Origin of the sequence: Pseudoalteromonas sp. DL-6, assembly GCF_004328665.1 — a bacterium.
Classification (GTDB): domain Bacteria; phylum Pseudomonadota; class Gammaproteobacteria; order Enterobacterales; family Alteromonadaceae; genus Pseudoalteromonas.
Window position 1 is genome coordinate 2,422,202 of the sequence record NZ_CP019770.1, and the last position, 57,671, is coordinate 2,479,872.

Annotated in this window: 54 protein-coding genes (2 of these 54 running past the window's edge); 21 read left to right on the forward strand and 33 right to left on the reverse strand. The window is 40.7% G+C overall.

The window, feature by feature from the left end:
• The 7 genes from B1F84_RS11330 to B1F84_RS11360 form a co-directional block, all read left to right on the forward strand.
• Positions 1 to 220: the final stretch of a crotonase/enoyl-CoA hydratase family protein gene (locus B1F84_RS11330; protein WP_076918316.1), read on the forward strand. It extends 572 nt beyond the left edge of the window; 220 of the gene's 792 nt are visible here — the last part of the coding sequence; its start codon lies beyond the left edge, outside the window; the stop codon is at positions 218 to 220.
• Between the two features lie 71 nt (positions 221 to 291).
• Positions 292 to 645, forward strand: coding sequence for a CidA/LrgA family protein (locus B1F84_RS11335; RefSeq protein ID WP_076918317.1), 354 nt, complete (start codon positions 292 to 294; stop codon positions 643 to 645).
• Positions 638 to 1,369, forward strand: a complete 732-nt coding sequence (locus B1F84_RS11340) for an LrgB family protein (protein WP_008111565.1) — start codon at positions 638 to 640, stop codon at positions 1,367 to 1,369. Before B1F84_RS11335 ends, B1F84_RS11340 begins: the two co-directional genes overlap by 8 nt.
• Positions 1,370 to 1,406: 37 nt before the next feature.
• Positions 1,407 to 2,234, forward strand: coding sequence for a mechanosensitive ion channel family protein (locus B1F84_RS11345; protein ID WP_131691467.1), 828 nt, complete (start codon positions 1,407 to 1,409; stop codon positions 2,232 to 2,234).
• Positions 2,235 to 2,296: 62 nt separating this feature from the next.
• Positions 2,297 to 5,551, forward strand: a complete 3,255-nt coding sequence (locus B1F84_RS11350; RefSeq protein WP_131691468.1) for a winged helix-turn-helix domain-containing protein — start codon at positions 2,297 to 2,299, stop codon at positions 5,549 to 5,551.
• Positions 5,552 to 5,574: 23 nt separating this feature from the next.
• Entirely contained in the window at positions 5,575 to 5,958 is a 384-nt protein-coding gene (locus B1F84_RS11355) for a DP-EP family protein (RefSeq protein ID WP_131691469.1), read from the forward strand.
• Positions 5,959 to 6,286: 328 nt separating this feature from the next.
• Positions 6,287 to 7,282, forward strand: coding sequence for a GGDEF domain-containing protein (locus B1F84_RS11360; protein ID WP_131691470.1), 996 nt, complete (start codon positions 6,287 to 6,289; stop codon positions 7,280 to 7,282).
• Positions 7,283 to 7,349: 67 nt separating this feature from the next.
• Here the strand turns inward: B1F84_RS11360 and B1F84_RS11365 are convergent, their stop codons facing one another.
• Positions 7,350 to 8,702, reverse strand: coding sequence for a magnesium transporter (locus B1F84_RS11365; protein ID WP_008111553.1), 1,353 nt, complete (start codon positions 8,700 to 8,702; stop codon positions 7,350 to 7,352).
• 237 nt (positions 8,703 to 8,939) lie between these two features.
• On the reverse strand, positions 8,940 to 10,607 hold the full coding sequence (locus B1F84_RS11370; protein WP_008111551.1) for a methyl-accepting chemotaxis protein: 1,668 nt from the start codon (positions 10,605 to 10,607) through the stop codon (positions 8,940 to 8,942).
• A gap of 406 nt (positions 10,608 to 11,013) precedes the next feature.
• Here B1F84_RS11370 and purU point away from each other — a divergent pair, with 406 nt between their 5' ends.
• A complete protein-coding gene (gene purU, locus B1F84_RS11375) occupies positions 11,014 to 11,844 on the forward strand; it encodes a formyltetrahydrofolate deformylase (protein ID WP_131691471.1) in 831 nt (276 codons plus the stop codon).
• Positions 11,845 to 11,920: 76 nt separating this feature from the next.
• Here the strand turns inward: purU and B1F84_RS11380 are convergent, their stop codons facing one another.
• The 3 genes from B1F84_RS11380 to acs form a co-directional block, all read right to left on the reverse strand.
• Entirely contained in the window at positions 11,921 to 13,528 is a 1,608-nt protein-coding gene (locus B1F84_RS11380; RefSeq protein ID WP_131691472.1) for an AbgT family transporter, read from the reverse strand.
• A gap of 158 nt (positions 13,529 to 13,686) precedes the next feature.
• Positions 13,687 to 14,337 (reverse strand): response regulator transcription factor, encoded by a 651-nt coding sequence (locus tag B1F84_RS11385; protein ID WP_008111545.1) that lies wholly within the window; start codon positions 14,335 to 14,337, stop codon positions 13,687 to 13,689.
• 92 nt (positions 14,338 to 14,429) lie between these two features.
• Positions 14,430 to 16,370 (reverse strand): acetate--CoA ligase, encoded by a 1,941-nt coding sequence (acs, locus tag B1F84_RS11390; protein ID WP_008464207.1) that lies wholly within the window; start codon positions 16,368 to 16,370, stop codon positions 14,430 to 14,432.
• 417 nt (positions 16,371 to 16,787) lie between these two features.
• On the opposite strand from acs, the gene B1F84_RS11395 reads away from it, so the two are divergent.
• The gene (locus B1F84_RS11395) at positions 16,788 to 17,948 is read left to right on the forward strand and encodes a DcaP family trimeric outer membrane transporter (RefSeq protein ID WP_131691473.1); all 1,161 of its coding nucleotides are present in this window, start codon (positions 16,788 to 16,790) and stop codon (positions 17,946 to 17,948) included.
• A gap of 202 nt (positions 17,949 to 18,150) precedes the next feature.
• Entirely contained in the window at positions 18,151 to 20,271 is a 2,121-nt protein-coding gene (locus B1F84_RS11400) for a TonB-dependent siderophore receptor (RefSeq protein ID WP_205988857.1), read from the forward strand.
• Between the two features lie 127 nt (positions 20,272 to 20,398).
• Here the strand turns inward: B1F84_RS11400 and recA are convergent, their stop codons facing one another.
• Both recA and B1F84_RS11410 read right to left on the reverse strand, forming a co-directional pair.
• Positions 20,399 to 21,442 (reverse strand): recombinase RecA, encoded by a 1,044-nt coding sequence (recA, locus tag B1F84_RS11405; RefSeq protein WP_008110343.1) that lies wholly within the window; start codon positions 21,440 to 21,442, stop codon positions 20,399 to 20,401.
• 68 nt (positions 21,443 to 21,510) lie between these two features.
• A complete protein-coding gene (locus tag B1F84_RS11410) occupies positions 21,511 to 21,999 on the reverse strand; it encodes a CinA family protein (protein ID WP_076918326.1) in 489 nt (162 codons plus the stop codon).
• A gap of 21 nt (positions 22,000 to 22,020) precedes the next feature.
• Here B1F84_RS11410 and mutS point away from each other — a divergent pair, with 21 nt between their 5' ends.
• Positions 22,021 to 24,606 (forward strand): DNA mismatch repair protein MutS, encoded by a 2,586-nt coding sequence (mutS, locus tag B1F84_RS11415; RefSeq protein WP_131691475.1) that lies wholly within the window; start codon positions 22,021 to 22,023, stop codon positions 24,604 to 24,606.
• A gap of 57 nt (positions 24,607 to 24,663) precedes the next feature.
• Here the strand turns inward: mutS and rpoS are convergent, their stop codons facing one another.
• The 11 genes from rpoS to B1F84_RS11470 all read right to left on the reverse strand — a co-directional run bounded on the left by rpoS (position 24,664) and on the right by B1F84_RS11470 (position 32,305).
• Positions 24,664 to 25,635 (reverse strand): RNA polymerase sigma factor RpoS, encoded by a 972-nt coding sequence (gene rpoS, locus B1F84_RS11420; protein ID WP_131691925.1) that lies wholly within the window; start codon positions 25,633 to 25,635, stop codon positions 24,664 to 24,666.
• A gap of 117 nt (positions 25,636 to 25,752) precedes the next feature.
• Complete coding sequence (locus B1F84_RS11425; protein WP_131691476.1) at positions 25,753 to 26,577, reverse strand: peptidoglycan DD-metalloendopeptidase family protein; 825 nt, start codon at positions 26,575 to 26,577, stop codon at positions 25,753 to 25,755.
• A 41-nt stretch (positions 26,578 to 26,618) separates the two neighbouring features.
• Positions 26,619 to 27,197, reverse strand: a complete 579-nt coding sequence (locus B1F84_RS11430) for a YqaA family protein (protein ID WP_131691477.1) — start codon at positions 27,195 to 27,197, stop codon at positions 26,619 to 26,621.
• Positions 27,198 to 27,206: 9 nt separating this feature from the next.
• The gene (locus tag B1F84_RS11435; protein WP_131691478.1) at positions 27,207 to 27,845 is read right to left on the reverse strand and encodes a protein-L-isoaspartate(D-aspartate) O-methyltransferase; all 639 of its coding nucleotides are present in this window, start codon (positions 27,843 to 27,845) and stop codon (positions 27,207 to 27,209) included.
• Positions 27,835 to 28,599, reverse strand: coding sequence for a 5'/3'-nucleotidase SurE (gene surE / locus B1F84_RS11440; RefSeq protein ID WP_010387748.1), 765 nt, complete (start codon positions 28,597 to 28,599; stop codon positions 27,835 to 27,837). The genes B1F84_RS11435 and surE overlap by 11 nt, the downstream gene beginning before the upstream one ends.
• Complete coding sequence (locus tag B1F84_RS11445; protein WP_131691479.1) at positions 28,580 to 29,629, reverse strand: tRNA pseudouridine(13) synthase TruD; 1,050 nt, start codon at positions 29,627 to 29,629, stop codon at positions 28,580 to 28,582. The genes surE and B1F84_RS11445 overlap by 20 nt, the downstream gene beginning before the upstream one ends.
• Complete coding sequence (gene ispF / locus B1F84_RS11450) at positions 29,626 to 30,108, reverse strand: 2-C-methyl-D-erythritol 2,4-cyclodiphosphate synthase (protein ID WP_131691480.1); 483 nt, start codon at positions 30,106 to 30,108, stop codon at positions 29,626 to 29,628. The genes B1F84_RS11445 and ispF overlap by 4 nt, the downstream gene beginning before the upstream one ends.
• Complete coding sequence (gene ispD, locus B1F84_RS11455; RefSeq protein ID WP_076918330.1) at positions 30,105 to 30,806, reverse strand: 2-C-methyl-D-erythritol 4-phosphate cytidylyltransferase; 702 nt, start codon at positions 30,804 to 30,806, stop codon at positions 30,105 to 30,107. Before ispD ends, ispF begins: the two co-directional genes overlap by 4 nt.
• A complete protein-coding gene (ftsB, locus tag B1F84_RS11460; RefSeq protein WP_008110330.1) occupies positions 30,796 to 31,083 on the reverse strand; it encodes a cell division protein FtsB in 288 nt (95 codons plus the stop codon). The genes ispD and ftsB overlap by 11 nt, the downstream gene beginning before the upstream one ends.
• Before the next feature lie 34 nt (positions 31,084 to 31,117).
• Positions 31,118 to 31,750 (reverse strand): hypothetical protein, encoded by a 633-nt coding sequence (locus tag B1F84_RS11465; RefSeq protein ID WP_008464230.1) that lies wholly within the window; start codon positions 31,748 to 31,750, stop codon positions 31,118 to 31,120.
• 75 nt (positions 31,751 to 31,825) lie between these two features.
• Positions 31,826 to 32,305: a DUF2947 domain-containing protein gene (locus tag B1F84_RS11470; protein ID WP_008464232.1), complete on the reverse strand. Its 480-nt coding sequence runs from the start codon at positions 32,303 to 32,305 to the stop codon at positions 31,826 to 31,828.
• A 61-nt stretch (positions 32,306 to 32,366) separates the two neighbouring features.
• Here B1F84_RS11470 and B1F84_RS11475 point away from each other — a divergent pair, with 61 nt between their 5' ends.
• From B1F84_RS11475 to B1F84_RS11485, 3 genes are read left to right on the forward strand one after another with little or no spacing between them, the layout of a single operon-like run.
• Entirely contained in the window at positions 32,367 to 32,591 is a 225-nt protein-coding gene (locus B1F84_RS11475) for a DUF1653 domain-containing protein (RefSeq protein ID WP_008110327.1), read from the forward strand.
• A 54-nt stretch (positions 32,592 to 32,645) separates the two neighbouring features.
• Positions 32,646 to 33,494, forward strand: a complete 849-nt coding sequence (locus B1F84_RS11480) for a MoxR family ATPase (RefSeq protein WP_008464234.1) — start codon at positions 32,646 to 32,648, stop codon at positions 33,492 to 33,494.
• 1 nt (position 33,495) lies between these two features.
• A complete protein-coding gene (locus B1F84_RS11485; RefSeq protein WP_131691481.1) occupies positions 33,496 to 34,683 on the forward strand; it encodes a VWA domain-containing protein in 1,188 nt (395 codons plus the stop codon).
• 259 nt (positions 34,684 to 34,942) lie between these two features.
• Here B1F84_RS11485 and B1F84_RS11490 read toward each other — a convergent pair whose 3' ends face one another.
• The 10 genes from B1F84_RS11490 to tkt all read right to left on the reverse strand — a co-directional run bounded on the left by B1F84_RS11490 (position 34,943) and on the right by tkt (position 45,102).
• Complete coding sequence (locus tag B1F84_RS11490) at positions 34,943 to 35,521, reverse strand: hypothetical protein (protein ID WP_131691482.1); 579 nt, start codon at positions 35,519 to 35,521, stop codon at positions 34,943 to 34,945.
• 243 nt (positions 35,522 to 35,764) lie between these two features.
• Complete coding sequence (locus B1F84_RS11495) at positions 35,765 to 36,997, reverse strand: divalent metal cation transporter (protein ID WP_131691483.1); 1,233 nt, start codon at positions 36,995 to 36,997, stop codon at positions 35,765 to 35,767.
• A gap of 142 nt (positions 36,998 to 37,139) precedes the next feature.
• Positions 37,140 to 37,496 carry a ribosome-associated translation inhibitor RaiA gene (gene raiA, locus B1F84_RS11500; RefSeq protein ID WP_008110321.1) on the reverse strand — a complete coding sequence of 119 codons (357 nt, stop codon included), beginning with the start codon at positions 37,494 to 37,496 and terminating at the stop codon, positions 37,140 to 37,142.
• Positions 37,497 to 37,686: 190 nt separating this feature from the next.
• A complete protein-coding gene (locus B1F84_RS11505; protein WP_010387728.1) occupies positions 37,687 to 38,001 on the reverse strand; it encodes a pyrimidine/purine nucleoside phosphorylase in 315 nt (104 codons plus the stop codon).
• Between the two features lie 315 nt (positions 38,002 to 38,316).
• Positions 38,317 to 39,123, reverse strand: a complete 807-nt coding sequence (locus B1F84_RS11510) for a hypothetical protein (protein WP_131691484.1) — start codon at positions 39,121 to 39,123, stop codon at positions 38,317 to 38,319.
• On the reverse strand, positions 39,116 to 39,697 hold the full coding sequence (locus B1F84_RS11515; RefSeq protein WP_240701999.1) for a hypothetical protein: 582 nt from the start codon (positions 39,695 to 39,697) through the stop codon (positions 39,116 to 39,118). The genes B1F84_RS11510 and B1F84_RS11515 overlap by 8 nt, the downstream gene beginning before the upstream one ends.
• Before the next feature lie 216 nt (positions 39,698 to 39,913).
• Entirely contained in the window at positions 39,914 to 40,720 is an 807-nt protein-coding gene (locus tag B1F84_RS11520; RefSeq protein WP_131691485.1) for a hypothetical protein, read from the reverse strand.
• A complete protein-coding gene (locus tag B1F84_RS11525) occupies positions 40,713 to 41,519 on the reverse strand; it encodes a hypothetical protein (RefSeq protein WP_131691486.1) in 807 nt (268 codons plus the stop codon). The genes B1F84_RS11520 and B1F84_RS11525 overlap by 8 nt, the downstream gene beginning before the upstream one ends.
• Entirely contained in the window at positions 41,516 to 42,706 is a 1,191-nt protein-coding gene (locus tag B1F84_RS11530; RefSeq protein ID WP_131691487.1) for a hypothetical protein, read from the reverse strand. Before B1F84_RS11530 ends, B1F84_RS11525 begins: the two co-directional genes overlap by 4 nt.
• A 404-nt stretch (positions 42,707 to 43,110) precedes the next feature.
• On the reverse strand, positions 43,111 to 45,102 hold the full coding sequence (gene tkt, locus B1F84_RS11535; RefSeq protein ID WP_131691488.1) for a transketolase: 1,992 nt from the start codon (positions 45,100 to 45,102) through the stop codon (positions 43,111 to 43,113).
• A 265-nt stretch (positions 45,103 to 45,367) separates the two neighbouring features.
• On the opposite strand from tkt, the gene metK reads away from it, so the two are divergent.
• From metK to serA, 5 genes are all read left to right on the forward strand, one after another.
• The gene (gene metK / locus B1F84_RS11540) at positions 45,368 to 46,519 is read left to right on the forward strand and encodes a methionine adenosyltransferase (protein ID WP_008110316.1); all 1,152 of its coding nucleotides are present in this window, start codon (positions 45,368 to 45,370) and stop codon (positions 46,517 to 46,519) included.
• 139 nt (positions 46,520 to 46,658) lie between these two features.
• A complete protein-coding gene (locus B1F84_RS11545) occupies positions 46,659 to 47,204 on the forward strand; it encodes a hypothetical protein (protein WP_131691489.1) in 546 nt (181 codons plus the stop codon).
• An 18-nt stretch (positions 47,205 to 47,222) separates the two neighbouring features.
• The gene (locus B1F84_RS11550) at positions 47,223 to 47,819 is read left to right on the forward strand and encodes a 5-formyltetrahydrofolate cyclo-ligase (protein ID WP_131691490.1); all 597 of its coding nucleotides are present in this window, start codon (positions 47,223 to 47,225) and stop codon (positions 47,817 to 47,819) included.
• Between the two features lie 52 nt (positions 47,820 to 47,871).
• Complete coding sequence (gene rpiA, locus B1F84_RS11555; protein ID WP_131691491.1) at positions 47,872 to 48,525, forward strand: ribose-5-phosphate isomerase RpiA; 654 nt, start codon at positions 47,872 to 47,874, stop codon at positions 48,523 to 48,525.
• A gap of 9 nt (positions 48,526 to 48,534) precedes the next feature.
• Entirely contained in the window at positions 48,535 to 49,764 is a 1,230-nt protein-coding gene (serA, locus tag B1F84_RS11560; protein ID WP_055013065.1) for a phosphoglycerate dehydrogenase, read from the forward strand.
• A gap of 98 nt (positions 49,765 to 49,862) precedes the next feature.
• Here the strand turns inward: serA and B1F84_RS11565 are convergent, their stop codons facing one another.
• Positions 49,863 to 50,795 carry a hypothetical protein gene (locus B1F84_RS11565; RefSeq protein ID WP_131691492.1) on the reverse strand — a complete coding sequence of 311 codons (933 nt, stop codon included), beginning with the start codon at positions 50,793 to 50,795 and terminating at the stop codon, positions 49,863 to 49,865.
• A gap of 84 nt (positions 50,796 to 50,879) precedes the next feature.
• Complete coding sequence (gene radA / locus B1F84_RS11570) at positions 50,880 to 52,265, reverse strand: DNA repair protein RadA (protein WP_131691493.1); 1,386 nt, start codon at positions 52,263 to 52,265, stop codon at positions 50,880 to 50,882.
• A 352-nt stretch (positions 52,266 to 52,617) separates the two neighbouring features.
• Here radA and B1F84_RS11575 point away from each other — a divergent pair, with 352 nt between their 5' ends.
• Positions 52,618 to 55,092 (forward strand): PilZ domain-containing protein, encoded by a 2,475-nt coding sequence (locus B1F84_RS11575; RefSeq protein ID WP_131691494.1) that lies wholly within the window; start codon positions 52,618 to 52,620, stop codon positions 55,090 to 55,092.
• Here the strand turns inward: B1F84_RS11575 and serB are convergent.
• Positions 55,089 to 56,114 (reverse strand): phosphoserine phosphatase SerB, encoded by a 1,026-nt coding sequence (gene serB / locus B1F84_RS11580; RefSeq protein WP_131691495.1) that lies wholly within the window; start codon positions 56,112 to 56,114, stop codon positions 55,089 to 55,091. The two genes, B1F84_RS11575 and serB, sit on opposite strands and share 4 nt — an antisense overlap.
• 142 nt (positions 56,115 to 56,256) lie before the next feature.
• Here serB and B1F84_RS11585 point away from each other — a divergent pair, with 142 nt between their 5' ends.
• Positions 56,257 to 56,877 (forward strand): AhpA/YtjB family protein, encoded by a 621-nt coding sequence (locus B1F84_RS11585; protein ID WP_131691496.1) that lies wholly within the window; start codon positions 56,257 to 56,259, stop codon positions 56,875 to 56,877.
• Here B1F84_RS11585 and B1F84_RS11590 read toward each other — a convergent pair.
• Together B1F84_RS11590 and pdxH are read right to left on the reverse strand one after the other, a co-directional pair.
• Entirely contained in the window at positions 56,844 to 57,611 is a 768-nt protein-coding gene (locus B1F84_RS11590) for a TatD family hydrolase (protein WP_131691497.1), read from the reverse strand. The two genes, B1F84_RS11585 and B1F84_RS11590, sit on opposite strands and share 34 nt — an antisense overlap.
• Before the next feature lie 13 nt (positions 57,612 to 57,624).
• Positions 57,625 to 57,671 carry the 3' end of a pyridoxamine 5'-phosphate oxidase gene (gene pdxH, locus B1F84_RS11595; protein ID WP_131691498.1) on the reverse strand. Its footprint extends 592 nt past the window's final position, so only the last 47 of its 639 coding nucleotides appear in the window; its start codon lies beyond the right edge, outside the window; it ends in the stop codon at positions 57,625 to 57,627.

The window sequence follows — 57,671 nt, forward strand, 5'->3', positions numbered from 1 at the left end:
AACGAAAGAAATGCTTGATACATTACAAGCACGTTCACCTGACACATTAGCGGCAATAAAGCGAGTAACTCAACAAAGCTATAAAGCCCCAGCTCGAAAAATACTCGCCAAAGAAACATGGAGCCAAATTCGCTTATTAATCAACCCCAATACTAAAAAAGCCATTGCTAAAGCAAAAGGTAAAACTGATATTGAGTTTGCAAACGCCAAACGCTGGTAATACTAAGGCACAATGCACAAAACTGCGTTATTTGTTAAAGTGATAATCCTCTATTTTATTGAGTCATCGCCATGAAATACTTTTTAAGTAGCGCTATCATTTTGCTTTGTTTGGCAGCGGGCAAACTTATTATGCACTTTATTGATGCCAGTTTCCCTGCGCCACTGTTAGCAATGGTTATTTTACTGGTACTGCTTTTATCAGGCATTGTTAAAGAGCAACAACTTACCCCATGTGCTTCGCCTATTTTAAATGTAATGCCTATTTTCTTTATTCCTGCAGGCGTTGGCTTTATTGAACACTTGGGACTTATAAAAACCCATTGGCCATTTTTAACCACCGTGATGATTATAGTGCCCTTGAGTAGCTTAATTTTAGTAGCCAGTATCGTTGGTCACTTTAAAGGCACTGAAAACAATGAATGAGCAAATCAGTGCAATAACGCCAAGTCTTTGGTGGTTAACTATCCCTTTTATAATCGCTCTTTTTTTAGGGCTAAAAATGCTCAATGTGAGAGTGAGTCACAGCATATTAAAATCCCTCACAAACCCCGTATTTTTAAGTATTGCAATAATTGCCTTATTATTAGTTAATCTAGATTTGCCTTATGCGAAATTTTCCTCTCATAGCCAATTACTTAGTTGGTTACTCGAGCCTGCAATCGTTGCGTTAGCCCTGCCCTTATATCAGCAGTTTATGCATATTCGAAAAAACTTTTTACTCATTTTTGTCACTTGCAGTATTGGTATTGTTAATGCCACATTGGTGGCTTTTGTATTAAGTATTTTATTTGCTGCCCCCTCGCAACTCAGCGCCTCAGTTGCCGCACTCAGCGTTACGACACCTATTGCATTACTTGTCACCGATTCACTTGGGGGGATCAGCTCGTTGGCTGCTGCCATGGTTATTTTTATTGGTTTACTTGGAGCTTTGTTTGGCTTTTTATTACTAAAACTAATTAAAATATTTAACTTTGAGGCACAAGGCATTGCAATGGGAACGGCTTGTCACGCTATAGGTACAGCCGCTGCAATTGCCGAGCACCCAAAAATAGGGGCGTTTTCATCAGTGGCTATGGCATTGAGTGCGTTATTAACTGCGGTGATAGTACCACTATTATATCCATTTTTAGTGAGCACTTTGTTATAGTAAGTTGATAACAATCTAACTAAAACTAGAGCCCACCATGATCAGTTCCGAAATTCAGCAATTTGAAAAATACTACGCCCTACTTACCGAGTATTTAGTCACCTATAGTATGCAAATAGTCGGCGCTATTTTTATACTATTGGTTGGCCTGTGGGTGGCGAAAAAGCTCGCCGAAGTAGTTGCCAATTTAATGACGCGGCATAACGTCGATATTACCTTAACCAACTTTGTCAGTAATGTAGTGAAAGTACTGCTAATCATTATGGTGATCATTATTGCGCTGGGTAAAATTGGTATTAGTGTGACCCCATTTGTTGCTGCAATAGGTGCAGCCTCATTGGGTGCAGGCTTAGCGTTACAAGGCATGCTTTCTAATTATGGCGCGGGGCTTGCTATTATTGCTACACGGCCATTTGTGGTCGGCGATACCATAGAAGTAAAAGGTGTTAGCGGCCAAGTAAAAGTAATTGAGCTGGGGCACACCGTATTAATTAATGAAGAAAAAGTAGAAATAACCATTCCCAACAAACATATTGTTGGCGAAATTCTGCATAACTCATTTAGCTACTCTTTAGTAAAAGGTGAAATAGATATTGCCTACAGTGCCTGCAGTGATACAGCAATCAACCTAATTGAAAACGTGCTCATACAGCATGAACTCGTCGCTAAAAAACCCAATGCACAAATTGGCATAGAGCGCTTTGCTGATAGCGGCGTTACTATTAGCTATCGCTATTGGGTACCCACCACTAAAATTATTGAAACTAAGCTTGCTATTAATGGCAGCGTGTATAAAGCAATTAACGATGCCAATATTGAAATTCCGTTTCCACAACGCATTGTTACACTTAATAAAAATAACTAGCACTTCTCATGTGATTAACGCAAAAAGTTAAGTGCACTAATAACTATAAAAATGAGCCAATTATGCAGCAACCGCCTTTTTATCTAGGTGAATGGCAAGTAACCCCTGCCAGTAACACCCTTCAACGCGCTGAAGAACAAAAACAGCTAGAGCCCAAAGCCATGGATGTTTTGCTGTACTTGTGTCAAAACCAAGCAGAGATTGTCAGTAGCGACGCGTTATTAACTCACTGCTGGGCAAACACAGAAACCGGCGATAATCCTCTGCATAAAACTATCACTCAACTTCGAAAAGCCCTGGGTGATAAGGCAAGCGCTCCGCAATACATAGAAACCATACGTAAACGGGGTTATAGGGTTATTGCAACGGTTGAGTTTCCATTGGCTGATGACCTCCCCAGCCAAGTTAACACATGGCAAGGCGGCTCTCCTTTTTTAGGTTTGAGTGCATATAACCCAACCGATACCCACTTATTTTTTGGTCGTAATCACGCCATCAGCACGTTACTAGAGAGCGTATCAAGCCAAATAAAATTACAGCGCGCATTTTGTTTAATCCTTGGCCCTAGTGGCACGGGTAAATCATCATTAGTTAATGCGGGTATATTGCCAAAGCTACTCGACGAGCGAGGCTATAACGGCATTAGAGTAATGTCGTACACCCAACTAGACTTTGCAGATGTAGCTCAAAATAGGCTGTATTTAGATCTCGCTTCAGCCATGCTCGATTGGGATATTAACGACATTCCAGTATTTACAGGGTTAAGCGCACAAACGCTGGCGCAGCAGCTAGAACATGACATAGATAATGTTATTAGTTGTTTAAAAAATACAATTGCAAATACTCAAACAGCAGCAAAAACGCCGCAATTGTTTTTGTTTATAGACCGCTTAGAAGTGCTACTTTCCTCACCGCTATTTAGTAACGACACCCGAAGTCATTTTTTATCTGTTATTGAGCGTTTAGCGACCTCTAAAGCGGTGATTGTATTTAGTGCCTGTCGAAACGATTTTTACCCTTTAGTGGTTGAGCAGCCAAGCCTTATGGTGGGCAAAGCTCATGGCGCGCATTACGATTTAACTCCGCCAAATCGCCATGAACTACAACAAATTATTCGCTTGCCAGCGTTAACCGCTAATTTAACGTTTTCACACGACCCAAACACTAAAACCCCGCTGGATGAAATACTTTGCGCCGATACCGCTAATAATCCAGATGCACTGCCCATGCTGCAATACACACTGCAAGAGCTGTATTTACAGCGCAGTGATAATAATGAGTTATTGCACAGTGTGTATGAAAAACTCGGCGGTATTGAGGGTGCCATTGGCAAAAAAGCCGAAGAAGTATTTATAGGGCTTTCTCAGGCGCAACAACAGCAACTAAAAAGCGTGTTATCGCAATTAGTAACACTAAACCCAGATGGTAAAACCATTACGAGCCGCGCAGCTCGCTTACAAGCGTTAACCAAAACCAGTCAAAAAGAGCTGGTTCAAGCCATGGTCGATAGCCGCTTATTTGTATCGCATTTACAAAACCAAGAAGCTTACTTTAGCCTTGCCCACGAGGCATTATTACGCCAATGGCCACGTGCCAAACAGTGGATTAATGACCATAAAGATGCCCTTGCTATAAAAAGCCGCTTACACCACCACACGCAACAATGGCTTAATGAGCACAAAAGTAACGCCTACTTGTTAGCACCGGGTAAACCGCTGCAAGAAGCCGTTACCTTATTAAACGACAACATATTCGAACTAGACGATGACGAACGCGCGCTTATAACCAGTTCTCTTAAACACAGTAAAACAAAAACAACCATAAAACGCGGCACAGTCGCTCTACTTTGTTTACTCACCTGTGTTGCCCTATTTATGAGTGTTACCAGCTTTCAAGCGCAGCAACTTGCACAGCAAAAACGCCAAGAAGCCGAAAGCTTACTAGGGTTTATGGTTGGTGATTTTGCCGACAAGTTACGCAGCGTAAAGCGTATGGACTTACTTGATGGCATTAGTAATAAAGCACTTGAGTATTTTACCAATCAAGTCGAGGAGCCAAGCTCACTATTTAACTTTAGTAATCAACAAGCCGAATTTAAAAGTCGCTTTCAGTACGCGCAAACTCTGGAAGCCATGGGTGAAGTGGCCTATTCTCGCGGTAAAACCATTGAGGCCTTCACCGCCTTTGAAAACGCCCGCACTCGCCTTGAAGCATTATTAAAAATCCAACCAAACAACTTAGAGTTACTCACGCTTGCCGGTGCCAATGCTTTTTGGCTCGGTCAGCTTCATTATGATAAAAGCGATTACGCAGCCACTGAGCCATTATTTAAAAAATATCATGCCTACAGTGAGAAAATGTATTCATTAGCACCGAATGATTTTAACTCGATTATGGAGCTATCGTATTCGCATAATTCGCTGGGTTCTTTATACACAGAGAAATTTGACTACAGCGCAGCGAAACAAAGCTTTACAAAATCGCTGGCCCTTAAAAACAAAGCGCTTAAGCTTAAACCCAATAATAAAAACTTATTGCGCGATAAAGCAGATACCATCAGCTGGCTTGCTAAAACCGAAGAAGGGCTCGGTGATTTTAATGCCGCGCTAACCATGTATGTAAATGCCTCAAGTGAATTGTCAAATATGCTATTGAATTATCCCGATGATGCAAGTTTATCAAGCAGTTTAGCTTATACTTATATTCAGCAAAGCTATCTTTTAAGTTATTTACCCAATAGACAACCTGCCTACGAAAAAGCACAGCAAGCCACTAATACAATTAATAACGCTATATTGCAGGATCCAAAAAGTAAGTACTTTCAAGATTCATACTATCGCTTTTTAGCCTACCAATTGATGCTTTCAGCCGATAAAAATATTAATGAACAAGTAAATGAAATTATTAAATTTGTCAAAAATCAATACTTCGACAATAAATTTATTATAAATACACAAGTAAGCCTTATACACTATTTTATTGATAGGCTGTCACAGCACAAAGCACAGGAGTTATTAATTGCGCTGGAGATTGATACAAACTATCAAGAGTACATAGCTAATCAAATGAAAATTGGCGATAACATAATACCGATACGGGTTAATTTACTTAAAGCTAAGTTAAGTACAACCAGCAAGCAGCGAGAACAGTTTTGCTTAAATGCGCTTCAAGCCATTATTAAAACAGCAGAAAAAGATCAAAGTGTTCGTATCACATACCCGCTGGTACAGGTGTACACTTGCTTAAATCGAGCTGACGAAATCCCCAAAATAAAAGCAAACCTAGTAAAACTAGGCATTACTAATTTTAATCTATGACTATGAATAAAAAAGGAAATAATATGAATAACACTCAAGAACTAATTCACTTTACAGTTAACATTGTACTAGGCAGTGACGACGAAGCTAACTTTACATATTCTATAGATGGTAAAGAAGTGACTGGCGGCGGAGTTGTAAGAACCGAGACTGCGGGCATTTATAGTTTAGATGAAACCACAATTGAAAATGGATTTTTATTTACTGGCGCGACTATTACTGATATCGATAAAGAAACGCCTTGCGCCCAAAACTTCAGCTTTAAAGTAAGCGATAATGGCCGCAAAATTACTATTATCGATACCGATGAAAACCCAGGTACTGCCTGTTTGATATTTAATGTTGAGTGCAACGGCACAGCCTATGAAAGCACTGATCCGCAAGTTGAAAATAGAGGTGAAAATTAATTAACAACGATTAATTATTAATTTTTAAATTGCACAGAGCTGATTTATTCCTTTGCAATTTTATAAGCCAAACACTTTAACGTTTACACATACCAAGCAGCATCATTAATAACTATCCTTTATTACTAATTTATAATAAAAACCTCAACTTTCAATTGCTGAGTAACTAATTTTCACCTTGCATAGGTTACTTAAAACCTGTGCAAACATGCTTTTTATCATTAAATATCAGCAAGTTAAAAACAGAAGATTACCGAAAGGTTTAATTGCACTTTTTTAAGTAAATTTGTAGACATCAAAAACGTCTGTACCATGCTAAGGCTAAAACGTGTCTAAACAAATTAATAACAAAGAAACTGCAGCAATTAAAAATGATAAAGCGCTCTCCTTCGATTGTGCTTCATCGAGCCCTTTTTTAAATGCTCAATTTAGTGCTTTAATTGAATTGTTTAATGGCACTGCTGAAGGAATATTTGTAATTAATGAACAAGGTGATTTTGAGTTTGTTAATCCAAAAGCTGCGCAATTGTTTGGTCACTCACAGCAGTCATTGATTGGTGATAATTTATTAACATTTTTAAACGATGCCGACCTTGAAAAGTATAAGCAAACCCTATCGAATTGGATTAGCATTAAAGATACAGCGCTAAGCTATGGCCCTAATGAAGTAACAATTAATAAAGCCAATGGCGATGTGATTGAAGCCGACCTATCAATCTCAAGCATGCCTAAAAGTATCGCATCGGCGCAAAAGCTTTATGTGTGTATACTTCACGATCTTAGTACCCATAAAGCCATGTACAACCGTTTAAAAGTACAGGCCTCAACCGATCATTTAACTGGGCTTGCTAACCGTTTAGCTTTAGATGAGTCATTAAAAAAATATTGGCAAGAGAGTATTCAAAGCCAACAACCTCTAACCAGCATATTGATTGATGTTGACCACTTTAAAAAATTCAACGACACCTATGGGCATATTAAAGGCGATAAATGCCTACAAAAAATTGCAAAGCTAATTTTACAGTGTGTACCCTCAAGAGAATGTTTAGCGGCTAGGTATGGCGGTGAAGAGTTTGCAATAGTTTTGCCCCGTTGCGATATTAAAAGTGCAACCATTGTTGCAAAACAAATCGAGCAACTCGTTAATAAGATGACCTTCACAGATATTGGCTTACCACCAGAGGTTAAAATTACCATAAGCCAAGGTATAGCCTGTGAGCATCATAATCAATATAGGACATATGAAGCGCTTTTATGTGCAACCGATACAGCACTATACCGAGCTAAAAAAGAAGGACGCAATAGAATAAGCTCTATCATTTAACGAATTAGTAGCATTATGCCCAAAACAAGCGCTAATAAATAGGAATTAGCGCTGAACTGAGACAGCTTCACAGTAGTAACAAACTACCTAATCCTAAAAAGGTTACAAAGCCGACAATATCAGTGACTGTGGTTAAAATAACTGAGCCTGATAATGCAGGGTCAATTTTCATTTTATCTAAAATAGACGGGATCACTACGCCCGCCAATGATGCAGCCACTAAATTCAGCAGTATTGCCACAGTAATGGTTATACTAAGCATAATATCGTTAAACCATAGGAAAGTTAGCAAGCCAATCACTAAAGCCCATACCAAGCCATTTACCGCGCCCACACGCAGCTCTTTTTTAAGCAGTGCCTTACGGTTGGAGTCGGTAACCTGACCAAGCGCAAGACCACGCACTATAACCGTTAAGGTTTGGCTTCCGGCAATACCCCCCATTGAAGCGACAATCGGCATCAATACAGCTAAAGCAACCACTTGTTCTATGGTGGCGCCAAATAAACCAATAAACCACGAGGCTAAAAATGCCGTCGCTAAGTTGATACCTAGCCAAATACCTCGGTTTTTAGCACTTTTGCGAACACTAGCAAATAGGTCTTCGTCTTCTCGTAAACCACCAGCCTTTGCTGTGGCTTCGTCAGCGATTTCTTGACGTAATTCATAAGCTGATGCAATAGTTAATCGCCCTATTAGTTTGTTATCGGCATTAACCACGGGCATGGCCATTTGTTCACTATGAATAACCACTTCAGCGGCTTCATATAAATCATGGTCTGCATGCAATGAGGTAAAGTCATGATTAGCTAAGGTCATTAAACTCTCGTTATCATGCGCTTTTATCAGGTCATTAACTGCCACTTCGCCTATTAAGCTGCCTTTGCGGCTCACTAAATAAATCACTTCGCTGTACTGCGGTAACCCTTTGTGGAGTAACTTTTTAGCGCCGCCGGCTGTGAGTTTGTCTGACACCTTTAAAAAGTCAAAGCCAATCCAGTGACCTAGTTGCTCAGGCGTATATTGTTGCGCCAGCTCATATTGTTTGGTTTGTGCTTCATCAAGCTGCTTTTTTGCATAATCAATAAAGCGCTGCGGGATCACTTCTTCTAATTCAAGCAGCTCTTCAACGTTAACTTCGTCTAATAATTTAAAACCGTCACTGTCATCTAGGGTTTGCAGTAACCATAAACAGCTATCTTCACTTAAATTAACGAAAATTTCGTGTTGCGTGTCTTCATCTAGTAAATGCCAAATTTCAAGGCGCTGCTCTTTAGGAATAGCTTCAAATAATAAGGATAAGTGTTCCGTTGATAAGGTTTGCTGAGCATCAATAAGTAATTTATTTTTGCGCTCAGTGGTATCACACTGCAATAAGTCGTTTATGAGTTGTGGTAACTGATCAACCGGATACTCTATCATTTAAAAACCCTAAAATAGTCTTTCACTATAAATTTACTGTAATAAGTAAGCACTTATTAATGAGAATAGCTAATAGTGTACATTAGACACGCATAAAAATATTAAAAAATCGCTGTGTTGTTAAATATTTATGGTTGTAGCGTGCTATTAACTATCGCGCTTTAGCTAAAAATAAAGCCAAAAAAAGCCGTAACTAAACACGTTACGGCTTGATAAAAAATTAATAACTCAAGCTATTTATATTTTAAATTGCCCCACTAGGTCACCCAAGTTCTCACCGCGTCCCGCTAAGTGCTTACTAACTGAAGAAGTGGTTTTACTCGACTGCGTTAATTCATTAACAATTTCTTGAATAGCATACACGTTACGGTTAATTTCTTCTGTCACGCTGCTTTGCTCTGTTGCCGCTGTGGCAATTTGTGTACTCATATCATTAATGGTGGTCACGGACGTAGTTACCGCACCTAAGCTTTCAGATATAGCCCGTGAAGACTCAACTGAGCGGTTACAGCTTTGTTGACTCGCATGCATTGCATCAACCGCTGCCGTTACTAAATTATGTAACTCGCTTAGCATTTCGTTAATTTCTAATGTGCTGTCTTGGGTTCTACTCGCCAGGCTTCTTACTTCATCAGCCACCACCGCAAACCCACGTCCTTGCTCACCTGCGCGTGCCGCTTCAATAGCCGCATTTAATGCCAGTAAGTTTGTTTGTTCAGCAATGCCACCAATTACACTTAATACGCTATTAATTTTTTTAGATTGCTCACTCAACGAGTTAACCTGCTCCGCGGCTTGATTAATTTCGCTCATTAAGTTTGATACTTCGCTCAGTGAAACATCTACACAATCTTGCGCGTTGGCCACTTCTTTTGTCGCTGCCTGCGTTGATACCGCAACTTGCGTGGTATTTTGCGCTACCTCATGCGAGGTTGCTGACATTTCGGTAATCGCTGTTGCCACTAAATCGGTTTCATGGTTATGCTTTAATAATTTATCTTCAATTAGTAATGTTTGCGTATTAATGTCTGAAGAAGCCGTTTTAACGTCACTTGTTACATCAACCACTCCGGCAATAATACTGTGTAGCTTACTCACAAATACATTGAAAGATTCACCTAACTGACCAATTTCATCATGAGTATCTATTTCTAAACGTCGGGTTAAATCCCCCTCCCCTTTGGCAATATCGTCTAAGCTTTGCACCATACGTTTAATTGGTTTTAGCATATTATTAGAAGCGTACAACGCACCGGCTGCTGCTAAACCAAGCAGTAGAAGTGAGATTAAAACCAAAGTGGTCATTTTTTCGCTTAAATGGCGCTCCATGGTTGTTTGATATTTTACCAGTTCGGCTTCAATATCATCCATATATGTGCCAGTGCCTATCATCCAATTAGTACCTGGGATCATGGCTGCATAACCAATTTTTTCGACTAAGCCGCTAGTATTGGGCTTTTGAAAATGATAAGTAAACGAGCCACCGCCTTTACGCGCTTGCTCAAGTAAGCCAACCACTATTTTTTTACCGTTAGGGTCGGTCATGCCTATTTTACTTTGCCCTTCTATCGCATCACCCAGTAATGCATGAAAAACACTAATACCATCGGTATCATAAATAAAGTAGTAACCATCTTCACCAAAGGTTAAATCTCGCAACGCATCTTTAGCGTCTTGTTCATTTCCTTGCGCTAATTGGTATTGCACTACTTTAGAGCCGATTTCTATTTCTGTTCTTAATAGAGTTTGTTTATCAGCAATTAATTTAGTTTTGAACTCATTAAAGTTTTGCTGTTGATTTTGCATCTCTAAATAATAAGAACCTGCCATAAAACTGATTAGTAATACAATCAAAGGTAAAACAGCCAGCAGTAGCAATTTGGTTTTTAAGCTTAAATTACCCATTATTTCTCCAATTAACATTATAAGCTATCAAGCTTTTTATTTTGCAGCCACTTAGCAACTACGTTTCCATTGTTTGTATTACTGACAACAGCGCTACACTTGTATATAAATTAAGCACAAACAGGGTTGTTGCGCAATTTAATACACTCGTATGTTAGTAAAACATACTAAAATCAACTTTATAACTAGACGATAGTATAAAAGCAGTAATAAATAACTAATTTTTCTCATGCTATAAATTCTTACTAGTGCACAGCTTATTACCTTACGATTAAATCTTAACTAACCTCAGTAACACTATTTTAGCTTTAATGAAAATTAAATATTGGGCATCACACAAAGGCCTTGCTTTCTGAGTTAAAACACAAATAATGAAGCAACTAACTACTGGGTAAGAATGAGGAAAATGAGTTATATACTAACCACCCAATGCGCAGACGATATAGGTTTAATCGCCAAAATTACCGGACTGTGTAATGAGCATAATTTAAATATTATTCGTAATAACGAATTTGTAGATAAAGATGCGCAGCGCTTTTTTATGCGCACAGAGCTTACAGGCGAACCACATACTGAGTTTTTGTCACAACTGCGCGATGTATTACCTGCTGGCGCAAAAGTGGCACTGCACGGCGAAGAAAAAACCAAAGTGGTACTATTAGCTACAAAAGAAGCTCATTGTTTGGGCGGCATGTTACTTAAGCAATTTGAACAAGCCCTAAACATCGAGATACTAGCCGTTATCGCCAATTACCCTACTTTAGAGCCTCTAGTGAAAGGGTTTGATATTCCTTTTCATGTGGTTTCTCATGAAGGACTTACGCGCAGTGAGCACGACGAAAAAGTCGGTGACTTAATTGCCAGCTATAACCCAGACATTATTGGCCTAGCTAAATATATGCGTATTTTAAGCCCTGAATTTGTAGGTCGTTTTGAGGGTAAAATCATTAATATTCATCACTCATTTTTACCTGCTTTTATTGGTGCAAAACCATATCATCAGGCGTTTGAACGTGGTGTGAAAATTATTGGTGCCACGGCTCACTTTGTTAATAATGAGCTAGACGAAGGCCCTATTATTTTACAAGACGTATCGAGTGTGACTCATGCGAATACAGCTGAGATGATGGCTAAAATGGGTAAAGATGTGGAAAAAACGGTGTTTTGTAAAGCACTGCAACTAGCATCAGAACATAAGCTGTTTATTAATGGCAATAAAACCGTGGTATTTTCATAATTAGCTTTATATCAAAATTAAAAATGCCAGCTACTAAGCTGGCATTTTTTATAAGTAAATATTAAACCTTACCTAATTAGGGTGTGTAATACGTTGGTGCCCCAGGGCCTACTGGCATACCTAAAACAAATACCCATAAATAAAACAGTACCACCCAGCCAACAAAGAAAATTAAGCTGTATGGCAACATAGTGGCTACCAAAGTACCTATTCCCATGTCTTTTTTGTATTTAGTGGCAACCGCGAGGATTAAACCAAAGTAACTCATCATCGGAGTAATTAAGTTAGTTACTGAATCACCAATACGGTAAGCCGCTTGAATTGTCTCGGGGGCATAACCTATAAGCATCAGCATAGGAACAAATATAGGTGCTGTTACTGCCCACTGCGCTGACGATGAGCCTAAAGTTAAGTTAACTAACGCACACATTAAAATAAACAGTACAAATACTTCCGGTCCAGTTAAGCTAAGTGCTTGTAGTAATGCGGCACCATTAATCGCTAAAATCGTACCTAAGTTAGTCCATTTAAAAAATGCCACAAACTGTGCAGCAAAAAACACTAATACAATGTACATGCCCATAGAGCTCATACTTTTGCTCATGGCATTGATCACGTCTTTATCATTTTTCATGGTACCAACCACGCGACCATACACAAAACCTGGAATACCAAAGGTGACAAAAATAAACACCACAATCCCTTTTAAAAACGGAGAGTGAGCAACCAACCCCGTTTCAGGATTACGTAAAATACCGTCGGCAGGAACAATAGTCCAAGCAAGTAACAATGAAACCAGAAGTAATGAAACCCCAGCCCATTTTAAACCTGATTTTTCTTTGTCAGTTAAACCCGCAATATTATTTTGAGCTAAATCTTCACTGGCTTCATCTGGATTATATTTACCTAAACGTGGCTCAACAATTTTCTCAGTAACAAGTGTGCCTAAAACAGCAATTAGCAACACCGAAATCATCATAAAATACCAGTTTGCTTCAGCGCCAACTTGGTAAGTTGGGTCAATCATTTGTGCTGCAGGCGTAGTAATACCCGCTAATAACGGATCGATAGTGCCAAGTAATAAATTAGCGCTATAGCCGCCCGATACACCAGCAAACGCTGCAGCAAGACCTGCAAGCGGATGACGACCTAAGCTATGAAATATCATTGCCGCTAGGGGGATCAATACTACATAACCCAGCTCAGACGCTGTGTTTGATAAAATAGCAGCGAAGACCACCATAAAGGTTACTAAGCGTTTAGATGCACCCATAACCATGCCACGCATTGCCGCAGACAATAACCCTGAATGCTCGGCAACACTCACACCTAATAGCGCCACTAACACCGTACCTAATGGAGCAAAGCTGGTAAAGTTAGTCACCAAGCCCGTTACAATACGCTGTAAGCCCTCAGCACTGAGTAAGCTAACCACTTCAATTACACCATCTGGATCGCGCCCAGCAGAGCCCTCAGGACGAGGATCGATGGCACTTAGTCCAAACCAATCGGCAACGCCACTAAATAAAATAACGGCAATACAAAACAGCGCGAATAAGGTAATTGGATGGGGAAGCATGTTCCCTAAAAATTCTACTGTGGCTAAAAATCGATTGAACCAGCCGCCCTTTGCGACCTGATTTTCATCTTGGGATGTGTGTGGTGAGTCTATTGAGTCTGACATACCATGCTCTCTTAATTACAAAATGCCCGTAACCTAGCATTATTTTCTGAGCAGGTCATGTAATAAAGATGAATGACTTGTTATGTCATGGTAATTAACTAATTGGTTTGTTGTAATGGGATTGCAAAAAAGAGGCTCTCGCCTCTTATTTAGTCTGCTTAGGCTTGCTCTATGGGTTCTAGTTGTAGTTTTGCAGCAATTAAAACAGCTTGAGTTCGGTTATAAACACCGAGTTTTCTAAATATGGCAGTAATGTGTGCTTTGACTGTGGCTTCTGAAATGTGAAGCTCGTACGCAATTTGTTTATTCAGTAAACCTTCGTGCAAATATTGTAAAACGCGGTATTGCTGTGGAGTAAGTGATGCCACTTGTGCGGCAATTTCTCTATCTGCGCCTTCGATTTCAGCCACTTTACTTTTTAGCTCGGTTGGCAGCCAAGTATCGCCTTCAAGTATTTGGTTAATTGCGTTGGCAATATCGTCAGATGATGAAGACTTAGGAATAAACCCCATTGCCCCATAACCCATAACTTTCGAAACAATATTTACATCTTCACTACCCGAAACCACCGCAATAGGTAAGCTTGGGTAATCTTCACGTATACGGATCAAGCCGTATAAGTCACCGTTACCTGGCATGTGTAAATCTAGTAGTAATATATCAAGATCTTCTTGTTCGCTTAACACCTGCAATGTGCTATCAAAATCCGCTGATTCAAATACTTCCAAACCCGCAAACTTTGCACTCAAAGCGCCCTTTAGTGCTTCACGAAATAACGGATGATCGTCCGCTATTAAAAACTGACTCATTGTTCACTCCCAAAAATTCGGCTGCTGTCCAATAGACAACAGCCGATATACTACGTTTAGAATCAACTTCTAATCAAGCTTTTAACGTGAAATTAACGATTTAATCGATTTTCTACTAGCTCATCAACCACTGACGGATCAGCAAGTGTTGAGGTATCACCAAGCTGTTGGTACTCATTTGCCGCGATTTTACGTAAAATACGACGCATAATTTTGCCAGAACGTGTTTTTGGTAAACCTGGCGACCATTGAATCATATCGGGTGATGCTATTGGGCTTAGCTCTTTACGTACCCAATTACGGATCTCTTTGGTCAGCTCATCACTCACAGTAACGCCTTCATTAGGAGTTATGTAAACGTAAATACCTTGGCCTTTAATATCATGTGGGTAACCTACCACTGCCGCTTCAGCTACAGCTTCATGAGCAACTAATGCGCTTTCAATTTCAGCAGTACCTAAACGGTGCCCAGACACATTAAGTACGTCATCAACGCGTCCTGTGATCCAATAATCACCGTCTTCATCGCGACGACAACCGTCACCAGTAAAGTACACACCAGGATAAGCGCTAAAGTAGGTTTGTTCAAAGCGCTCATGGTCGCCATACACAGTTCGTGCTTGTGAAGGCCAGCTATCTAAAATCACAAGGTTACCGTCAACCGCACCTTCTAATGTATTGCCTTCAGCATCAAATAACGCCGGTGCAATACCAAAGAATGGACGAGTTGCAGAGCCAGGTTTCATATCGGTTGCACCTGGTAATGGCGCAATCATGATGCCACCGGTTTCAGTTTGCCACCAAGTATCTACAATTGGACAATTAGATTTACCAATTTTTTCATAGTACCAGGTCCATGCTTCTGGATTGATTGGCTCACCCACAGAACCTAAAATGCGCAAGCTGTCGCGATGTGAGCTGGCAATCGGCTCTTCGCCTTTGGCCATCAATGCACGAATGGCAGTAGGTGCTGTGTATAAAATTGTCACGTTATGTTTATCAACCACTTCACCCATACGACCTGCTGTTGGGTAAGTCGGTACGCCTTCAAATACGACTTGCGTACACCCATTAACGAGCGGCCCGTAAGCAATATAACTGTGACCTGTGATCCAGCCAACATCAGCACTACACCAAAAAATATCATCGTCTTTTAAATCAAAAATGTATTCGTGGGTCATAGATGAATAGACTAAATAGCCACCGGTGGTATGAACCACACCTTTAGGCTGACCCGTAGAACCCGAGGTATACAGAATAAACAGCGGGTCTTCAGCATTCATGTGTTCAGGTTCGCACTCTGGCGCTTGATCTGCAACTAAGTCATGCCACCAAATATCATGGTCGTGCCAATCAACATCGCCTGACGTTAGTTTATGTACCACTACATGTTCAACAGTGGTGACTGAATCTTGTAATACGGCTTCATCTACATTGGCTTTGAGCGGAACACAGTTACCTGCACGTCGGCCTTCATCTGACGTGATCACCACTTTAGCGCCCGAGTCGTTAATACGATCCGCAATAGCTGACGGTGAAAAGCCACCGAATATAACTGAATGAATAGCACCTATACGGGCACAAGCTTGCATTGCGTATATAGCTTGTGGGCTCATTGGCATATAAATGGCTACACGGTCACCTTTTTTCACACCCAACTTTTTTAAACCATTGGCAAATTTAGCAACTTCATCATGTAGTTGTTGGTAGGTAATATTTTCGCTTTGCGAAGGATCATCGCCTTCCCAAATTAACGCTACTTTATCTGCTTTTGTTTTTAAGTGACGATCAATACAGTTATATGAGGCATTAAGGTAGCCATCTTCATACCATTTGATATTGATATGGCCTTTATCAAATGAAGTGTTTTTTACTTTTGAATATGGAGTAAACCAGTCAAGACGCTTACCGTGCTCAGCCCAAAACCCTTCAGGGTCCTCAATAGACTGTTTATACATCGTATTATATTTTTCATTATCGACGAGCGCTGCGTTTTTAATGTGCGCAGGAACTGGATAGATACTTTGTGACATATTAGTCTCCAATTTATATTACTTGCCTTAGGCTTTTCATCAAGGATTACTCAGCAGTGCACTATTAAATATTAGACATTAGTTGTATCTGAGTTCAAACAACGATTATCTTATCTATAATCCTCATGGCTACACCCTATTTACATAAAAAACATACTATTAAATAAAAGTATATGAACACTCAATAATTATTAAACCTTAGTCTAATAGACTAATAGTTGATTGAGTAAATTGTGTACATATACAACAGTAGCTTGAATATTTAAAAACTTTGATTGTTTATTAATAATTCGTATTTACTAACAAATTAGATTAAAGATAATTAAATTCAATCTGTTAGTACTATATAAGTAACACACATTAATACATATCATAAGCAAACAACATACAACAAGTAGCCTATAAAAGGACGCAACAATGAAATTTACTCCAATTAAAACACTGGCAGCTAGTGCTGTACTATATGCACTTTCTAGCACAGCTTATGCTGCAAAAATAGGTGATACAGAATTTACCTACGGTGGATACATTAAACTCGACGCAATGTGGAGTGACTACTCAGCAGGCGCTCCTGCGGGCACCAGTGTTGGCCGTGATTTTTATGTGCCAAGTACACTAACCGTTGGTAACGATAATAGTTCAGACGCCGTATTTGATATGCACGCTCGTGAGTCACGTTTTAATTTTGGAACTGCTACCTTATTAGATAACGGTAAAACGGTTAAAACTAAAATAGAGCTAGACTTTTTAGCGTCAGCTCCTGGCGGCAACGAGCGTGTGTCTAATTCATACTCTCCGCGCATTCGCCATGCATTTATCTCATATGATGGCTGGTTATTTGGTCAAACATGGTCAAACTTTCAAAACGTCGGTGCATTACCAGAAGCACTTGATTTTGTTGGTCCTGCAGAAGGCACGGTGTTTGTTCGTCAATCTCAAATTAAATACACTACGGGTGCATGGTCATTCTCGTTAGAGAACCCAGAAAGCACAATTACTACAGCCGGCGGTGGCATGGCCGTAACTGATGATGCCTCATTACCTGACTTTACCGCACGCTACACCCATAATGCTGATTGGGGTAACTTTGTAGTAACAGCCCTTGCTCGTCAACTGACCTACAAAGTAGGTGGTGTTGATGCCGATGAAACCTCATTTGGTGTTAGTGCATCGGGTATGGTGAAGCTTGGTGAAGACAATCTAAAATTTATGCTTACCCAAGGTAAAGGACTAGGTCGTTATGTGGGTCTAAACGTAGCACGTGGTGCGGTTCTTAATGGTGATGACCTAGATGCGATTGATTCAACATCTGGTTTTATTGCGTATCAACATAAGTGGAACAGCCAGTGGCGCTCTACTTTCTTATATTCGTTCTTGTCTGCTGATAATGATGAAAACCTACTTGCAATGTATGGCGACCCTACAGAATCAAGCCAAAGCTACAGCGCAAATATTTTATACTCACCGGTTAAACGTCTAACCTTTGGCGCTGAATTTAAACATGCAGAACGCGAGCTTGAAAGTGGCGTAGATGGCGATCTAGATCGTTTACAATTTTCTGTAAAGTATGCGTTTTAATTTCCTAACCAATTAAAATACTGATTTACTTCCTGAGCGGCTTCGGCCGCTTTTTTTGTTTTTAACCAGAGCTCAAGTTAACCAAATCCATGCGCTTTACTTAAAAAATATTAAAGACGTGTAAAATACCCAGCAAACGAAATTGCAAATCACTCTCATTTAGATTAAATTACCACCCACATTTAATCTTATGGGAAACATGATGCTGTACAAACATAAAAACTCTGCATTTAAACTGAGTCTACTTACTTCACTGGTTTTATCTGGGCATGCTGTTGCAAACGACACGCAAGACAACCTGCCTTTAGAAAAAATTGCTGTTTATGGGCAACATCATAAAAACTATATTACCGAAGAAGCACAGTCTGCGACTAAGCTAGGTTTAACCATTAAAGAAACTCCGCAATCAATTTCTGTTGTTTCACGCGCGTTAATGGATGACTTTTCGCTTGATGATATTAATGCGGTACTAGAGAGCACACCAGGCGTAACAGTAGAACAAATAGAAACCGATCGTACATACTTTAAAGCCCGTGGTTTTGAAATAACTAACTTTTTAATCGATGGCTTAGGCACACCGCAAACCTCTGGTTCAATTCAAGGGACACTTGATACTGCAATTTACGACCGTGTTGAAATTGTACGTGGTGCCAATGGCATGATGACCGGTGCAGGTAACCCATCAGCGACTGTTAATATGGTGCTAAAAAAGCCAACCTACACAACACAAGTTCATGCATCGGCTTCTTATGGTTCGTGGAATAACAAACGTGTAGATATTGATGTTTCCACACCGATTAACGACGAGCATGCTGTCCGTGCTGTATTTACTAAGCAAGATAAAGAGTCATATCTAGACCGCTACGAAACCGATAAAACCATTGCCTACCTTGCCTATGAAGGAAAGCTAACCGACGATACACTTCTGAACATTAACTACGTAAACCAACAAAAAGATGCCGACAGCCCTCTATGGGGCGCGCTACCGCTTAATTACACAGATGGCTCCCCCACTAACTATGATGAGTCAACTAGTACAGCTGCAGATTGGTCGTATTGGGATAATAGCGCTGAACGTATCTATGTAACTCTTGAGCAAAATTTATCGGCTACCTGGGTCGCTAAAGCCCGTTATGCCCACATAAAGAATGAACAAAATTCTGAATTATTTTATGTGTATGGTACCCCAGATAAAGAAACTGGTTTAGGTTTAACCGGCTATGCGAGTCGTTATGATTACAAAGACACCCAAGATTTGTTTGACTTATATGCCAGCGGTAAATTTGAGTTATTTTCACTAGAGCACGACTTATCATTCGGTATTAGCCAAGCAAACATGGACTTTAATGACCAATCGCTTTATGACTTCAGCACAGGAAATGGTTTCCCTGCGATGCCTGATTTAGCGACTTGGGATGGTGTTATCCCTGAGGCAACACTGGTTGATTCGCCTAACGGCAGTGATGTACAAAATACACAAAGATCTGCCTATATTTCAACTCGTATTAAACTAGCAGAGCCATTAAGCATTTTGGCAGGCGTACGCTATACCGATTGGGAAACTAAAGGTACTGCTTATAGTGTAGTGCAAACCCGCGATGACTCAGAGGTTATTCCTTACATTGGTACGGTGTACGATTTTACTGAGTCGTTATCAGCGTATGCTAGCTACACCGAAACGTTTGTGCCACAAAAAGAGTTAGACATTAACGCTGAACAACTGGCTCCGGTTATTGGTAAAAGTGCTGAAGTTGGTTTAAAAGCACAACTTTTAGATGAGCAAGTATTTGTAACACTGGCCTATTTTGATGCTAAGCAAGATGGACTTGCTGTTGCACTTCCGGGCTCCCTTCCAAGCGATACGCGTTATTACGCTGCAGATGGTATTAACAGTGATGGTTTCGAAATTGAATTAAGCGGTCGCTTAACTGATGATTTAAGTGCCAGCATCAGCTTTAGCAATTTAAGTATTGATGGTGATGAACTCGTTAAAGATTACACCCCAGAAAACCAATTAAAAATGGCAGCCACTTATCAAGTGCCATTTATTGATGGTTTAACCTTAGGTGCTAATTACCGCTGGCAAGATTCTATTAGCCGTGTGCAAGTAAAAGATCCAGCAGGCAACGCATTGGCAACTACAAAACAAGATGCTTATGGCTTATTAGATTTAATGGCCACCTACGAAATTACTCAAAACGTCGGTGTTACCTTTAATGTTAATAACAGTACTGATGAAAAGTACATAAACAGCCTTTATTGGGAGCAAGGTTACTACGGGGCACCCCGTAACTACTCATTGTCAGTTAACTGGCAGCTGTAAACCTAAGCACTGGGCTCTCTTGAGCAGAGCTTAAGACTATTTATTAGCAAACAATAAAAAAGCGCTAACCTAAATGGTTAGCGCTTTTTTTAAGCTCGGGTCAAATCAAGCTTTAAAACTAATTGGCTTAAAGGTCGCCTTCATCACCTAATACGTCTTCGCCATCTTCTGGCTCAACCGTTGCTTTTAGCAATAGCATCTCACGCAATTTACCTTCAATTTCATCTGCAATCTCAGGGTTTTCTTTAAGGAACTTAATCGAATTAGACTTACCTTGGCCAACTTTGTTGCCATTGTAGCTGTACCAAGCACCCGCTTTTTCAACAATTTTGTGCTTAACACCTAAATCAATCAGCTCGCCCTGCTTAGAAATACCTTCGCCATACATAATGATAAATTCAGCTTGTTTAAACGGCGGTGCAACTTTGTTTTTCACAATTTTAACGCGCGTTTCATTACCAACAACTTCATCGCCTTCTTTTACCGAACCAATACGGCGAATATCAATACGTACAGAGGCGTAAAATTTCAGGGCATTACCACCAGTTGTTGTTTCAGGGTTACCAAACATTACACCAATTTTCATACGGATTTGGTTAATGAAAATACATAGTGTGTTTGAACGCTTAATGTTACCTGTAAGCTTACGTAATGCTTGTGACATTAAACGTGCTTGTAGACCCATGTGTGAATCACCCATGTCGCCTTCAATCTCAGCTTTTGGTGTCAATGCTGCAACCGAATCGACAATCACTACATCAACCGCGCTTGAACGCACTAACATGTCACAAATTTCCAGTGCTTGCTCACCTGTATCTGGTTGAGATACCAGTAACTCATCAATGTTAACACCTAGTTTTTGTGCATAAATTGGATCAAGAGCATGCTCAGCATCAACAAAGGCACAGGTTTTACCTTCTTTTTGAGCTTCAGCGATAACTTGCAATGTTAGCGTTGTTTTACCTGATGACTCTGGGCCATATACTTCAACAATACGCCCCATCGGCAAGCCGCCTATGCCTAAGGCAATATCAATACCTAGCGAGCCTGTTGATACAGCGTCAATGTTTAACGCTTTATTGTCACCCAATTTCATGATTGAGCCTTTACCAAATTGACGTTCAATTTGTGATAAAGCTGCGTCCAACGCTTTTTGTTTGTTATCGTTCATTTTCTTCTCCAAATCCAGCTAATGCAGACAAGTATACTGTATGAAATCACAGTATCAAGCTAATTTTATTATTTTATCTTCTCTATTATGATTTTTAAAGAAAATACAATAGCTTGCAGCCTAACTTGCGCCCTGTTACCATTAAATACTTGTTCAAACGTCCAGTGTTTACCATTAATTTGCAGTCCAAACCACACGAGCCCTACCGGTTTGCCCTCAGTAGCACCACCGGGTCCTGCAATCCCTGAAATAGCAATGCCAATATCAGCATTTGCAGCCTTACAAGCGCCTGCTGCCATCTCAATGACTGTTTGTTCGCTCACCGCGCCAAATTCCTCTAGGGTATCATGCTTCACATTGAGTAATTCATGCTTTGCGTTATTGCTATAAGTGACAAATGCACGGTCAATATATGCTGAGCTGCCTGGGGTATCGGTAAGCGAATAACTCACTCCACCACCAGTACATGATTCAGCGGTAGTGATCCATAAGCGTTTATCCGTTAAAATAGCGCCTAATTGCGCAGCAAGTGTCTTAATCTCTTGATGTAATTCCATATTCAGCCTTTGGGTAAATACATGTCGTTTGATCTTTATGCACCGCACACTATAAAACAACAAACCCCTATGATGCAGCAGTATCTAAAAATAAAATCAGAGCATCGCGATATTTTATTGTTTTATCGGATGGGGGATTTTTACGAACTCTTTTTTGATGACGCAAAACGCGCCGCGCAGTTGCTTGATATTTCACAAACTCACCGTGGCAAAGCAGGGGGCGATCCTATTCCTATGGCAGGCGTGCCTTATCATGCGGTAGAAAACTACTTAGCCCGCTTAGTGCAAATGGGCGAGTCGGTGGCTATTTGTGAACAAGTGGGCGACCCTGCCACCAGCAAAGGCCCTGTTGAGCGCAAAGTAGTACGTATTGTAACTCCTGGTACTATTTCTGACGAAGCCTTACTGCAAGAGCGCCAAGACAACTTACTAACCAGTGTTTGGCAAAATAAAAAAGGCTTATACGGTGTTGCGTATCTTGATATCAACTCTGGGCGCTTCAACATTGTTGAAGTTAGTACCGATGAAGCATTTAGCTCAACCCTACAACGCTTAGCGCCTGCTGAATTACTATATAGTGAACACTTTGAAAACACTCATTTAATTGAACATATTAAGGGAGCGCGTCGTCGCCCTGATTGGGAGTTTGACCTTGATACCGCGCAACACTTACTGTGTGAGCAGTTTGGCACCAAAGATTTAGTCGGTTTTGGGGTCGACAAAGCGCATAGCGCCTTGGTAGCGGCAGGCTGTTTAATGCAATACGTAAAAGATACCCAACGTATTGCATTACCGCACATTCGTGCAATTACTCTTGAGCATAATGAACACGCGGTAATTTTAGATGCGCCTACCCGTAAAAACCTTGAACTCACCGTTAATTTATCCGGTGGCTTTGAAAATACACTTGCCCAAGTACTTGATAAAACAGCAACGGCTATGGGCTCGCGATTACTGAAGCGCCGTATTCATACCCCTATTCGCAATAAAGACGAGTTAAATTCTCGTCTAAATGCCATTAGTGCTATTTTAGATGTGCAATTATGCAGTGAGCTGCATGACGCTCTTAGAGATATTGGTGATATAGAACGTGTAATTGCTCGTTTGGCATTACATACTGCTCGGCCACGTGATTTAACAAGGCTTCGTAGTGCGCTTCAAGCATTAGCACCGCTACATAGCTTATTAAACGATGCCACAGATGCGCGTATTTCTCATATTATTGCCCACTCTAAAGAGCTCCCCGAGCTTCAAGCATTACTTGAACGTGCAGTAATTGATAACCCACCAGTGTTAATTCGTGATGGTGGTGTTATTGCGCCAGGGTATAACAGCGAACTCGATGAGTGGCGTAATTTAAGCCAAGGTGCAACCGATGTGCTTGAACAACTAGAGCAACGCGAACGTGAACGCACGGGCATTAGTACGCTTAAAATTGGTTACAACCGCGTGCATGGCTTTTTTATTGAAGTGAGCCGCGCTAACTCGCATTTAGTCCCTGCAGATTACATTCGTCGTCAAACGTTAAAAAATAACGAGCGCTATATAATTCCAGAGCTTAAAGAGCACGAAGATAAAGTGCTTGGCAGCCAATCAAAAGCGCTGGCACTGGAAAAACAGCTATACGAACAGTTATTTGAATTTATAGCGCCGCATATTGAGCAGCTACAAATAATGGCCTCAGTCATTGCCGATTTAGATGTACTGAACAATTTAGCAGAGCGTGCCCAAACACTTAATTATGCCAAGCCAGAGCTTTGCGATAACGATAATATTAGCATTAAACAAGGCCGCCACCCTGTGGTTGAGCAAGTAATGAAAGACCCGTTTATTGCCAATCCTGTAGAACTCAATAGCCAGCGTAAAATGTTGATAATTACCGGCCCTAACATGGGCGGTAAATCAACTTACATGCGCCAAACTGCCCTTATTGTGCTTATGGCGCACATTGGCTGTTATGTCCCTGCCGATAGCGCTAAAATTGGTAATATTGATAGAATATTTACCCGTATTGGCGCTAGTGACGACTTAGCATCTGGGCGCTCTACCTTTATGGTTGAAATGACAGAAACCGCGTCAATTTTAAATAATGCCACCGCACAATCATTGGTATTAATGGATGAAATAGGCCGAGGAACCAGTACTTACGATGGTTTATCACTGGCATACGCGACGGCGGATCATCTCGCTTCAAAAATCGCGGCTAAAACTCTGTTCGCAACCCATTACTTTGAACTCACTGAGCTTGCAGAACAAACACCTGGGCTGGTTAATGTGCACCTAGATGCTATTGAACACAACGATACCATTGCCTTTATGCATACTGTATTAGATGGCGCAGCGAGTAAGAGTTTTGGTTTACAAGTAGCAGCTCTGGCCGGCGTGCCTAAAGCGGTTATAGCCCAAGCAAAACAAAAGCTAAGCTTGCTTGAAAACCATCAAAGTGTCACAACAGTCACCACAGAGCAGCAGGTTTTACCGTTTGATAGTGAACCACAAACCACTCAACCAAGTGAATTGGAGCAACAAATGAGCGCGATAGACCCTGATAACCTATCACCGCGTCAGGCGCATGAACTGCTTTATAAATTAAAAGCACTGCTTTAAACGCAAACAGCCCGACTTAAAAAGTCGGGCTGTATTTAATTTTATTGCGTGTTTAGATTAAGCGAACTGTTCAAATAAGCTCTCAGTACTTAACCCTTCTTGTTGCAAAATATCTTTTAACCGACGTAGCGCCTCAACCTGTATTTGGCGAACTCTTTCACGGGTTAACCCAATTTCACGGCCCACATCTTCAAGCGTTGAAGGCTCATAACCGAGTAAACCAAAGCGACGTGCCAGTACTTCGCGCTGCTTAGGATTCAATTCACCTAACCAGTCAATAATATGCGTATTCATATCATTGTTTTGTACTTCACCTTCAGGACCGACATTTTTTTCGTCGGCAATCACATCTAACAATGCACTGTCGTTTTCACCACCAATAGGCATATCTACAGACGCTATTTTTTCATTTAGGCGAAGCATTTTTGTTACATCTTCGACTGGTCTGTCTAAGCTTTCTGCTATTTCTTCTGCGGTTGGCTCATGATCAAGCTTTTGCGTTAGCTCACGGGCTGTACGTAAATAAACGTTAAGCTCTTTAACTACATGAATAGGTAAACGAATAGTACGGGTTTGATTCATTATTGCCCGTTCAATAGTTTGGCGTATCCACCATGTGGCATAAGTAGAAAATCGAAAACCACGTTCAGGATCAAACTTTTCAACCGCCCGGATCAGCCCTAGATTACCTTCTTCAATTAAATCAAGTAGAGCAAGCCCACGATTGTTGTACCTACGCGCAATTTTTACAACTAAGCGTAAGTTACTTTCGATCATGCGTTTTCGGGAGGCTTCGCAGCCTTTCAGCGATTTTCGTGCAAAAAATACTTCTTCTTCTGCACTTAATAGAGGGGAAAAACCAATCTCGCCTAAGTATAACTGGGTCGCGTCGAGGTTTTTAGTGACTTCTTCTTTTACAAATACATCTTCATCTTCCACGTCATCAAGTAACTTCGTTGTCTCCTCTACTTTAGAGTCGTCAAACTTATCATCAGTGGGGGTTTTCTCAGCTTTTGCTACATCAGCCATAAGACTTCTCCTGAGCAAGCTATCAATAACTTTATGATTAAGGTCTGTAGTCGTTTTATTAGCTTTTGCTGTATTAGCCATGAGCCTTCTCCAGAACAGTCAATCAATTCCTTCAGTTCAGGGTAGGTACTTAGCAGGGTTAACAGCTTTTCCTCGATAACGAATTTCAAAACGAAGTGCCGTTACTGAAGACTCTGAATTACCAATTTCTGCTATTTTTTGTCCCGCCTTCACTATTTGCTTTTCTTTCACAAGTAACGTTGAATTATGTGCATAAGCACTTAGGTAATCATCGTTATGTTTCAAAATAATTAAATTACCGTAACCTCTTAGCGCACTTCCCGCGTAAACTACTGTTCCTTTTGCCGCGGCGAGTACGGTAGTACCCTTTTTATTAGCAATCTGTAGGCCTTTATAACCATTTTCCTTGTTAGAAAAGCGTTTTGTTATTTTACCTTTAGCAGGCCAAAACCAACTCAACTTTTTAGTTGAAGAACCTTGAGACTGACTAATTTTTTGGTTAGCTTGTTTTTGAACATACCTACGTTTTTTCGGCTTATCAAGCTCTTTCTTTAATTTTCTGTTACTTTTTTGTAAATGAGAAGGCTTTTTAGCAGCTTTCTTTTTATGCTTTTTTTGTGTAACCCTTGACCTGCTTGGTTCTAAAAGGGATACAACCTGACCAGGAACAATAGTGTAAGGTGATGGAATTGAATTATTTTTTGCAAGTTCTCTGAAATCTTTTCCAGCACTAAAAGCAATCGAATAAAGTGTATCGCCTTTTTGTACCGTGTACTTACCACCGTTAATATTAATCTGTGAAGGATAGTCATTAATATTATTATTTAAACTACTTACAGGAGCGGGAACATGGCGAGACGAGCATGCACAAAGCAAAACACTAATAAATAAAGCAACATAACAGCGTATTTGTTTATTCAATGTGTTTTGCCCTCTGTTTTAATATCATTATATTATGGCTATTATCGCAACAATAGGTACGCAACAGCGATTAAAGCAACCACTGCCCAGCCAAGTACTTCAATATATTGACGTAATTTTTGTTCCATTTTAACTCCGCCCCATTTCATTAAAGCAGAAACTAAAAAGAAACGCGCGCCACGGCCAACAGCAGAAGCAATAATAAAAGGTAAAAACGCCATTTGTAATACACCAGCGCCAATGGTGAACACTTTATAAGGAATAGGCGAAAATCCCGCTATAAATACCACCCAAACACCGTAATTTTTGAACCATGCAAGCGCCGTATTAAATTTATCTTGCCATTGCATTTGCGCAATAAAGGGCTCTACAACCGGTTCAAACAACCAAAATCCAAGCAGGTAACCCAGCACGCCGCCGAGCACAGACGCAACCGTGGCAAAGCTTGCAAATCGCCATGCCTTGCTCGGTTGCGCTAGCGACATGGGGGCTAACATTACATCGGGTGGGACCGGAAAAAATACCGATTCGGCAAAGCTCATTCCTGCTAAATAACGTTCTGCATGGCGGTGTTTAGCCCACACTAGCGCCATATCGTATAACTTGGTAAACAACTTCAAAATGAATTCCTATTCAATATCACCAGGGACTAAAGGTACAAATCTTACTGGCGCAATTACATGCTCTGTAAAGCTATCGCCTTGGCGAATAACCATAGTTAATTTTTGTTCCGCCTCACCAATAGGGGCGAGTAATACGCCTCCATCGGCAAGTTGTGCGAGTAACTCGGGGGGAATGGTGGTTGCCGCAGCGGTCACGATAATGCCATCAAATGGCGCTTGTGACTGCCAGCCTTGCCAACCATCGCCATGTTTCATGGCGACATTGTACAAATCGAGCTGGTGTAATCGGCGTTTAGCTTGCCATTGCAAAGCTTTAATACGCTCTACCGAATATACCTTATCAAAGGTTTTAGCTAAAACCGCAGTTTGATAGCCCGACCCGGTGCCTATTTCTAACACCTTATGTTGCACACCGGCTAATCGCATTAGCTCGGTCATGCGCGCAACAATATAGGGCTGAGAAATAGTTTGCCCTTGTCCTATAGGTAGCGCGGTATTTTGATACGCCTTGTGTTTGAGTACATCATCAATAAAAATATGCCGAGGAATTTGCGCTATTGCTTTTAAAACCTCTTTATCTTCTACGCCATCTCGCTGTAATAAGTCTGAAAGCGCTTGTGCACTGCGAGTATAATTAGCCAGCACGATTAATCTCCAACTCGGCTAACCACTCTCCCACGGCTTTAATACTGTCTTTGGCAGTCATATCAACGCTTAACGGGGTCACTGATGCATAGCCATTATTAACCGCATAAAAGTCAGTGCCTTCACCTGCGTCGCTTTCAAGCCCTAGTGAGCCATACCAAAAAATATCGCGTCCCCATGGATCGGTTTGCTTGGTCATGGTTTCTGCTTTATGACGAGCCCCTAAACGAGTTACCTGAACGCCTTTGAGCTCAGAGAGCGGAATATCGGGAACATTAATATTAATGATCTGATCTTTGGGCAACGGATGCGAGGCTAGTCCTTTAATAATGTTTACAGTAACGGCTGCCGCTGTTTCAAAATGCTCACCATGATGAGAGCACAAAGATACCGCAATTGCTGGTAAGCCTAAATGACGGCCTTCAGTCGCCGCAGCAACCGTACCAGAGTAAAGCGTATCATCGCCTAAATTACCGCCATGATTAATACCAGCAACAACCAAATCGGGTTTTTCATCCACTAATTGATTAACACCTAAATGCACACAATCAGTGGGTGTACCGTTTACCGACATAAAACCGTTGTCGAGCGTTGTGGCACGCAGCGGGTTCATTAACGTCAATGAATTACTTGCACCACTACAATTTCTATCTGGCGCAACCAGCGTTACCTCAGCGATTTGTGTTAATGCTTGATATAAAACAGCAATACCTTTGGCATTAACACCATCATCATTACTTAATAGAATCTTCATCTGCGTTATCCTTTTCTTTTCGCTCGCGTGGGCTGGCATCAGTATAATCAACCAGTTCGCGTAGTAAAGCCGTTGCAAAACAGCCTTTGGGTAAGCCAAAGCTGAGTTTTAATGTGCGTTCATCAAGTGTTTCTATGCTTAGCTCTTGGGGGATTAAACGCAGCATTCTGCGCTCGTTTTTAAGCCCTAACTCACCTAAGCCATCACACCATGCTTGATACGGTGCCAACCATGTTTTTTCTTGTTCGGTTAAGCCTTTTTCACTTTTGCCCACCATGGGCGCCGACATCATAATGTCGCCAGAGGCAAGCCGTGCAATATTTTCATCACTTATCGCATCTTCAAAAAATGCATTACTGCCACTGAGCATAAATACTTCGCGGTGCATGGTTTTAGCAAGACCATGCTCAGCCACGCGTAAACTAACAATTTGATTAAACACATGTGAACGTGCTGCAGAAATAATAATGCCTCGCAGCTTTTTATCGCGAATACGCTCACCAGCAAACATTTTTTCGGCCATCACTAGGTTGTGTCCATCACGGCCAAAGCGCTGCTCACCAAAGTAGTTAGGCACACCTGCGCGTACTGCGTTTATACGGCATAAAATATCAAGCGGCTCGGTTACATTGCGCAAGGTAATAGTAAATCTATTTCCTTTATGACAACCGGTGCGTAATTTTCGCTCATGACGCTGCTGCGATACTACAAACACGCTTTCGCTATTCAGCTCAGTAAAATCAATATGCTTTTTAATCGGTACTTTGACGCTAAACCACTGCGAGCATACTCCATGACGGTCTTTCATACCGGCATAGCTTACATCACGCGGCGATACACCCGCTTTTTGTGCAATCAGCTTGGCAACATATTGGGTGTTTTCACCCTTTTTAACCACTTGCAAACACACATGTTCGCCACTGCCGGTAAACTCTATACCGAGATCTTCATCAACCATAAAGTCTTCTGCCGTGGTTTTAAAGTCGGCTTTGGAAAGCGGCGCACCATATAAATAATTTAATTCGCTCATGCGTTTTGTTTACTCATAATGACCACGGCATGGCTTGAAATGCCTTCTTTTCGCCCCTCAAAACCGAGCTTTTCAGTAGTGGTAGCTTTTACATTTACCTGTGAAAGCTCAGCATTTAAATCACTAGCAAGATTGGTTCGCATTGCTTGAATGTGCGGCAGCATTTTTGGCGCTTGTGCCACAATGGTGACATCCGCATTGCCCAATACATAACCCTGTTGCTTAGCCAAACTCACTACATGGCGAAGTAAAATACGGCTATCGATATTTTCATATTCACTAGCCGCATCCGGAAAATGCTTACCAATATCGCCCAGCGCTAATGAGCCTAAAATAGCGTCACATAATGCATGAATAGCCACATCACCATCTGAGTGTGCTAAAAAGCCTTGCGGGTAATCAATTTTTTCGCCGCAGATAGTTAAAGGCCCTTGGCCTCCAAATTTATGTACGTCAAAACCATGGCCTATTCGTATCATGTTGCACTCTCATTATTTTGTTTTTGCAGTAAAAAGCCTGCTAAATCTAAATCTTCTGGGGTGGTGATTTTAATATTATCACTACGCCCTGCTACCAGCTTTACCGGCTTATTTGCCCACTCCATTGCACTAGCTTCATCAGTAATGGTTGCACCGCTGTTAAGCGCACTTTGCAATGCCGTTTTAAGCTCGTCGTATTTAAACAGTTGCGGGGTAAGCGCTTGCCATAAATCATCACGAGGCACAGTTTGCTGCGCATGGCTTTGCCCTCGTTTTATAGTGTCTTTTACTTTGCTGGCTAAAATGCCGCCTTCATCAGCCTGCATGCACTGTGCGATTAAGCGCTCTATATCAGCAATATCGACTAAAGGTCTTGCAGCGTCATGCACCAAAACCCAAGCAGGTGGGTTGGCAGCTAAAAACAATAAACTGTTTAACACTGAATCTGCGCGCTCTTTACCGCCAATAGCACGCACAATGCGAGGATCAGCTAGCGTAAGGTCGTCAAAGTAGGGGTCGGTTTCGCTCAGAGCCACCACTATAGAGTTTAACTGCGGTAACTGCGATAACTTAGCGAGCGTATGCTCTAGAATGGTTTTCCCTGCTAAGGAAATATATTGCTTTGGTGTTGTGTGTTGCATTCGACTGCCAACACCTGCGGCAGGAACAATAGCAGCAATAGTTTGTTTATTTGTCATGGTGTTGAGCCGGTAAAACACGAATAAAGGTTTCGTCCGGTTTAATCATTCCTAATTCGTTGCGGGCACGCTCTTCAATGCCTTCGTGGCCGAGCTTTAAATCTTCTATATCCGCTTTTAATACTTTATTACGCTTTATTAGTTTTTCGTTAGTTTGTTGATGCGATGCCACCGCATTTTTTAAACGGGTGTAGTCTTGCACCCCGTTATGACCAAACCAAAGGCGATACTGGATAAAAAGTGCTAAGCACAACAAGCCAAATTGAAAAAATCGCATTAAACACTCCTTATTTTAATTTTTAATTATCTACTTATGCTAGCGGCCGCTTAACATTGCGCCAATTAATATTGGCAGCTAGTAACATTTCCCGTAGTGACAAAACCCGTGGCGTGCTACGCTTTGAAAACTGCCACTGGTGGCCACAACACGCCGCTGCAAGGCTCGTTTTACTAGGTTTAAGCAATTGCGCACTTTGTTGCTCAAGTCCTTGGCCTAAAAAATCAAACCAGCCAAGTTCATTACAATGCAGTTGCGTATCAGCTACTTGATCAATGCTATCTATTCTAACCCGAATTTGACCGTGACTTTGTAATAATACCGGAATTATTAGCCCTACTTTGGCATGCGCTTGATAAAAAAGTTCATTCGCTGCAGGATTAGCCTCTGGCGGTGTAGGTTTTTGTTTTTCAAGCCAGCCTCCATTTTGCGCATCAAGCGTAAAAGGCAATGGTGCATTCGCTACACGTGTTGCGGCACGTTCAATATAATAAGGCAGGCTTTTTAATTGCCTGCGTAAACGGTCACCATTAGGTTCAGCCACTAAGCGCTGAACTTCACGCTGATAAAAAGCATTGCATAATTGTGCGTAAAGCACTTTTTGTGCATCAGTTTGCCACATTTCAACTTGCTGGCTTGTGTTAAACTGCTTATTTTTAGCAACCAATCGCTGTACTCAAAAAAACATTTTAATACTGTTTTATAACACAGTAACGCACAGTTTTTAAGCACTTGTAGTAATTTAAGCGCTTGGCTTTTCACCTAATTTTGCAATACCTGATTCTAAAAATTGCACCATAGTGCTGCGCTTTTTACCTATTAATAAGCTGCCATCAGCCAAAAACATAAAGTTTTGCCAGTTACGTTTAAACACATCAAATGTCGTTTCAATAATATTGTCGCGTGCCATGCAAAAATATACTGTGGTATTAGCCTGCCAATCTAAGTGGTTCAAAATAGCATCTGGAAATTGGGGTTCTTCGCTTTCCCACGCATCTTCCCAATTAATTTCTTGGCTAAAGTTTTGCTCTTGCGCGCACCAATCGGTTTTATCAAAAAAGTCTGGATGATCATGTTCGCGACTCACCATGGTTGTCCACAGTACGGCGGCACGCTCGCTGGTCATAGGTTTAATATTGGCTGCATCAATATCTGAAACCGGAATATCTTTATGGCGAAATACCCAGGCTTTTTTGTAATCATCAAGAGAAATATAATTCATAGTATTGCTGTATTCTTTGGCATAATAAAAAGCGAAGGCAAATTATACAAGATAACAGACTATGACTACAGCACTAAAACTGGGTTTATATCAACACTACAAAGGCCCACAATATAAAGTTATGCATGTGGCGACCCACAGCGAAACCAACGAGCAGTTGGTTATTTACCAAGCCTTATACGGTGAATACGGCATATGGGCACGCCCACTAAGTATGTTTACTGAAACCGTAGAAAAAGACGGTAAAACTATCGCCCGTTTTGCCTACCTTGGTGAAGCCGATTAACTATGGCATTATAACGCATAATAATTACTGCTCAGACCAGATAAAGGATAACCCGTGCAATTTAATTCTACTGATAATTACATCGCAAGCTCAGCATTAAAACAGGCAGTAAACGCCGCTATTATGCTGCAAAAACCGCTTTTAATTAAAGGCGAGCCTGGCACAGGTAAAACCATGCTGGCCGAAGAGTTAGCGAAAAGTTTAGATACTGAGCTTATTCAGTGGCATATAAAATCAACCACTAAAGCGCAGCAAGGTTTGTACGAGTACGATGCGGTATCGCGTTTGCGCGACAGCCAGCTAGGTGATGAGCGCGTTCACAATATTAGCAACTACATAGTTAAAGGTAAGCTGTGGCAAGCCTTCATGTACGCTGAATTAAACGGCAAACGCCCAGTACTGCTTATTGATGAAATAGACAAAGCCGATATTGAGTTTCCAAACGATTTACTGCTCGAACTCGATAAAATGGAATTTCATGTATACGAAACCGGTGAGCGCATTGTGGCTAAAGAGCGCCCTATTGTGATCATCACATCAAACAATGAAAAAGAGCTGCCTGATGCGTTTTTACGTCGCTGTTTTTTCCATTATATTGATTTTCCAAATAGCGACGAAATGCAGCAAATTATTGATGTGCACTACCCGCATGTTAAACAAGATTTAGTTCGCCAAGCGCTAGAAGTATTTTTTAACTTACGCGAAGCCAACGGCCTTAAAAAGAAGCCATCAACCAGCGAATTGCTGGATTGGTTAAAACTATTAATGGCTGAAGACATAGACGCAAAAACCCTGCACGACAAAGCGCAAAAAGGCGGTTTAATGCCGATGTTTGGCGCGCTGCTTAAAAACGAGCAAGACATAAGCCTAATCGAAAAACTTGCGTTTATGAGCCGTCGCTAACATGTTGGTACAGTTTTTTTTCACGCTACGCAAATACCGCTTACCCGTGAGCCTGCGCGAACTACTCGATTTAATAAACGCTTTAAAACAAGGCGTTATATTTGCTGATGTAGACGCGTTTTATCATTTAGCGCGCACTATTATGGTAAAAGACGAAACGCACTTTGATCGATTCGATAAAGCCTTTAGCGATTACTTTAGCGGTATTGCCGACTTAGACCTACTCGAGAGCTTAAAACAACAACACAACTTACCTGAAGATTGGTTGCGTAAAGAGTTTGAAAAGCACCTAAGCGATGAAGAAAAAGCCCAACTAAAAGCCATGGGCGGGCTCGACGAGCTAATGAAAACCCTAAAAGAGCGTTTAGAAGAACAGCAAAAACGCCATGCTGGTGGCAATAAGTGGGTAGGTACAGGCGGCACCTCGCCTTTTGGTGCATACGGCTATAACCCTGAGGGTGTGCGTATTGGTCAAGACGGCAACCGTAATCGCCAAGCAGTAAAAGTGTGGGATAAGCGCGAATACAAAAACTTAGATTCCGACCGTGAAATTGGCTCTCGTACCATAAAGCTGGCACTTAAAAAACTACGCAAATTTGCTCGTACTGGCGCAAGTGACACCCTTGATTTAAACGAAACCATACGCGCGACCGCCAAACAAGGCGGCATGCTCGATGTAAAAATGGCACCCGAGCGCCACAACGCCGTAAAAGTATTGATGCTGTTTGATATTGGCGGTTCAATGGACGACTACATTCATACCTGCGAAGAATTATTTAGCGCCGCCCACAGCGAATTTAAACATTTAGAGTTTTACTACTTTCATAACTGTTTATACGAACACGTGTGGCAAGATAACCAACGCCGCCACTCAAACGTTATTGACACCATGACGCTGATCAACAAGTTTACCAGCGACTACAAAGTTATATTTGTCGGTGATGCCACTATGGGCCCATATGAAATTGCCTACCCTGGCGGCTCAGTAGAGCATTGGAATGAAGAACCCGGCAGTGCATGGTTAAACCGAATCACTAATCACTTTGATAAAGTCGCGTGGCTCAACCCACAACCGGTTGAACACTGGCCATACTACCAATCAATTGATTTTATAAAGCAGCTGATGAACAACCGCATGTACCCACTGAGTTTAGATGGGATAAGTAGCGCTATAAAAGAGCTGAGTTAAATATTAATTTACGACAGCTCAGCGCCAGCAGCAGAGCTTCGGGCGTGAACCTATAACTTTTTTGGGTGGCGCCTTCGGCTTAACCAACCTACCTTTTGATGTAGGTCGGATAAGTGGCGAAGCTACGCCATCCGACAAAATGATGGATGCACCAGAAACAATCCGACGCACCGCGTTAATGAACAACCGCATGTACCCACTTAGTTAAGATGGGGTAAGTAAAGCGATAAAAGAACTTAGTTAATGTATTTTAAGTAGTTCATACACCATATTTTTGATGGTATTCACTGAGCATGAATTCTAATTGCTTCTCGAAGACTTCAATGGATGGTTTTTTTCCACTTAACCGCTGCTGCTTTAGCCATTCAAGTAATTCAATCCTTACTAAATAACCGTCTTCAATGCAGTAACTTGGGTCTGAAAGCCAAATTTTTGGAGCCCCTAGTGAAGCTCCTGAATACCAGTAACAAATGGAATAGCCTTCACTTTCAAGCTTATCACTAAGTTGCCAGCTGTAAATCCACCAGGTAATCAGAAATAGAGGGAAGCATCCTATAATAACAAATAGCCCCCTTCGCATCGATTTCGCTGATATATCACCATGTATTCTTTGATAAATTCCGTAGATGAGTACAAAAAAAGCGGGCATCATAACTATCAAAGGAATTACTACAGGTTTAATTTTTAACGAAATTACATTTTCAGCAATAAGACTTAATGTGCTAATTTCTAATTTAAAGCTGTAGGCATAGAGAGTAATGATTAAACATAAAACGCCTATAGAAAACCACCCCTTTTTAGGGTTGGTAGGTGAGAGTTGATTAGCCGAACTTGCCATTTTAGTATCGTCTTCCTGAGTAAGGAATACCAAATAAGCGGTGTATAAACTCAATTGGATTGTTATCGTACATTCACTCAGCCCTATCTAACTCATATTTTAACTAATTAGGATAAACATCATAATTTTTGACCGTCTTATCTTCGCTCGCTGAAGCCTATCGGGGTCTACAACAGTCGACATCTATGCAGAGATCGTTTGGTTTGTACCTTTCACCTCGAACCTCGAACCTCGAATATAAAATCACATCAACTTCCACACCACAAACGCTACAGCAAAACCAACCAAGTACACTAAACCTAACCACGTTAAGCTACGCAAAAGTAGACTGTGTTTAATCGCGGGCTCTGAGCGCACTAGGCTGAAGTTAAGCCATGCAAAAACCGGTGTGGTTACAAAAGCAAGTGTCATGGCAAAGGTAAGCATAGGGCCAAGGGCTGATTTAAAAAATAAAATAACCGCCATACCGGCCAATGCTTGCAGTATAAGCCACGTATTTAAGCTGTGTTTTGATTGCTTAAAACCAAGAAGTTTATGCGATTCGTTAAGTGTGCGGGCGTAACCGTCAAGCACGGTGAGTGTGGTGCCAAACATACACAAAAACGCGATGGCAGATACCAAAGGCCTTGCCCACTCGCCAATAGTAAGTGCATACATATCAATCAGCTGTTTAGCAAAGGCTACACCGCCAAGCTCTATATTACTGCTTTGCCCATATTGCACTAACGCACCTAAACTAAAAAATACCAGCGCAAGCCCGGCGGTTAACCAATAACCTACATTAAAGTCGAATAAGCCTTGGCTTTTAGTCACACTTTGCTGAGTTTGTTTTTCTTTAAGCCACAACGAGCTCAGTGCCGATATTTCAATAGGCGCTGGCATCCAGCCCATTAAGGCAACCATAAAGCCTAACATGGCAAGTTCATACGGTGAGGGGCCAACATAGTTTACAGGGGCTACAGGGCCGTTATTTATAGCAATAACTAATGCGGTTATGGTTGCAATAGTAAGTAGCCCCATAATAGCTTTTGCAACGTTATCGAGCGCTTTAAAGTGCCCTAGTAATAATATAATTAAACACACAGCCAATATTAACCAACACAACAAGGTAACAGGAATGCTAATAGGTAATGCGTAGTGTAATAAGCTCGCCGTAAGCAACAATACGCCAGCGGTATTTACCACCGCGGCAATAATATTAAGGGCAATAAAACTGTAAAAATAGCCAGGCCCTTGGTTTTTATACCCTTCGACTAAACTATTTTTGGTGGCGAGTGTGTATTCCATACCAAAGCGAAAAAACGGGTACTTTAAAACGTTAACCACCACAATAAGCCAAAATAGCTGCCAACCAAATAATGCACCAGCTTGAGTCGATGCAACTAAGTGTGAGCCACCAATGGCAGCGGTGGCCATTAAAATACCTGGGCCGAGCGCCCCTAACCGAGACTTCCATGTGTTTTGTGTGTACTGCATTAACTTCTCAAATTTGGTGTGTTATGTGCTTTTATTATTAATTTTTATCATTAATAAACTGTGTGAGTGCATAACTTACCTAATTTACAGGCAATAAAAAAGAGCCCTTAGGCTCTTTTTAAAAATAACACATTGTTAGTTATTAATTTAAATCCATCTCTTGGATGATTTCGTGTGCTATTTCAGGTGTGGTACTTACAGGCTTTTCATGTAAGTTCGCTTTTATTTGCCCTTTACGATGCTTTAGTGCGGCATCGAGTTTTTTAGCTGCGCTGGAAATGGCTGGGTACATAACCTCGTTTTCCCCTTTAACTGATATTCGCGCACCTTCATAATTTGTACTAATTTCTGCTTGGAACTTGTGATGCTCTTTTGAAAGTATAATGTCGAGCGCTATCAATGATGGAAAATGACTCTCAATTTTAGAAAACTTTTCGTTAATGTGTTCTTTAATAGAATCAGTAACGTCAACATGGTGACCAGAAAGATTAATTTTCATAGGGTATCCTTTTTTATGTTACCTCACAGTTAGTATTGGGGGCTAAACGAATTAACACAAGAGAAAATAGCTAAATTTAGCAATTATTTATTACCCCACCTGATTTAGATCATTCATTTAGCATTAAGTATGCAAAAAGCCGCGTGATAGCGGCCTTTCAGAGGTGCTGATAATTTAACCATTCATGTAATTAATCTGTGTATGAACAGCAATAATCAGCAAAATCACTTACTTTTACATGGAAGCTGACATTAGCATCAACATTAAATGACTCACCCGCATTAAATGTTTTCCACTCGCTTTCACCTGGTAATAACACATCCCACTGCCCTGCTAACAACTCCATACACTCTTTTTGGTTAGTATTAAACTCAAATTCACCGGGTTGCATAAAACCCAAGGTTTTCGCTTCACCATTTCCTAAAAGCACAGTTCGGCTTGATACTTTGCCATCAAAATATACATTGGCTTTTTTAACCACACTAACGTTATCGAACTTTGGCATGTTAACTCCTGTTATTAATTTATAATTTTGTTACCTCCACAGTGCCTGATACACAAAAACCTTGCAAGTTAAGTGCTGTGAAAATTACTCATTTAGAAGCCAAAAGATTAAAAATGAACGACTTTATAGAGAGATATGCTTCGAGCAACGGGCTGCGAGTTTCGAACAGATCTTTTAGTAATTTATGCATAAAGAGGGCGATGAGACGCTGCGCTTTAGAGAGGTGATAAAAGTACAACTCATAAAAAAGCCCGCTCTGTTTTACACAGCGCGGGCTTTTAAACTTTTAAAAGCCATAAAAACGCTTCGATTACGTTAATCATTCTTAGAATTATCAGTAAGTAAATTATCGTGATCGGGAGGTAAATCACTGAGTTTAATTGATTCCATAATTCGCTGCTGTGATTCAAGTGCATGCTTAGCCCATTTTTTATGCTTATCAGAGCGGTCAACACGATGATTAAATTCAACCTCTAAAAATGCATGCTCACTTAATGGTAAACAATAAAAATCTTGGCGAGAGAGGTTATTATTTCTTTTTACTTGGTAAAACACCCACTGGCGATTATTAAATATAACTTCCTTGGCCGCCGCTAGTGGTGGATAACCATGTAGCTTAATGTATTCTTCAATCTCTTCCTTAATTTCAGCTTCAGTCCACTTTACTGAGCTTTTACTCTTTTGTAATTTGATTTTTTCAGTTATCTCTGTATTTTTCCCATCAGCCGCCCAATGAAATATATCATATAATTCAATAACAAAGCGCTTTAATTGGTTTTTGTCTTGTGCATTTATTTCTGAGGTTTGTTTAATCCGTAATTGGCAACTGAGCATGCCATACTCACTACTGGGCAAATAACTAACTGGTGGCAAATACATCCAGTTTTCAGTGAGCATATGCACGTATTCATGGTGTAAATAGTTTTTTTTATGTTGGTTAAACCAGCTGGTTGAATTATAGGGAAACGACACATCAATGGTAGATGGTACAGCTGCGACATTGCTATCCGGCACATCGAGAGTGAGTAGCTTATCTTCTAGAATAAGACGATGGTGGATGCAATTTTCAAAACTAGGCCCGCCAATAAAACCACGATAAAACGCCTTAGCTAAATTAATCATTCTTAGAATTATCAGTAATTAAATTATCGTGATCGGGGGGTAAATCACTGAGTTTAATTGATTCCATAATTCGCTGCTGTGATTCAAGTGCATGCTTAGCCCATTTTTTATGCTTATCTGAGCGGTCAACACGATGATTAAACTTTACCTCTAAAAAAGCATGCTCACATAATGGCAAACAATAAAAGTCGTGGCGAGAAAGAACATTACCTCTGCACTCTTGGTAAAACACCCACTGGTAATTATTAATAATTACCTCTTTAGCCGCAGGCAATGGCGGCTGACCATAAACTTCAATACGACCTAAAATTTCTTCTTCTAAAGCTTCCCCCTGCCAAGGGTTTGCTCTTTTACTCGACTCTAAGGTAGTACTATTTTTAATTCTAGTGTTTTTTCCATCTGGGGCCCAATGAAAGTCATCGTACTCATCAATTACAAAATGTTTTAATTGGCTGATATCAAGCACATTGATTTTATTGGTTTGTTTAATCCTTAGTTGGCAACTGAGCATGCCATACTCACTACTGGGCAAATAACTAACTGGTGGCAAATACATCCAGTTTTCAGTGAGCATATGCACGTATTCATGGTGTAAATAGTTTTTTTATGTTGGTTAAACCAGCGGGTTGAATTATAGGGAAACGACACATCAATGGTAGATGGTACAGCTGCGACATTGCTATCCGGCACATCGAGTGTTAATAGCTTCTCTTCTAAAATGAGGCGATGATGAATACAGTTGTCGAAACTAGGGCCTCCTACAAAACCACGATAAAACGCCTTAGCTAAATTAATCATTCTTAAAATTATCTGTAATTAAATTATCGTGATCGGGGGGTAAATCACTGAGTTTAATTGATTCCATAATTCGCTGCTGTGATTCAAGTGCATGCTTAGCCCATTTTTTATGCTTATCAGAGCGGTCAACACGATGGTTAAACTTTACTTCTAAAAAAGCATGCTCACTTAATGGTAAACAATAAAAATCGTGGCGAGAGAGGCTATTATTTCTTTTTACTTGGTAAAACACCCACTGGCGATTATTAAGTATAACTTCTTTGGCCGCTGGTAGTGGTGGATATCCTCGAGTCTCAATACGTCCTAAAATTTCTTCCTCTAACTCATCAGGCTCAAAAGGGACGGCCATTTTACTTGATTCTAATGTAGTATCTTTTTTAATTTCGGTATTTCTGCCATCAGGTCCCCAATGAAAGTCATCGTACTCATCAATTACAAAATGTTTTAATTGGCTGATATCGAGCACATTGATTTTATTGATTTGTTTAATCCGTAACTGACAACTGAGCATGCCATACTCACTACTGGGCAAATAACTAACTGGTGGCAAATACATCCAGTTTTCAGTGAGCATATGCACGTATTCATGATATAAATAATCTTCCTTATGCTGATTGAACCAGCTGGTTGAATTATACGGAAATGAGATATCAATAGTAGACGGTACAGCTGCGACATTGCTATCCGGCACATCGAGAGTGAGTAGTTTATCTTCTAAAATAAGCCGATGGTGAATGCAATTTTCAAAACTAGGCCCGCCAATAAAACCACGGTAAAAAGCCTTGGCTAAATTAATCATTCTTAGAATTATCAGTAATTAAATTATCGTGATCGGGGGGTAACTCACTGAGTTTAATTGATTCCATGATTTGCTGCTGTGATTCAAGTGCATGCTTAGCCCATTTTTTATGCTTATCTGAGCGGTCAACACGATGATTAAATTCAACCTCTAAAAATGCATGCTCACTTAATGGTAAACAATAAAAGTCTTGACGAGAACGCTTATTACTTTTTTTTATTTGATAAAACACCCATTGGCGATCATTAATAATTACTCCTTTAGCTGCCGGCAGTGGCGGATAACCATAAGATTCAACGCGCCCTAAAATTTCCTTTTTCAGTGCTTCGCCTTCCCATGGGTTTGCTCTTATATTCGACTCTAGCTTAGTATCATTTTGAAGCTTAGTGTTATAACCATCTGACCCCCAATGATAATTATCATACTCATCAATTACAAAGCGTCTTAATTGCATAGTATCAAGAACATTGATTTTATTAGTTTGCTTAATTCTTAGTTGGCAACTAAACATGCCATACTCACTGCTTAGTAAATAACTTACTGGAGGCAAATACATCCAGTTTTCAGTGAGCATATGCACGTATTCATGGTGTAAATAGTTTTTTTTATGTTGGTTAAACCAGCTGGTTGAATTATAAGGAAACGAGACATCAATGGTAGACGGCACTGCTGAGACGTTGCTATCAGGCACATCGAGTGTTATCAGCTTGTCTTCTAGAATAAGACGGTGGTGGGTGCAATTTTCAAAATTAGGGCCTCCTACAAAACCACGGTAAAAAGCTTTGGTTAATTTGATCATAATCGCGCATCCGTAGGCGGTAGAGTTTTAATAAACTTTCTTACTATATCGGCCTTATCGTTATAGCCCAGCATTTGCAGTTGGTCTGCATAGGTGATTAGGCCTAAAAATGGCAAAGTGTGTGGGCTTGCACAAGCATCATCACCTGTAACTAAGCCTTTAAATTTCATCGAACGGACAAGACTGCTTGATGATAAGTCATTACGCCCCGCTAGATTAGGCACTAAATCATAAGGGTTATTACGCACAGCAATAATTTTTAGCCCCGTACTTTGGGCAATGCGCTTTAAACGTTCGACATTTGAGCCTGAGCCATGCACCGCGAGTTGCTGACCTGTAAGTGGCTTACCATAGTGAATGCGATAATGTTCTAGCGCGGCGCAAAAAATGATTGCCCCTTGGCTGTGCGCCAGCCATTTCACCTGCTTTCCTTGCTGATTATTTTGTGCCAGCACGGCCGCTAAATGCTGGGCATTATGGGATTTTGTACCTAAGCGCTTATCAAATACGCACTCCACTAAATCGAGCTTTGCTCGATCTGTGGGGTTATGAAACAAGGTATAAGCTTTTATGCCGTCTCCCTCATAGGCTCTATCAAGATGAGTACCCATTAACCATGTAGCTTTGGTAAGCTCATTTTGCATACCATTGACTGCTGCGTGCTGTGTATTGACTCGCGTAACCGGAATAGGATCAGCTTTCCATGCTCCTTGTATTTCTCTTATTTCTTCTTTGCTTATTGCTTTTTCATAGGTGTGATTACTAAGCCTTTGGACTTCATAAAGCATCGTACGCTCTGCAGCAAAATTATCTTTAGATCCCTGTAATTGCCTGTCGAAAAGTATATCTTCCAAATTGATAAAATTATTTTTAAGTGAGTATTCTATCAAAAAATGGTAATTACGGAACGGGTACTTTGTTCGCCACAAACGGCGCAGCGGGTTACGGCTATGCTTAATTGAGTTTGTGGCATTAGGGTTCGCGCATATTTGAATGATATCGGCACTGACCATTTTTAAATCATAGTCATTGAGCTGCGATAGCATAGCGAGAGCTTGGCAAGTAAATTTAACTTTATTAAATGGAAAATTAACGGGGAGATTAACACCAAAATCACGACAACTTAGGGCGTCAAGAGGGATTACAGAATGGGCATTGATAGTTTTATTGAGTTTTGACCAAGACATATTTCTTCCTTGTAAATGAGTCTGTGCCCGAAATGATACTGCAAACTAATTTTTAGAGCAAAAATAATTTTATGCTGTAATTACCTTTATTTGGACGTTTACCAGCCTTAGTATATGTTTAAAGCTAATGAATCAGCTCTAAACGTCTTTGAAGTCATAGCCAATCATCATTTATGGTAACAGCTTTGATTGTTTTAACACCGCCTAAAACACGACCTTCACTACAACTTTTTATAAATAACTAGTGCTAAAACCTCCCCCCCATTATAAGTTTACCTGTGAGTTAAACTGAAAGTTGATGGCACAAGTTCTCTCCATTAGGTTTGGCTGCGGTGCCCTACCCAGCCTACAAAAAAGCCCGCCCTGTTTACACAGCGCGGGCTTTTAAATGTTAAAGCAGTTGCTTAAAACAATGCGTTTGCTTTGTTAACGATGTTTTCTACGGTGAAGCCGAAGAATTCAAATAGCTCGTTAGCTGGAGCTGATTCACCAAAAGTAGTCATACCGACTACAGCACCATTTAGGCCGACGTACTTGTACCAGTAATCAGCAATACCCGCTTCAATCGCTACGCGGCGTGAAACGCTTGCTGGTAATACGCTTTCTTTGTACTCAGGCGATTGATCTTCAAACGCATCAGTACACGGCATAGATACAACACGTACTTTTTTACCCTGCGCACGTAGCTCTTTCGCAGAGTCTTGCGCTAGTTGTACTTCAGAGCCGGTAGCAATCAAAATAAGCTCTGGGTTGCCGTCACAACTTAGGATGTAACCACCCTTTTTAACGTCGCTTAATTGCTGTGCATCACGTGCTTGTTGCTCTAAGCCTTGGCGCGTAAAGATTAATGATGTAGGACCGTCTTTACGTTCAATAGCTTGTTGCCATGCAATTGCCGACTCAACTTGGTCACATGGGCGCCAGTTGTATAAGTTAGGCGTTAAACGCATGCTGGCAATTTGCTCTACTGGTTGGTGAGTTGGACCATCTTCACCTAAACCAATTGAATCGTGCGTGTATACAAAAATGCTTGGTTGCTTCATTAATGCAGCCATACGAACCGCGTTGCGTGCGTATTCCATAAACATTAAGAACGTTGCACCGTAAGGAATAAAGCCTTTATGAAGTGCAATACCGTTCATAATTGCCGACATACCAAACTCACGTACACCGTAGTAAATGTAGTTACCACTTGCATCGTCTGCCGTTAAGCCTTTAGAACCATCCCAAATAGTTAAGTTTGAACCCGCTAAATCGGCAGAGCCACCCATAAACTCAGGTAGTAACGGGCCAAACGCGTTTAATGCATTTTGCGACGCTTTACGTGATGCAGGGTTTGCAGGGTTTGCTTGTAGCTCTTCAATGTACGCTTGTGATTTTTCAGCCCAGTCAGCTGGTAATTCTGAATGTGTACGGCGTTTGTATTCTGCAGCTAGCTCTGGGAATGCTTTTTCATATGCGGCAAATTTTTCATCCCAGCTTGCTTCAAGCTGTTGGCCTTTTTCTTTGTTATCCCACTGTGCGTAAATGTCAGCAGGGATTTCAAATGCATCACCCGTCCAACCTAAGAACTCGCGAGATGCTTTAATTTCGTCATCACCTAGTGGTGCACCGTGACAATCGTGGCTACCTGATTTATTAGGTGAGCCATAACCAATTACTGTTTTACAACAAATTAGCGTTGGTTTGTCGGTCACGCTTTTTGCCTCGCTAATTGCAGCACTTACAGCATCGCTGTCGTGGCCATCAACGTCGCTAATTACATGCCAGCCGTATGCTTTAAAACGTGCTGGTGTGTCATCGCTAAACCAGCCTTCAACTTCACCGTCAATTGAAATGCCGTTGTCATCCCAAAATGCCACTAACTTACCTAGGCCTAATGTACCAGCAAGCGAACAGGCTTCATGAGAAATACCTTCCATTAAACAACCATCACCCATAAATGCGTAAGTGTGGTGATCAACAATGTCATGGCCTTCACGGTTAAATTGAGCGGCTAATGCTTTTTCAGCAATTGCCATACCTACGGCATTTGTGATCCCTTGACCCAATGGACCCGTAGTAGTCTCGATTCCTGGCGCATATCCATATTCTGGGTGGCCTGGCGTTTTAGAGTGCATTTGGCGGAAGTTTTTAATTTCGTCCAGTGGTAAATCATAACCACTTAAATGCAATAGAGAATAAATTAGCATTGAACCGTGACCATTTGAGAGTATAAATCGATCTCGGTCAGCCCACTCTGGATTTGTTGGGTTATGTTTTAGATAATCGCGCCATAATACTTCTGCGATATCAGCCATGCCCATAGGGGCTCCAGGGTGACCAGATTTGGCCTTTTGTACTGCGTCCATTGACAAGACGCGAATAGCATTTGCAAGTTCTTTGCGAGATGGCATGAATTCTCCTACCTTTATATGTATTTGCGCGGGTATTTATATACCTCCATTCTTACTTATTGTAGGGGCTGTGTGCAATTAAAAACCCATAAAAATAGGACATTATGAATATTTTTTAAGAACCATTTACTATTATATATTTTATTTAGACGTCTAGGCGTAAAAAAACTATGCAAGTTCGCTTGTTTTAGATAAAATACGCGCCTTAATTTTTTAGCGCTAATACCGACGTTTGTGAAGCGCAATATTTGTGAGCATAATTACAATGGCAAAACATTTATTTACTTCTGAATCTGTTTCTGAAGGTCATCCGGATAAAATCGCCGATCAAATTTCTGATGCGGTACTTGATGCTATCCTAGAGCAAGACTCTCATGCCCGTGTAGCGTGTGAAACTTACGTTAAAACCGGTATGGTTATGGTTGGTGGTGAAATCACTACTAGCGCATGGGTTGATATCGAAGAAATTACACGTAAAACAGTACGTGAAATTGGTTACACACACTCAGATATGGGCTTTGATGCCGATTCGTGTGCAATTTTAAACACGATTGGTAAACAGTCTCCAGACATCAACCAAGGTGTCGATCGTACAAGCCCTGAAGAACAAGGCGCTGGCGACCAAGGCTTAATGTTTGGTTACGCATGTAACGAAACTGAAGTATTAATGCCTGCTCCAATTACTTATTCTCACCGTTTAGTACAACGCCAAGCTGAGGTTCGTAAAAGCGGCGAGCTTAACTGGTTACGTCCAGATGCAAAATCACAAGTTACATTTGCATACGAAAATGGCAAGCCAGTAGGTATTGATGCCGTTGTACTTTCTACTCAGCACAGCGAAGATGTATCGCAAAATGACTTAGTAGAAGCGGTAATGGAAACAATTATTAAACCAGTACTTCCTGCTGAGCTTATTACTAGCGCAACTAAGTTTTTCATTAACCCAACAGGTCGTTTTGTTATTGGTGGCCCTATGGGTGACTGTGGTTTAACTGGTCGTAAAATCATTGTAGATACTTACGGTGGTATGGCTCGTCACGGTGGTGGTGCTTTCTCTGGTAAAGATCCATCAAAAGTTGACCGTTCAGCGGCTTATGCTGCACGTTATGTTGCTAAAAACATTGTTGCTGCAGGTCTTGCTGATAAATGTGAACTTCAGGTGTCTTACGCTATCGGCGTTGCAGAGCCTACTTCTATCAGTGTTGAAACATTTGGTACTGGTAAATTAGAAGAAGCGCGTTTAATCGAACTTATTCGTGAACACTTTGACTTACGCCCTTACGGCCTAATTCAAATGCTTGACCTTGAGCGCCCTATTTACCTTCCAACAGCGGCTTATGGCCACTTTGGTCGTGACGAATTCCCATGGGAACGCACAGATAAAGCAGACGCACTTCGCGCAGCAGCTGGCCTATAAGCCACTTAGCTAATATTTAAACGGCCCTTTTTAGGGCCGTTTTGCTATGTGCACTAAGTTAGTCGTAAAACAGTCTCGAACTGTTTAACATTTTAGGTATATACTCTGCTTATACAATAAAGCGTATTAGGGATAAAAAATGGCCGACAATTTTCGTGTTATATTTGTAGGACTTGCAGAAGGCGCAGACAGCCAGGCAGTAACCACTGCACTGACAGAAAAGCTGAAAACCTCGCCAGAGAAGGTGGCTGCATTTTTTAATGGCAAACCGTTATTTGCCCCATGCCCTAAAGATAAAGCACTCAAGCAAGCCAAGTTACTTTCAACGCTTGGGATTAAAAGTAAACTTCAGCAAACTGCGGCTACACAAACGGCGTCTCAAACAGCTTACGACAGCCAGCGAGATCAGCGCCTATTTGACGCTCTAGATTACATTACCAGTAGCCTAATTCGCCTTGAAGAAAAACTAGAAGATATTGAGCAACGCCTCCCTGAGGTTGAATTATCACTGCCTGATGAAAAAAATGAAGTATGGGAAGATGACGATTTAATGCTTGATGAGCCACTCTCTACTACGCCCAAAAAACGCAGTAACCTTGTTTTATATTCGCTGATTTCTACAGCCGTAATATTACTTATTGTGCTTGCTGTGAACTTATTATTTCCTAATTTATTCTCTTTTTAATCATGGTTTAGTTATTTAATGAGTAATAATCGCGCACAAATAAGACACGATATTCGTAAAGCACGTAATAACCTATCAAAAAACCAGCAACAATTAGCCGCCGAATCGCTTAAAGTGAATTTTATTCAACATTTAAAAAGCATGAACTCGGCCAAAAAAAGCCATATTGCGCTTTATTTGAGCAATGATGGCGAATTAGATACCTCATTGTTAATTAATGAATTATGGAACATTGAACACGCTGTTTACCTGCCCGTAATTCATCCATTCAATGGGGCTAATTTACTATTTCAACGCTATGAAAAAAACTCACCCATGAGAGCAAATCGCTATGGTATCTTGGAGCCTAAGCTGAACTGCTCTCAAATATGCCCATTACCTGAGTTAGATTACGTTTTAATGCCATTAGTAGCATTTGATAAATTTGGTAATCGCCTTGGAATGGGAGGTGGGTTTTACGATAGAACATTGGCACGTTTATACGAACAACATTGGCAACAACCGCAACTTATTGGCCTCGCACATGCGTGCCAACAAGTCGATGAGTTACCGATTGAATCGTGGGATGTTCCACTGAAAACGATCATAACACCCGATAAAACCTACTGTTGGTAACAACTAATCTTGTAAACTAACAGCCTATTTTGACACCAATGAGCAGACAACAATGACACAAGATGAATTAAAAAAAGCAGCTGCGTGGGCTGCACTCGAGTTTGTAAAAGAAAACACCATAGTAGGTGTAGGCACAGGCTCAACCGTTAATCACTTTATTGATGCCCTAGGCACAGTTAAAGACACCATCGTTGGTGCAGTATCAAGTTCAGAAGCATCTACAGCACGCTTAAAAGAGCTTGGCATAGAAGTGCTTGAGCTTAACGATGTAGCGGCACTCGACGTATACGTAGATGGCGCAGATGAAATTAACGCCCTAAACGAAATGATTAAAGGCGGCGGCGCGGCGCTTACCCGTGAAAAAATAGTCGCAGCAGTAGCAAAACAGTTTGTGTGCATTGTTGATGATACAAAACTAGTCGAAACCTTAGGAGACTTCCCTCTTCCGGTTGAAGTTATTCCGATGGCACGTAGCTACGTTGCCCGTGAATTATTAAAACTAGGTGGTGACCCAGTTTATCGCCAAGGTGTAGTAACCGATAACGGCAACGTTATTTTAGATGTACATAATTTAAAAATTACCCATGCTAAACAGCTTGAAACACAAATAAATCAAATTGTTGGCGTAGTTACCAACGGCCTATTTGCAGAGCGCGGTGCTGATAAAGTGATTATCGGCACTAAAAATGGGCCACAAATTAAATAGGATATGGTTATGAGTAAGGTATCGTTAGCAAAAGACAAAATTAAAATTCTCTTGCTTGAAGGTGTTCACCAAAGCGCTGTTGAAACGCTAAAACGTAACGGTTATAGCAATATCGACTACGTTAAAACATCGTTGCCAGAGGACGAACTTATAGAGCGTATTAAAGATGTGCACTTTGTAGGGCTTCGATCTCGTACTCATATTAACGAATCTGTATTAAACGCAGCTGAAAAGCTAGTCGCTGTAGGTTGCTTTTGTATTGGTACAAACCAAGTTGATTTAAACGCAGCACGTGAGCGCGGTATTGCGGTATTTAATGCCCCGTTTTCAAATACCCGCTCTGTAGCTGAGCTTGTACTTGGTGAAATACTGCTGTTATTACGTGGAATTCCTCAGCGTAATGCTGCTGCCCACCGCGGCGGTTGGTTAAAAACAGCCAACGGCTCGTTTGAAGCGCGCGGTAAAACCTTAGGTATTATTGGTTACGGCCACATTGGTACTCAGTTGGGCATTATGGCTGAAAATATTGGTATGAACGTGGAGTATTACGACATTGAAGACAAACTGTCTTTAGGTAATGCTACACAAGTACATAACTTAACGCAGCTGTTGCAACGTGCTGATATTATTAGCTTACATGTTCCAGAAACTCCGCAAACTAAAAACCTAATTGGTACAGCAGAGCTTGCCGTGATGAAGCAAGGGTCTATTTTAATCAATGCTTCTCGCGGTACTGTGGTTGATATAGACGCCCTAGCAGAAGCGCTAACAGAGAAGAAGCTTAGTGGTGCAGCCATTGATGTATTCCCAGTTGAACCTAAATCGAATGATGAAGAGTTTATCTCGCCACTGCGTGAATTCGACAACGTTATTTTAACACCGCACATTGGGGGCTCAACTCAAGAAGCACAGGAAAACATTGGTATTGAAGTAGCAGGTAAGCTTGCTAAGTACTCAGATAATGGCTCAACCATTACTGCCGTTAACTTCCCTGAAGTATCACTGCCAGAACTTGCCAACCGCAGCCGCTTGTTACACGTGCACCACAACCGCCCTGGCGTGTTAACGCAAATTAACCAAGCGTTTGCTCAGCATGGTATTAATATTGCCGCACAGTACTTACAAACGGATGAAGCAATTGGTTACGTGGTTATTGACGTAGATACCGTTCAATCTGAAGTAGCACTAAAAGAACTCAGTGCTGTTGAAGGCACAATTAGAGCCCGTATTCTTCACTAAGTAATCAGCTATCAGCTATCAGCTAAAATAATAAAAGCCGTACTTGAATAATCGAGTACGGCTTTTTACATTAAACTGGAAGCTGGCAACTTATTCTATTATTTGCCTTTTACTTCTAAATTTATAAATTTAACCAGCTCTTCGGGTTGCCCTGCTAACATCATTAGCTGCTGATTTACTTCCATCATGGTTTTACCTTCAGGCAGTTTAGCTGAGACACTAAGCGAATTTAGACCTTTAGCAAAGTCAGTTAATGCTTGCGCTATTTCTTCGGTTACCGGCGCTTGCTGTAACTGTTGAGCCAGCATCATTTGCATCTGCTCTAGTGTCATACCTTGTTTGGCTAATTCACTTTCTAGCAAAGTACTTAACTCACCTTGGTTATCGAGCATTACACTCATAGTACGTGGCTCTAACTGACTCATTGCTTGCATAATAAGTGTTTGCTGCTGTAACTCTTGCTCATAAGTAAGCGGTGTATTACCTGCAGCTTGCTGAGCTTTGCTTATTTCAAGCGAAGCATCCATAAGCGCTTTAGAGTTAGCCAGCCCCATATTCATATCAATGCTGGCAATATCGTTGGCGTGCAATTTAACAACTATATCACTCTTACCAGATTGTTCATCGTAATCTAATGATGAGTGTAAATCATAACTGGCCGAGGCAAGTTGTGCATTAGTATCTGCAGGAAGTGTATCGACAAAGCTTTTATCAAATTGGAAGTTCTTTAGTGTAAAAGCGGTATGTGGCGATATTTTATCGGTTTCGTAACCTGTCACTTCAACATGCTCAACCGTGGCAATATTTTTACCCTCAGGGCTGGTCACTTCAATATTACTAATAGCAACACTGTTTGAGATAACACTGGCCGATAACTCTGCGTAGTTAAAGCTAGCACCTGTTTGTTCGCTCACCAATGCTAGCTGCTTATCAACCTCAGCACGTACCTCTTGTGTTGCTACATAGTTTGCATAGCTTACGCCACCCACACCTGCAGCAATAATCGCGGCTGCAATCACTAATTTTTTCATGTTATTTCCTTATTCAACTCTTTATATAAGTGGCTTTTGCAAGACTAACATTGAGAACATAAGTCGTTAAGCACTTTTTGTTTGCTAATTAATTAAACTAAGTAGCTCGTGCACGGTTTTAACCGGCGTTATTTTGGCACCCAGCCCTTCCATTGATTTATGGTAGTTACGAAATGGGATAAATATTTCAGTAAACCCATGTTGCGCCGCTTCTTTAACACGGGGCACACCACTGTCGATTGGGCGTACATCACCATTTAAACTTAACTCCCCCATAATACAAGTGGTTCGAGGTACAACAAATTCGTTTAAACTACTTAGCAAGGCGGTAACAAGCGCTAAGTCAATACAGGTTTCTGATTCATCAATTTTTAAACCACCAACAATATTAAAAAACGTATCGTGGAATATTTTAGTTTTAGTGTGCTTACGTAAAATACCGGTGAGCATTTTAATCCGGTTCATATTTAAACCAACACACACTCGCTGTGGAAACTCTGCCTCGGTTTCGGTGGTTAAACACTGAATTTCGAGTAATAAATTACGATTTCCCTTACGAATACAGGTGATCGTCGACCCTGGCGACTCGGTGGTTGAACCCGATAAGAAAATTTCACTGGGGTTATCCACACTGAGCATACCGCGTTCACACATTTTAAAAATGCCGACGGTGTCTATATCACCAAAGCGATTTTTATTAGCACGCAGAGTACGCACTTGACCATCGTTGGTATCAATATGTAACAGTGCATCAACAATATGCACTAATGTTTGCGGGCCAGCTATTTCATTATTTTTATTTACGTGAGCAATAATGAACATAGTGACATCGTTTTGCTTACAATATTGGGTTAACGCTTGAGCGGCACTTTTAACTTGCGAGGGTGAACCAGGACTGCCATTGGCGGTATCAGTAACAACCGCTTGAATGGAGTCAATAACGGCAAACTTAATTTTGTTTTTATCAAGCTCTTCAATAATGGTTTCAACACTGGTTTCTGACAGTAAATAAAGTTCATCTTCGTTGTAATTAAGCTTTAAACGATTAACCCTGTTTTTAAACTGGGATAATGACTCCTCTGCGGTACAGTAAAGTGATGGCATACGCTGAGACATTCTTGCTACTAAATCTGATAGTAGCGTTGTTTTACCCGCTCCAGGATCACCAGAAATAATATTAACTGAGCCGGTGGTTACACCGCCACTTAACACACGGTCAAGTTCACCAATTTCGGTAAGCTGTTTTTCAGCCTCTGCGGTAGCTACATCATTAATTTTTTTAGAGCCACCACCAATGCCACCAGCATAGCCACCTACACTTGCACGAGCAGCTACCTTTTTGTTTTGCCCTACAGAGGGTTTAAACTCCGCTAAAGTGTTCCACGCGCCGCAGCGACACTGACCTTGCCAGCGTTGATAGTTCATGCCACATTCTGTACAAACAAACTCTACTTTTGCCGCTTTAGCCATTTAAAACCTTACCTACTATTCTTTATTTTTTGAAATACACAGTGTTAAGCGCTTATTTTGCCATTGCAGGCTTTGTCTTAGCAACAACGTCTTGTGGATCAGCGCATTTAATCTCACACTGATACTATATTAATGTAGTTTCACTTAGTCCACTTTAAGGCATGTTTCTTGCTTTAAAAAACTAATAAACCCTTGCCAATTAATTGGCTATTAGAAAATAACAATAAATGTATAGTTACGCAGAGTATCGAGGCCGCATTTAGCGGCTTTGCGAGATTCTATTTATTAAATACTCTAATAAATAATTGCAACAGTATACCTACTTTTTAAATTAGACGGTGATGATTTATAAATGGCTGAAGACGTATTGCTTAAGCATGAAGCGCTTGTAAATGAATTAAAACAGTATTTGGGAAATCCTAAGTTTGATCTCATTTTCAAGTCAAAAACTGCCGAGTTAACTAAACCCGAGCAGTTTTTAATAAAAATGGAAATGTCTCGTTTATCTCAGCCGATAGACCGCTTTATTGATCTACGTGGTTTAGTCAACGGCCGAGTAAAGCCTTATGAATACAAAAGCAAGCAACACTTTATGGATGACACCGCAATTGAAGTATTCGAAGCGGCAATAAAGCAACATAAGGGCTACACTCTGGCAGTTTACGAAGCGGTAATGAATACCGACAATAATTATCGAGTATTACAACAGCAATCAACCACAGCAAAAAAAGTAGAACCGCAACGCAAGCTAACTACCAATGTTATTAAGTTTGCAGCCTATGAAAGTCGTAGTGAAGAGCGAATGAATTACTCAATTAAAATTACTATTGAGTATGACGGGCAACCAAAAATTGACGCTAGCACCTCTGATATTTCTCTCAGTGGCTGTAAAATTAAGTTGGCGTCGCGATATAGCTTAAAAAAAGGTCAGCCTATTACTATGCACTTAGTAGGCTTAGAGCAAGACTTTCAGTTAGGCCTTAAAAGTGGTATTAAATATGAAGTTGTGGCGATAGAAAACACCTCAGATGAATTTAATCATATCCGCTTAAAGCGTACATTTGAAGAAAATAACAGCGCGTTTGATCGGTTTTTAGAAAGCTTTATTCATGGTAATAAACGCCGTTATAAAGTGAACTTAGATAACACCCTTGATGCGGTTATTTCCAAGGGGTACGAGCAATATTACATCCCTAGGGTTAATTCTCTATATGTTTTTATTAGCCAGAAAAACGGCGTTTATTATCCAAGCCTGAGCTTAACCACCGAAAACAGTTTATTTATTCAGCGTTACTTTACTGATGAACGCAAAAAATCTTGCCTATACAGTGTATTAAATCATAAACGCATTCGTACCTTGGCACTAAAACCAGTGGCTGTAAAAGAAGAGTACTTATATACCTTTACTCATGTCTCTGCTGGAAAAATTTATTACTACTCAGCCACTCGCTCAGAGCTTGAGCAACACGCAAAATTAAAAGCATTGTTTTTTGGTTTTGGTAGCCGTAGAGACAGTTGGCGCTGCTTTAAATTACAACTAATGCCAAGCCACACTGAAGATGCTTATATTCCTTTATCTTTACCTAACTCGTTGGGTAAAGATATTGAGAAATTAAATAAGCCGCCTTCACCACGTGTTGAAGGCGCTATAAAAGACGTAAAATATTTAATGCTACTTACCCAAGTAGGTAATAAGCATGAACAACAACATTATCAACAATATGAATTTGATAAAGCCTTAGCCAATAAATTGAAATATTTTGGCCACAGTAAGCACGCATCGCCACCGGAACTTAATACTGTGCCCCTAGAATATGTAAATCTTCGCTCTAATAAACGCTATTTATACAAAACCAATGTAGTGATTAATACCCGTGATGCGGTATTACATGGGCATACCCGTGACTTTTCAATATTTGGCTTACAGCTAGAGTGCAATCAAGAAGTGAACTTTAAAAAAGGCGATATTGTTTCGTTATCATTTCCCGATTTGCAAAAAATCACTAAAAACTATTCATTAAATCTTATTCAATATGAAGTAATGGCAGTGAGCAAATCGCTGACTACCATTAACTTGAAAGCGCATGTAGATAAAGGCTCATCTCATACTGGGATCGATTTTTTTACCCTTTTAATTAATAGCAATAAACAAAAATTAAAAATAGCAGAAGAGTCACCTAAAGTACCCGGGCTTTCTACGGCACTCAGAAATATGGTGACCAAAACGCTGTGTCAGTTCCCGATTTATCTACATAAATCAATGGCACATTTCGAAATTGGCGCCATGGGATTTGGTTTATACCCAAGCCCACTGCATGTTATTTTGCAAAACTTTGCTCTGTTAAATACTCAAACAGACTTATCGAATATTATTACTAAAGCACACATAATTGATGTGATCACCCCTAATATTAAAGATCGCACCCGCCAAGATCCACCGTTAGAGTTTAGTTTGGTAATTAACTTCGATCCTAAAAAAGAAAATATAGCCGATGCTATTACCAGCCAATGTGTTTTAGGTACTGACTGCAGCGAGTTTAAGCAGCAAATAAGTAAAGGGCTGAAGTCTGAGCTGGTTTTTATAATGCGTTTATATATTTCACGTACTGGTCGACTCGATACTGATTACTTAGCAAACGAGCTAAAATACGTAAGCCAATACGCAATTCACAAAGCCAAAGACTTAGAGGATGCCTTGTGGTCTGTATCAGGTGTTGGCGACATTATTGATGTAAGTGATGAAGCGCTTGAGCATTTAGCGCTCAACCAACAACGGGTTGAGCAAATGTCTAGGCGCAAACTAATTTGGTTAAACCGTTTAAGTTAAACCTGTGATGGGTTTAGCGGAACCGCCAGCATATATAACAGTTGTAATAACGAGCCTTGGCATATAGCAGCTTGGGCTTGTTCAACTACTTTAGGTTTACCATGCACAGCAACGCCTAAGCCAGCTTGAGCCATCATTTTTAAATCGTTTGCGCCATCGCCAATGGCAACTGTTTGGCATTTTTCAAGCCCCAGTTTTTGTTGTAAGGCATTTAAAACAACCGCTTTTTGCTCAGCATCAACAATCCCACCTAACACTTTACCTGTTAGTTTATCGTCTTTAAATTCAAGCACATTGGCATGCACTTCATCTAAATTAATCAGCTCCTGCACTCGCTCAGCAAACGGCACAAAACCACCCGATGCAATCGCTAAATACCAATCATGGTGTTTTAAAATTTGGCATAACGCTTTAATTCCCGGCATTAAAGGCAGTGTACTTTTAAGCTCATCAATTAAACTCTTTTCAATGCCTTCAAGCTTAGCAACACGTTGGTATAAGCTTTCACTAAAATCAAGCTTGCCTGCCATTGCCTGCGCGGTAACGCTGGCAACCTCGTCATATACATTAGCCAAGCGTGCAATTTCATCAATACACTCAATAGTAATGGCTGTTGAATCCATATCCATTACCAATAACCCCGGTTTTTGTAAGTCAGGAGGGGTGGTAACTTGCACTAACTGGCATGCCAAGATATTTGCAAAAGTTTGAAGTTCTAGAGGGTTTATTGCTCGCTCTGCATTTTCTATGTAGAAGCACAATGCCGGAGATAACCCTAAATCTGGCTGATATTGACAAATTGCTGTCACATTTTGCTGGTGAGCCGCAAAAAACTCAATAATGCTATTAATATGCTGCGTATTAAAGTCACCGCCAAATGCAATACTAAATAGCCCGTGGCTTCTGTTTGGTGTTGTATTTAGTGGAGTAAAAACACCCTTTTGGTAGCTGAACCATTTATTGAGGATAAGGTGTGATAATGGTTGCTCAGCACTTTGCTGTGCCATGTTCGCGTTCGACATGGGATCTCCGTTTATATTTCCTGACATTTAGCTCATTGATAATAAGGATATGAGATACAAAATTCGCCATCAGGGGGGATTTAAGGTTATAGTGTAGTTGTAACATCAAATCAAAATGCTGTCAGCAGCATATACGGTGACTATGAAAAATAACCATCTTAAAAATCCACTTACAGCCTCGCAAAAAAAGCGTTTAATTCGTTTGTTATTGGCCGCTGGCTGCTTTGTATTATTAAGCTGGGTAGGAATAAACAGTAGCTTTCAAAGCCATCAACTACTTTATGATAATGCCAATAGCGCAGCTAAATCACTCACTCAGTTTATGGCACTGAATGCCAAAAACCCGCTGATAGAAAAAAATAAATTGCAGCTCACCACCTTGTGCAACAATATCAGTAAAGATGAGTTTGTTCTTTCAGCCACCATTTATGATAAACAAGGTGTAGTGCTTGCAAGCAGCGATAACTGGCAATCACATCATGTATATGGCTTACTACCAGACTCATCGCCTGGCATTAGTAAGTTAAAAACACCGTTTGTTGAACAAGTTATTTCTGACGACAATCGCCCTATTGGCTTTGTATCTATTACCTATTTAACGCGTGCTGCGGTATCTTCAAGCCATAACCATTTTCACGATTTAGGCCGCCAAGTATTACTTATGCTAGTGATTGCTTGTATTTTTACTTGGCAATTAGGCCGAGGGTTAAAACGCTGGCAAGTAAATCGTTATATACAAAAAACGTCAGAGCACGAATCATAAAGCTGCTCAGCTAATCGATATTTATCGCTATTTGGCTTTAAAGCATAGAGCGCATCAAACACCTTAGGAATATGCAATGGGGTATTTATTTCTCCCTGATAACCATTTAGCGGCATTGAAGGTGAGTCAGTTTCAAGCACTAAATGCTGTGACTCAAGCTTTGCTACAACCGCACGTGTTTTAGCAGCCCGTTCATAGGTTATAACCCCACCCACTCCAAGCTTAAAGTCCATTTTTATATAATACTGTGCTTGTTGTATTGAGCCTGAAAAAGCATGGATCACACCGCCATTTTTTGGCCTACAACGCTTAAACGATTGCGCTATTAAATCATGGCTTTGCCTGTGATGCACAATCAGCGGTAACTCAAGCTCATTAGCAAGCGCTATTTGTTGCTCAAACAGAAAGGTTTGTTTTTCAAGATTTTCGATACTGCGATCTAGCCCGCATTCCCCAATAGCCACCAGCTGAGCTTTGTTTGTTTTAGCAAAGTTATACAGCGATTCTAAGTGCGATTGCTGATGTTGCGCTAAAAAATAAGGGTGCAGCCCTGCCGCTATACTGACCTGTGGGTAAGTTGCTTTAAACTCTAGTAATTTTTGAGATTGCGCCAAGCTAATACCTGGCACAATAAATTGATTAATGCCCTTTGCTACACAGGCATTAATAAGCGATTCGCGATTTGTATCAAACTCACTAAAATCGAGATGACAGTGCGAGTCTATAAATTGCAAAGCTACCAGCCTACTAAGGGTTTAAGCGCGTTATTTGCCAGCTATTGTCGGCTTGACGCT

Excerpts from the sequence above, each read along its gene's own strand:
- B1F84_RS11380 (WP_131691472.1), bottom strand. The coding sequence starts at position 13,528 with ATGTCAGACTCAATAGACTCACCACACACATCCCAAGATGAAAATCAG.
- acs (WP_008464207.1), bottom strand. The coding sequence starts at position 16,370 with ATGTCACAAAGTATCTATCCAGTTCCTGCGCACATTAAAAACGCAGCG.
- B1F84_RS11510 (WP_131691484.1), bottom strand. The coding sequence starts at position 39,123 with ATGATTAATTTAGCTAAGGCGTTTTATCGTGGTTTTATTGGCGGGCCT.
- B1F84_RS11490 (WP_131691482.1), bottom strand. The coding sequence starts at position 35,521 with ATGGCAAGTTCGGCTAATCAACTCTCACCTACCAACCCTAAAAAGGGG.
- ftsB (WP_008110330.1), bottom strand. The coding sequence starts at position 31,083 with ATGCGATTTTTTCAATTTGGCTTGTTGTGCTTAGCACTTTTTATCCAG.
- tkt (WP_131691488.1), bottom strand. The coding sequence starts at position 45,102 with ATGCCATCTCGCAAAGAACTTGCAAATGCTATTCGCGTCTTGTCAATG.
- B1F84_RS11565 (WP_131691492.1), bottom strand. The coding sequence starts at position 50,795 with ATGAAAAAATTAGTGATTGCAGCCGCGATTATTGCTGCAGGTGTGGGT.
- B1F84_RS11520 (WP_131691485.1), bottom strand. The coding sequence starts at position 40,720 with ATGATTAATTTAGCCAAGGCTTTTTACCGTGGTTTTATTGGCGGGCCT.
- B1F84_RS11475 (WP_008110327.1), top strand. The coding sequence starts at position 32,367 with ATGACTACAGCACTAAAACTGGGTTTATATCAACACTACAAAGGCCCA.
- B1F84_RS11400 (WP_205988857.1), top strand. The coding sequence starts at position 18,151 with ATGCTGTACAAACATAAAAACTCTGCATTTAAACTGAGTCTACTTACT.
- B1F84_RS11525 (WP_131691486.1), bottom strand. The coding sequence starts at position 41,519 with ATGATCAAATTAACCAAAGCTTTTTACCGTGGTTTTGTAGGAGGCCCT.
- B1F84_RS11485 (WP_131691481.1), top strand. The coding sequence starts at position 33,496 with ATGTTGGTACAGTTTTTTTTCACGCTACGCAAATACCGCTTACCCGTG.
- B1F84_RS11370 (WP_008111551.1), bottom strand. The coding sequence starts at position 10,607 with ATGGGTAATTTAAGCTTAAAAACCAAATTGCTACTGCTGGCTGTTTTA.
- rpiA (WP_131691491.1), top strand. The coding sequence starts at position 47,872 with ATGACACAAGATGAATTAAAAAAAGCAGCTGCGTGGGCTGCACTCGAG.
- B1F84_RS11495 (WP_131691483.1), bottom strand. The coding sequence starts at position 36,997 with ATGCAGTACACACAAAACACATGGAAGTCTCGGTTAGGGGCGCTCGGC.
- ispD (WP_076918330.1), bottom strand. The coding sequence starts at position 30,806 with ATGACAAATAAACAAACTATTGCTGCTATTGTTCCTGCCGCAGGTGTT.
- radA (WP_131691493.1), bottom strand. The coding sequence starts at position 52,265 with ATGGCTAAAGCGGCAAAAGTAGAGTTTGTTTGTACAGAATGTGGCATG.
- rpoS (WP_131691925.1), bottom strand. The coding sequence starts at position 25,635 with ATGGCTGATGTAGCAAAAGCTGAGAAAACCCCCACTGATGATAAGTTT.
- B1F84_RS11530 (WP_131691487.1), bottom strand. The coding sequence starts at position 42,706 with ATGTCTTGGTCAAAACTCAATAAAACTATCAATGCCCATTCTGTAATC.
- serB (WP_131691495.1), bottom strand. The coding sequence starts at position 56,114 with ATGTCGAACGCGAACATGGCACAGCAAAGTGCTGAGCAACCATTATCA.
- B1F84_RS11335 (WP_076918317.1), top strand. The coding sequence starts at position 292 with ATGAAATACTTTTTAAGTAGCGCTATCATTTTGCTTTGTTTGGCAGCG.
- mutS (WP_131691475.1), top strand. The coding sequence starts at position 22,021 with ATGTCGTTTGATCTTTATGCACCGCACACTATAAAACAACAAACCCCT.
- B1F84_RS11385 (WP_008111545.1), bottom strand. The coding sequence starts at position 14,337 with ATGAGTCAGTTTTTAATAGCGGACGATCATCCGTTATTTCGTGAAGCA.
- B1F84_RS11470 (WP_008464232.1), bottom strand. The coding sequence starts at position 32,305 with ATGAATTATATTTCTCTTGATGATTACAAAAAAGCCTGGGTATTTCGC.
- purU (WP_131691471.1), top strand. The coding sequence starts at position 11,014 with ATGAGTTATATACTAACCACCCAATGCGCAGACGATATAGGTTTAATC.
- B1F84_RS11505 (WP_010387728.1), bottom strand. The coding sequence starts at position 38,001 with ATGCCAAAGTTCGATAACGTTAGTGTGGTTAAAAAAGCCAATGTATAT.
- B1F84_RS11365 (WP_008111553.1), bottom strand. The coding sequence starts at position 8,702 with ATGATAGAGTATCCGGTTGATCAGTTACCACAACTCATAAACGACTTA.
- B1F84_RS11585 (WP_131691496.1), top strand. The coding sequence starts at position 56,257 with ATGAAAAATAACCATCTTAAAAATCCACTTACAGCCTCGCAAAAAAAG.
- B1F84_RS11550 (WP_131691490.1), top strand. The coding sequence starts at position 47,223 with ATGAGTAATAATCGCGCACAAATAAGACACGATATTCGTAAAGCACGT.
- B1F84_RS11350 (WP_131691468.1), top strand. The coding sequence starts at position 2,297 with ATGCAGCAACCGCCTTTTTATCTAGGTGAATGGCAAGTAACCCCTGCC.
- B1F84_RS11575 (WP_131691494.1), top strand. The coding sequence starts at position 52,618 with ATGGCTGAAGACGTATTGCTTAAGCATGAAGCGCTTGTAAATGAATTA.
- B1F84_RS11410 (WP_076918326.1), bottom strand. The coding sequence starts at position 21,999 with ATGGAATTACATCAAGAGATTAAGACACTTGCTGCGCAATTAGGCGCT.
- metK (WP_008110316.1), top strand. The coding sequence starts at position 45,368 with ATGGCAAAACATTTATTTACTTCTGAATCTGTTTCTGAAGGTCATCCG.
- B1F84_RS11395 (WP_131691473.1), top strand. The coding sequence starts at position 16,788 with ATGAAATTTACTCCAATTAAAACACTGGCAGCTAGTGCTGTACTATAT.
- B1F84_RS11355 (WP_131691469.1), top strand. The coding sequence starts at position 5,575 with ATGAATAACACTCAAGAACTAATTCACTTTACAGTTAACATTGTACTA.
- B1F84_RS11345 (WP_131691467.1), top strand. The coding sequence starts at position 1,407 with ATGATCAGTTCCGAAATTCAGCAATTTGAAAAATACTACGCCCTACTT.
- recA (WP_008110343.1), bottom strand. The coding sequence starts at position 21,442 with ATGAACGATAACAAACAAAAAGCGTTGGACGCAGCTTTATCACAAATT.
- surE (WP_010387748.1), bottom strand. The coding sequence starts at position 28,599 with ATGAAGATTCTATTAAGTAATGATGATGGTGTTAATGCCAAAGGTATT.
- serA (WP_055013065.1), top strand. The coding sequence starts at position 48,535 with ATGAGTAAGGTATCGTTAGCAAAAGACAAAATTAAAATTCTCTTGCTT.
- B1F84_RS11445 (WP_131691479.1), bottom strand. The coding sequence starts at position 29,629 with ATGAGCGAATTAAATTATTTATATGGTGCGCCGCTTTCCAAAGCCGAC.
- B1F84_RS11545 (WP_131691489.1), top strand. The coding sequence starts at position 46,659 with ATGGCCGACAATTTTCGTGTTATATTTGTAGGACTTGCAGAAGGCGCA.
- ispF (WP_131691480.1), bottom strand. The coding sequence starts at position 30,108 with ATGATACGAATAGGCCATGGTTTTGACGTACATAAATTTGGAGGCCAA.
- B1F84_RS11515 (WP_240701999.1), bottom strand. The coding sequence starts at position 39,697 with ATGCTCACTGAAAACTGGATGTATTTGCCACCAGTTAGTTATTTGCCC.
- raiA (WP_008110321.1), bottom strand. The coding sequence starts at position 37,496 with ATGAAAATTAATCTTTCTGGTCACCATGTTGACGTTACTGATTCTATT.
- B1F84_RS11340 (WP_008111565.1), top strand. The coding sequence starts at position 638 with ATGAATGAGCAAATCAGTGCAATAACGCCAAGTCTTTGGTGGTTAACT.